The sequence below is a fragment of the Gordonia sputi NBRC 100414 genome (assembly GCF_000248055.1).
In the GTDB taxonomy this organism is placed as follows: domain Bacteria; phylum Actinomycetota; class Actinomycetes; order Mycobacteriales; family Mycobacteriaceae; genus Gordonia; species Gordonia sputi.
Map to the genome: position 1 here is coordinate 1 of NZ_BAFC01000007.1, position 56929 is coordinate 56929.

Annotated in this window: 52 protein-coding genes, 1 pseudogene and 1 riboswitch (1 of these 54 cut by a window edge); of the genes and pseudogenes, 21 read left to right on the plus strand and 32 right to left on the minus strand. The window is 66.0% G+C overall.

Annotation, left to right across the window (positions count from 1 at the left end):
• Window positions 1-104 precede the first annotated feature (104 nt).
• The 7 genes from GOSPT_RS01145 to GOSPT_RS01175 all read right to left on the minus strand — a co-directional run bounded on the left by GOSPT_RS01145 (window position 105) and on the right by GOSPT_RS01175 (window position 9165).
• Window positions 105-1142 carry a phosphotransferase family protein gene (locus GOSPT_RS01145; protein ID WP_005202007.1) on the minus strand — a complete coding sequence of 346 codons (1038 nt, stop codon included), beginning with the start codon at window positions 1140-1142 and terminating at the stop codon, window positions 105-107.
• 8 nt (window positions 1143-1150) lie between these two features.
• Window positions 1151-2416: an acyl-CoA dehydrogenase family protein gene (locus GOSPT_RS01150; protein ID WP_005202013.1), complete on the minus strand. Its 1266-nt coding sequence runs from the start codon at window positions 2414-2416 to the stop codon at window positions 1151-1153.
• Window positions 2417-2459: 43 nt separating this feature from the next.
• Entirely contained in the window at window positions 2460-3284 is an 825-nt protein-coding gene (locus GOSPT_RS01155) for an SDR family oxidoreductase (protein ID WP_005202014.1), read from the minus strand.
• A gap of 85 nt (window positions 3285-3369) precedes the next feature.
• Window positions 3370-5223 (minus strand): ABC transporter permease subunit, encoded by a 1854-nt coding sequence (locus GOSPT_RS01160; protein WP_005202015.1) that lies wholly within the window; start codon window positions 5221-5223, stop codon window positions 3370-3372.
• Window positions 5220-6404 (minus strand): polyamine ABC transporter substrate-binding protein, encoded by a 1185-nt coding sequence (locus tag GOSPT_RS01165; RefSeq protein ID WP_005202016.1) that lies wholly within the window; start codon window positions 6402-6404, stop codon window positions 5220-5222. The genes GOSPT_RS01160 and GOSPT_RS01165 overlap by 4 nt, the downstream gene beginning before the upstream one ends.
• Window positions 6401-7516 carry an ABC transporter ATP-binding protein gene (locus tag GOSPT_RS01170; RefSeq protein ID WP_005202017.1) on the minus strand — a complete coding sequence of 372 codons (1116 nt, stop codon included), beginning with the start codon at window positions 7514-7516 and terminating at the stop codon, window positions 6401-6403. Before GOSPT_RS01170 ends, GOSPT_RS01165 begins: the two co-directional genes overlap by 4 nt.
• The gene (locus tag GOSPT_RS01175) at window positions 7513-9165 is read right to left on the minus strand and encodes an amidohydrolase (protein WP_039854268.1); all 1653 of its coding nucleotides are present in this window, start codon (window positions 9163-9165) and stop codon (window positions 7513-7515) included. Before GOSPT_RS01175 ends, GOSPT_RS01170 begins: the two co-directional genes overlap by 4 nt.
• Window positions 9166-9365: 200 nt before the next feature.
• On the opposite strand from GOSPT_RS01175, the gene GOSPT_RS01180 reads away from it, so the two are divergent.
• Entirely contained in the window at window positions 9366-10757 is a 1392-nt protein-coding gene (locus GOSPT_RS01180; protein WP_005202020.1) for an NAD(P)/FAD-dependent oxidoreductase, read from the plus strand.
• Window positions 10758-11180: 423 nt separating this feature from the next.
• Here GOSPT_RS01180 and phoH2 read toward each other — a convergent pair whose 3' ends face one another.
• The 4 genes from phoH2 to GOSPT_RS01200 all read right to left on the minus strand — a co-directional run bounded on the left by phoH2 (window position 11181) and on the right by GOSPT_RS01200 (window position 16334).
• On the minus strand, window positions 11181-12488 hold the full coding sequence (gene phoH2 / locus GOSPT_RS01185) for an RNA 5'-3' helicase PhoH2 (RefSeq protein WP_005202022.1): 1308 nt from the start codon (window positions 12486-12488) through the stop codon (window positions 11181-11183).
• 327 nt (window positions 12489-12815) lie between these two features.
• A complete protein-coding gene (locus GOSPT_RS01190) occupies window positions 12816-13688 on the minus strand; it encodes an acyl-ACP desaturase (protein ID WP_005202023.1) in 873 nt (290 codons plus the stop codon).
• Window positions 13689-13762: 74 nt separating this feature from the next.
• Window positions 13763-15040, minus strand: a complete 1278-nt coding sequence (gene glyA / locus GOSPT_RS01195) for a serine hydroxymethyltransferase (RefSeq protein ID WP_039854270.1) — start codon at window positions 15038-15040, stop codon at window positions 13763-13765.
• A 55-nt stretch (window positions 15041-15095) separates the two neighbouring features.
• Window positions 15096-16334: a hypothetical protein gene (locus GOSPT_RS01200; RefSeq protein WP_005202027.1), complete on the minus strand. Its 1239-nt coding sequence runs from the start codon at window positions 16332-16334 to the stop codon at window positions 15096-15098.
• 98 nt (window positions 16335-16432) lie between these two features.
• On the opposite strand from GOSPT_RS01200, the gene coaA reads away from it, so the two are divergent.
• A complete protein-coding gene (gene coaA, locus GOSPT_RS01205; RefSeq protein WP_005202029.1) occupies window positions 16433-17374 on the plus strand; it encodes a type I pantothenate kinase in 942 nt (313 codons plus the stop codon).
• 119 nt (window positions 17375-17493) lie between these two features.
• On the opposite strand, the gene GOSPT_RS01210 is transcribed toward coaA, so the two are convergent.
• Both GOSPT_RS01210 and GOSPT_RS01215 read right to left on the minus strand, forming a co-directional pair.
• Window positions 17494-17973, minus strand: coding sequence for a carboxymuconolactone decarboxylase family protein (locus GOSPT_RS01210; RefSeq protein ID WP_005202030.1), 480 nt, complete (start codon window positions 17971-17973; stop codon window positions 17494-17496).
• A complete protein-coding gene (locus GOSPT_RS01215) occupies window positions 17970-18743 on the minus strand; it encodes an NAD(P)H-binding protein (protein WP_005202031.1) in 774 nt (257 codons plus the stop codon). Before GOSPT_RS01215 ends, GOSPT_RS01210 begins: the two co-directional genes overlap by 4 nt.
• A 124-nt stretch (window positions 18744-18867) precedes the next feature.
• Between GOSPT_RS01215 and GOSPT_RS01220 the strand changes: the two genes are divergently transcribed.
• Both GOSPT_RS01220 and GOSPT_RS24580 read left to right on the plus strand, forming a co-directional pair.
• Window positions 18868-20061, plus strand: a complete 1194-nt coding sequence (locus tag GOSPT_RS01220; RefSeq protein ID WP_005202032.1) for an aminotransferase-like domain-containing protein — start codon at window positions 18868-18870, stop codon at window positions 20059-20061.
• Between the two features lie 32 nt (window positions 20062-20093).
• Entirely contained in the window at window positions 20094-20372 is a 279-nt protein-coding gene (locus GOSPT_RS24580; RefSeq protein WP_005202033.1) for a hypothetical protein, read from the plus strand.
• Here the strand turns inward: GOSPT_RS24580 and GOSPT_RS01225 are convergent.
• Together GOSPT_RS01225 and GOSPT_RS01230 are read right to left on the minus strand one after the other, a co-directional pair.
• A complete protein-coding gene (locus GOSPT_RS01225; RefSeq protein WP_005202034.1) occupies window positions 20339-21121 on the minus strand; it encodes an isoprenyl transferase in 783 nt (260 codons plus the stop codon). The genes GOSPT_RS24580 and GOSPT_RS01225 overlap by 34 nt on opposite strands.
• A gap of 40 nt (window positions 21122-21161) precedes the next feature.
• Window positions 21162-22241 (minus strand): ABC-2 transporter permease, encoded by a 1080-nt coding sequence (locus GOSPT_RS01230; protein WP_005202035.1) that lies wholly within the window; start codon window positions 22239-22241, stop codon window positions 21162-21164.
• 87 nt (window positions 22242-22328) lie between these two features.
• Between GOSPT_RS01230 and GOSPT_RS01235 the strand changes: the two genes are divergently transcribed.
• From GOSPT_RS01235 to trhA, 3 genes are read left to right on the plus strand one after another with little or no spacing between them, the layout of a single operon-like run.
• Window positions 22329-22769: a MarR family winged helix-turn-helix transcriptional regulator gene (locus tag GOSPT_RS01235; protein ID WP_005202036.1), complete on the plus strand. Its 441-nt coding sequence runs from the start codon at window positions 22329-22331 to the stop codon at window positions 22767-22769.
• Window positions 22766-23776: a TIGR03617 family F420-dependent LLM class oxidoreductase gene (locus tag GOSPT_RS01240; protein ID WP_005202037.1), complete on the plus strand. Its 1011-nt coding sequence runs from the start codon at window positions 22766-22768 to the stop codon at window positions 23774-23776. Before GOSPT_RS01235 ends, GOSPT_RS01240 begins: the two co-directional genes overlap by 4 nt.
• A gap of 37 nt (window positions 23777-23813) precedes the next feature.
• Entirely contained in the window at window positions 23814-24482 is a 669-nt protein-coding gene (gene trhA / locus GOSPT_RS01245) for a PAQR family membrane homeostasis protein TrhA (RefSeq protein WP_005202038.1), read from the plus strand.
• 39 nt (window positions 24483-24521) lie between these two features.
• On the opposite strand, the gene GOSPT_RS01250 is transcribed toward trhA, so the two are convergent.
• From GOSPT_RS01250 to GOSPT_RS01260, 3 genes and pseudogenes are all read right to left on the minus strand, one after another.
• Complete coding sequence (locus GOSPT_RS01250) at window positions 24522-25547, minus strand: ABC transporter substrate-binding protein (protein ID WP_051993715.1); 1026 nt, start codon at window positions 25545-25547, stop codon at window positions 24522-24524.
• An 8-nt stretch (window positions 25548-25555) separates the two neighbouring features.
• A complete protein-coding gene (locus GOSPT_RS01255) occupies window positions 25556-26356 on the minus strand; it encodes an ABC transporter ATP-binding protein (protein WP_005202040.1) in 801 nt (266 codons plus the stop codon).
• A pseudogene (locus GOSPT_RS01260) lies at window positions 26353-27415 on the minus strand (FecCD family ABC transporter permease). The gene GOSPT_RS01255 and the pseudogene GOSPT_RS01260 overlap by 4 nt, the downstream one beginning before the upstream one ends.
• Window positions 27416-27529: 114 nt before the next feature.
• Window positions 27530-27739: riboswitch (cobalamin riboswitch) on the minus strand.
• A gap of 115 nt (window positions 27740-27854) precedes the next feature.
• Between GOSPT_RS01260 and GOSPT_RS01265 the strand changes: the two are divergent.
• The 3 genes from GOSPT_RS01265 (at window position 27855) to GOSPT_RS01275 (ending at window position 30819) form a co-directional block, all read left to right on the plus strand.
• Complete coding sequence (locus tag GOSPT_RS01265) at window positions 27855-29507, plus strand: alkaline phosphatase D family protein (protein WP_005202043.1); 1653 nt, start codon at window positions 27855-27857, stop codon at window positions 29505-29507.
• Window positions 29508-29602: 95 nt separating this feature from the next.
• Entirely contained in the window at window positions 29603-30220 is a 618-nt protein-coding gene (locus tag GOSPT_RS01270) for a ClpP family protease (protein ID WP_005202044.1), read from the plus strand.
• Window positions 30217-30819, plus strand: coding sequence for a ClpP family protease (locus GOSPT_RS01275; protein ID WP_005202045.1), 603 nt, complete (start codon window positions 30217-30219; stop codon window positions 30817-30819). Before GOSPT_RS01270 ends, GOSPT_RS01275 begins: the two co-directional genes overlap by 4 nt.
• Before the next feature lie 71 nt (window positions 30820-30890).
• On the opposite strand, the gene GOSPT_RS01280 is transcribed toward GOSPT_RS01275, so the two are convergent.
• From GOSPT_RS01280 to GOSPT_RS01290, 3 genes are all read right to left on the minus strand, one after another.
• Window positions 30891-31307 (minus strand): helix-turn-helix domain-containing protein, encoded by a 417-nt coding sequence (locus GOSPT_RS01280; RefSeq protein WP_005202046.1) that lies wholly within the window; start codon window positions 31305-31307, stop codon window positions 30891-30893.
• Window positions 31308-31396: 89 nt separating this feature from the next.
• A complete protein-coding gene (locus GOSPT_RS01285) occupies window positions 31397-32491 on the minus strand; it encodes a 3-deoxy-7-phosphoheptulonate synthase (protein WP_005202048.1) in 1095 nt (364 codons plus the stop codon).
• Between the two features lie 281 nt (window positions 32492-32772).
• Entirely contained in the window at window positions 32773-33219 is a 447-nt protein-coding gene (locus GOSPT_RS01290; protein WP_039854276.1) for an Lrp/AsnC family transcriptional regulator, read from the minus strand.
• Window positions 33220-33316: 97 nt separating this feature from the next.
• Here GOSPT_RS01290 and rocD point away from each other — a divergent pair, with 97 nt between their 5' ends.
• The gene (gene rocD, locus GOSPT_RS24480) at window positions 33317-35365 is read left to right on the plus strand and encodes an ornithine--oxo-acid transaminase (protein WP_005202051.1); all 2049 of its coding nucleotides are present in this window, start codon (window positions 33317-33319) and stop codon (window positions 35363-35365) included.
• 9 nt (window positions 35366-35374) lie between these two features.
• Here rocD and GOSPT_RS01300 read toward each other — a convergent pair whose 3' ends face one another.
• Complete coding sequence (locus GOSPT_RS01300; protein ID WP_005202053.1) at window positions 35375-36646, minus strand: RNA polymerase sigma factor; 1272 nt, start codon at window positions 36644-36646, stop codon at window positions 35375-35377.
• A 5-nt stretch (window positions 36647-36651) separates the two neighbouring features.
• A complete protein-coding gene (locus GOSPT_RS01305; protein ID WP_005202056.1) occupies window positions 36652-37035 on the minus strand; it encodes a YciI family protein in 384 nt (127 codons plus the stop codon).
• A 184-nt stretch (window positions 37036-37219) separates the two neighbouring features.
• Here GOSPT_RS01305 and GOSPT_RS01310 point away from each other — a divergent pair, with 184 nt between their 5' ends.
• Entirely contained in the window at window positions 37220-37849 is a 630-nt protein-coding gene (locus GOSPT_RS01310) for a histidine phosphatase family protein (RefSeq protein ID WP_005202058.1), read from the plus strand.
• Window positions 37846-38661: a patatin-like phospholipase family protein gene (locus GOSPT_RS01315; RefSeq protein ID WP_005202059.1), complete on the plus strand. Its 816-nt coding sequence runs from the start codon at window positions 37846-37848 to the stop codon at window positions 38659-38661. The genes GOSPT_RS01310 and GOSPT_RS01315 overlap by 4 nt, the downstream gene beginning before the upstream one ends.
• A gap of 52 nt (window positions 38662-38713) precedes the next feature.
• Here the strand turns inward: GOSPT_RS01315 and GOSPT_RS01320 are convergent, their stop codons facing one another.
• The 3 genes from GOSPT_RS01320 to mca are packed head-to-tail and all read right to left on the minus strand — an operon-like array spanning window position 38714 to window position 42041.
• On the minus strand, window positions 38714-40717 hold the full coding sequence (locus GOSPT_RS01320) for a thioredoxin domain-containing protein (protein WP_005202061.1): 2004 nt from the start codon (window positions 40715-40717) through the stop codon (window positions 38714-38716).
• Between the two features lie 59 nt (window positions 40718-40776).
• A complete protein-coding gene (locus GOSPT_RS01325) occupies window positions 40777-41157 on the minus strand; it encodes a hypothetical protein (RefSeq protein ID WP_005202063.1) in 381 nt (126 codons plus the stop codon).
• On the minus strand, window positions 41154-42041 hold the full coding sequence (mca, locus tag GOSPT_RS01330; RefSeq protein ID WP_231895004.1) for a mycothiol conjugate amidase Mca: 888 nt from the start codon (window positions 42039-42041) through the stop codon (window positions 41154-41156). Before mca ends, GOSPT_RS01325 begins: the two co-directional genes overlap by 4 nt.
• An 84-nt stretch (window positions 42042-42125) precedes the next feature.
• On the opposite strand from mca, the gene GOSPT_RS01335 reads away from it, so the two are divergent.
• From GOSPT_RS01335 to greA, 3 genes are all read left to right on the plus strand, one after another.
• Window positions 42126-42599, plus strand: coding sequence for a DUF4307 domain-containing protein (locus GOSPT_RS01335; RefSeq protein ID WP_005202067.1), 474 nt, complete (start codon window positions 42126-42128; stop codon window positions 42597-42599).
• 113 nt (window positions 42600-42712) lie between these two features.
• On the plus strand, window positions 42713-43420 hold the full coding sequence (locus tag GOSPT_RS01340) for a queuosine precursor transporter (protein WP_051993719.1): 708 nt from the start codon (window positions 42713-42715) through the stop codon (window positions 43418-43420).
• A gap of 233 nt (window positions 43421-43653) precedes the next feature.
• Window positions 43654-44145, plus strand: a complete 492-nt coding sequence (greA, locus tag GOSPT_RS01345; protein WP_005202069.1) for a transcription elongation factor GreA — start codon at window positions 43654-43656, stop codon at window positions 44143-44145.
• Between the two features lie 93 nt (window positions 44146-44238).
• Here the strand turns inward: greA and GOSPT_RS01350 are convergent, their stop codons facing one another.
• Window positions 44239-45057, minus strand: a complete 819-nt coding sequence (locus GOSPT_RS01350) for a DUF4352 domain-containing protein (protein WP_005202070.1) — start codon at window positions 45055-45057, stop codon at window positions 44239-44241.
• 202 nt (window positions 45058-45259) lie between these two features.
• Here GOSPT_RS01350 and GOSPT_RS01355 point away from each other — a divergent pair, with 202 nt between their 5' ends.
• The gene (locus tag GOSPT_RS01355) at window positions 45260-46141 is read left to right on the plus strand and encodes an SGNH/GDSL hydrolase family protein (protein WP_005202072.1); all 882 of its coding nucleotides are present in this window, start codon (window positions 45260-45262) and stop codon (window positions 46139-46141) included.
• Window positions 46142-46247: 106 nt separating this feature from the next.
• On the opposite strand, the gene GOSPT_RS01360 is transcribed toward GOSPT_RS01355, so the two are convergent.
• Window positions 46248-47150 carry a hypothetical protein gene (locus GOSPT_RS01360; protein ID WP_231894755.1) on the minus strand — a complete coding sequence of 301 codons (903 nt, stop codon included), beginning with the start codon at window positions 47148-47150 and terminating at the stop codon, window positions 46248-46250.
• A 166-nt stretch (window positions 47151-47316) separates the two neighbouring features.
• On the opposite strand from GOSPT_RS01360, the gene GOSPT_RS01365 reads away from it, so the two are divergent.
• The 3 genes from GOSPT_RS01365 to GOSPT_RS01375 all read left to right on the plus strand — a co-directional run bounded on the left by GOSPT_RS01365 (window position 47317) and on the right by GOSPT_RS01375 (window position 49669).
• Entirely contained in the window at window positions 47317-47646 is a 330-nt protein-coding gene (locus GOSPT_RS01365) for a hypothetical protein (protein WP_005202075.1), read from the plus strand.
• A gap of 125 nt (window positions 47647-47771) precedes the next feature.
• Window positions 47772-48836, plus strand: a complete 1065-nt coding sequence (locus tag GOSPT_RS01370) for a daunorubicin resistance protein DrrA family ABC transporter ATP-binding protein (RefSeq protein WP_005202076.1) — start codon at window positions 47772-47774, stop codon at window positions 48834-48836.
• Window positions 48833-49669 carry an ABC transporter permease gene (locus GOSPT_RS01375; protein WP_005202077.1) on the plus strand — a complete coding sequence of 279 codons (837 nt, stop codon included), beginning with the start codon at window positions 48833-48835 and terminating at the stop codon, window positions 49667-49669. The genes GOSPT_RS01370 and GOSPT_RS01375 overlap by 4 nt, the downstream gene beginning before the upstream one ends.
• 70 nt (window positions 49670-49739) lie before the next feature.
• Here GOSPT_RS01375 and GOSPT_RS01380 read toward each other — a convergent pair whose 3' ends face one another.
• A complete protein-coding gene (locus GOSPT_RS01380) occupies window positions 49740-53036 on the minus strand; it encodes an AfsR/SARP family transcriptional regulator (RefSeq protein ID WP_005202078.1) in 3297 nt (1098 codons plus the stop codon).
• Window positions 53037-53127: 91 nt separating this feature from the next.
• Here GOSPT_RS01380 and GOSPT_RS01385 point away from each other — a divergent pair, with 91 nt between their 5' ends.
• Window positions 53128-53643, plus strand: coding sequence for an SRPBCC family protein (locus tag GOSPT_RS01385; protein WP_005202082.1), 516 nt, complete (start codon window positions 53128-53130; stop codon window positions 53641-53643).
• 22 nt (window positions 53644-53665) lie between these two features.
• Here the strand turns inward: GOSPT_RS01385 and ilvA are convergent, their stop codons facing one another.
• From ilvA to GOSPT_RS01400, 3 genes are all read right to left on the minus strand, one after another.
• Window positions 53666-54862 carry a threonine ammonia-lyase gene (gene ilvA / locus GOSPT_RS01390; protein WP_005202083.1) on the minus strand — a complete coding sequence of 399 codons (1197 nt, stop codon included), beginning with the start codon at window positions 54860-54862 and terminating at the stop codon, window positions 53666-53668.
• Window positions 54863-54937: 75 nt separating this feature from the next.
• The gene (locus tag GOSPT_RS01395) at window positions 54938-56092 is read right to left on the minus strand and encodes a cystathionine gamma-synthase (RefSeq protein WP_005202086.1); all 1155 of its coding nucleotides are present in this window, start codon (window positions 56090-56092) and stop codon (window positions 54938-54940) included.
• A gap of 33 nt (window positions 56093-56125) precedes the next feature.
• Window positions 56126-56929 carry the 3' portion of a cystathionine beta-synthase gene (locus GOSPT_RS01400; protein ID WP_005202088.1) on the minus strand. The gene runs 597 nt beyond the window's last position, so only the last 804 of its 1401 coding nucleotides appear in the window; its start codon lies beyond the right edge, outside the window; it ends in the stop codon at window positions 56126-56128.

Consider the following 56929-nt stretch of genomic DNA (forward strand, 5'->3'; position numbering starts at 1 on the left):
TGCGCGGCGGTGTCGTCGGTTTCGGTACTCATCTGGGTCTCCTCGGCAATCTCGGGCCTCACGTCGCTGCCGGCCGGGCAGTTCGATCGATCAACGGTATCCGGTCACGCCAATCCTGCCTCGTCGGCCATCGCGCTCGCCTTGTCCACGAAGCGGTTGACCAACTCTGCGGTAGGGGCTCCGACGACGGCGCGGTTGGTCGGGTCGTCCTGAATTCGACGCACGACTCCCTCGATGATGATGGCGACCTTCCACAACCCCAGCGTCCGCCAGTACTTGAGCGCTTCCGGGTCCCGCCCGGTGATCCGGAGGTAGTCGGCTGCCACGTCGGCCGGGGTCGGGAAACCCTCCATGGTCTCTGCGCTGAATCGTCCGGGGATCTCCTCCCCCACCTCGGGCCAGTACGCCAGGGTGCTGCCGATGTCGGCGAGCGGATCGCCGAGCGTCGACAGCTCCCAGTCGAGAGCAGCCTGCACGTCGCCGGTCGTCGGGTCGACCATCACGTTGCGGATGTGGAAGTCGCCGTGCACCAGCGACGTCTCGTGCTGCTCCGGGACGTTCTCGGCGAGCCTGCGGGTCAGCGAATCCACCTCGGGGATCTCTCGGGTCTTCGAGTTCTCCCACTGCGCGGCCCACCGCTTGAGTTGGCGTTGCGCGTACGGCTTGTGGCTGGCGAGATCGGTGAGACCGGTCGCATCGAGATCGACGGCGTGGATGTGCGCGAGCGTCTCCATCATCGACGTCCCGACGTTGCGGCGTGCGGGCAGGGGAAGAAGCTCCGCATTCTCCTTCTTCTCCAACGAGATGCCGTCGACGAAGTCCATGACGACGAGCGGCACCGGAGCCACCGCTTCGTCGGTGCACACGCCGTACACCTCGGGTACGGGCACATCCGTCGGTGCGAGCGCCGACAGAATGCGCGCCTCGCGCGCCACATCGTGAGCCGACGCGAGCAGGTGCCCGACGGGAGGTCGGCGCAGGACATAGCGCCGACCCGATCCGTCGGAGAGCAGATACGTCAGGTTCGACTGTCCGCCACCGATTCTCGTCGCCGTGACCTGGCCGTCGAGGCCGATACCGTTGTCCGACAACCACGTGAGCAAAGCATCGGTGTCGACGTCGGGGATGGCGAGATCAGTCACCGATGCACTCACCACCGCGCGGCCAGAGCCTGATCCGAAACGCCTGCAACGGTTTCCGGAACCGGTCCGGTGCGGTACGGGCGCAGTTCGCGACGCGCGATCGAGCGCTTGTGCACCTCGTCGGGACCGTCGGCGAGTCGCAGTGTCCGAATGTGTGCGTAGGCCATGGCGAGGGGGAAGTCGTCGGTCACGCCCGCGCCGCCGTACACCTGGATCGCACGGTCGATGATCTTGAGCGCGACGTTGGGCGCGGCGACCTTGATCGCCGCGATCTCGGTGGCGGCGGCCTTGTTTCCGACGGTGTCCATCATGTCGGCGGCCTTCAGGGTGAGCAGACGCACCATCTCGATGTCGATGCGCGACTCCGCGATCCAGTCCTGGATGTTCGCGCGATCGGCGAGCGGCTCACCATAGGTCACTCGGGACGCGGCACGCGCACACATCAATTCCAGTGCGCGCTCGGCCATTCCGATGGTCCGCATGCAGTGGTGGATGCGGCCGGGTCCCAGGCGAGCCTGTGCGATGGCGAAGCCTTCGCCCTCGCCCTTGAGTACGTCGGCCGCGGGCACGCGGACGTTGTCGAAGACAAGTTCTCCGTGGCTCTCGCGATCGACATATCCGAAGACGGGAAGGTTGCGCACGATGGTGACGCCCGGCGCGTCGGTGGGTACGACCATCATCGACTGCTGCTTGTGCGTCGGCGCGGTCGGATCGGTCTTGCCCATCACGATGAGCACCTTGCAGTCGGGGCGAACCGCGTTGGACGCGAACCACTTACGCCCGTTGAGCACGTACTCGTCGCCGTCGCGGACCATCGAGAGCTCGATATTGGTGGCGTCCGAACTCGCGACTGCGGGCTCCGTCATGGCGAAGGCCGACGAGATCTCACCATTGAGCAGCGGCTTGAGGTAGCGCTCCTTGTGCTCGTCGGTGCCGAAGAGCGTGAGCACCTCCATGTTGCCCGTGTCAGGAGCGTTGCAGTTGAACACCTCCGACGACCAGACGACGCGACCCATGATCTCGGCGAGCGGCGCGTACTCGAGGTTGCTCAGGCCCGGTCCCCACTCCTTGTGCGGGTGGAAGAGGTTCCACAGTCCCTCTGCCCGTGCCTTCTCCTTGAGCTGATCGAGGATCTGCGGGTTGGCGTGCGGATTGTCGAGCTCGCGCATCTGCTGCTCGTACACGGCCTCGTTGGGGTAGATGTACTGGTCCATGAAGTCGAGCAGGCGCTGGCGGTATTCCGCTGCGCGCGGCGACATCTCGTACAGACTCATGAAATTCTCCTTGTGGTGTAAGGCTTTCGGAAGAACAGGTGTGTCACGCGTTGGTGAGCTGATCGCGGAGCGTGTTCTGGTACCGACGCATCCCGCGCAACCAGCGGTCGTAGTCGGCACCCTTGTTGCGGTACATGTCGAGTACTTCGGGGTGCGGCAGGATCAGGAAATGGTCGTCGGCGATCGCTGCGAGTACCACCTCGGCCACCTCGGAGGGCGTGAGCACCCGGCCTGCGGTCTCGACGGCGGCCTGCATCAGCATTTCGTCACTGTTGTCCGGCGACGTCGGCGGACGGAGCAGCGCGGTGTCGACGCCCATCGGGCACAGACAGCTCACCTTGACGCCGTCATCGCCGTAGGTGACGTTGAGCCATTCGGAGAAGGCGACGGCGGCGTGTTTCGTGGTGGAGTAGATGGCCGACCCGAGCTGGGTCAGCAGGCCTGCCGCCGACGCCGTCGAGATGAAGTAGCCGTTGCCGCGTTCGACCCATTCGGGAACGAGGCGACGCGCCGCACGAACATGTGCGAGCAGGTTGACGTTGAGCGCCACGTCCCAGTCGGCATCCGACGCCGACAGTCCCGGCCGACCTCCGATGCCCGCGTTCGCGACGTAGATGTCCACAGCACCGAACCGGCTCTCCGCGAGCGCGATGGTCGCATCGATGTGCGTCGACGAGCCCGCATCCCCGGCCAGCGTCGCCACGTTCTCGCCACTCGGATCAATCTCGGCCGCTGCGCGCTTGAGCGCGTCGTCGTCGAGGTCGGTGGCAACGACCCGAGCCCCACCCGCGATGAGCGCACGCGTGATGGCGGCACCGATACCGCCAGCCGCGCCTGTGACGATCGCAACATTTCCGTCGATGTTCATAGACGAAACCGTACTTGAACCCAATTTCAGGTTCAAGTACGGTGTGGATCTTTTTTCGATTCGGTCGAGGTTCCCCCAGACCCGGTCAGCCCAGCATCTTCACCATCGAACTCGAGTCCTCGCCGCTGCGACGCAGGATCACCGCGGAGATCGCGAGTACTGCCAGCGTGAGCGCCAACATCAGCGTCGACATCGCCGCGACCTCCGGGCGCAGCGCGACACGCACGTTGGAGAACACGTAGACCGGCCACGGCGTGTACCCCGGTTGCTGCACGAAGGTCGAGATCACCACGTCGTCGAGGCTGAAGGTGAACGCCAGCAGCATGCCCGCGATGATGCCCGGCATGGCCGCCGGCAGGATCACGTGGCGCAGTCGCTCGAGTGGCGGTGCATAGAGATCGGCGGCAGCCTCCTCGAGCGCGGGATCGAGCGACGCGACTCGCGCCCGGACGATGAACGTCACCACGACCATCGACACCACCGCATGCGAGATCACGAGTCGGAAGAGACCGTTGTTGAACGGGCTCAGGCCACCGTCGACGCCGAGCGTGACGTACCACGGCAGGAAGGCGACGGCGTCGGCGATATCGGGGGTGACGAGCGTGACGGTGAGCAACCCCAAGAGGCCGATCGACCACCATCGCGGCCGACGCGAGATGCCGATTCCGATACCGGCGAACCCACCGAGCACCGTTGCCAGCAGTGCGGAGAGCACGCCGACCTCCAGCGACACCTGCACCGAACGCACGATGGTGTCGTTGGTGACGGCGTCGGAGTACGCGGTGAAGCCGAACGATTCGAACTGTTGCAGCAGACGGCCGGTGTTGAACGAATAGACCACGATCACCGCGATCGGAAGGAACAGGAACAGATAGACGATCACCGCCCACGCCTTGATCGCGAAGGTGTACCAATCTCGCTGGGTCCGCATGGGTTTCATCGTCAACGGCGCCAACGGGCCCGGCTTCTCCCCTGCCGTATCCACCTCGGGCACGTTGAATACGCGCCTGTCGAGCAGTGTGACGACGGCTCGCACCACCACGCCCGCGATCACCACACAGATGAGCACGACGAGCATCAGCGACACCGTCATCGCCGAACCCAATGCCCAGTTCTGCGCGGTCTCGAACTGCGCGGCGATCATCTGGCCCGCCATGGTGCCCTTCGCCCCACCGAGCACCGACGGCGTCACGTAGTCGCCCATCAGCGGGATGAACACCAGGAGCACGCCCGACGCGATACCGGGTGCCGCGAGTGGCAATGTGATCCGGAAGAACGTCGTCCATCGGTTGGCGCCCAGGTCACGGCTGGCCTCCCGGAGCGAGAGTCCGGCCCGGTCCATCGCGACGTAGAGCGGGAAGATCATCAGCGGCAGGTAGTTGTAGACGACGCCGATCTGGACGGCGGCACGCGTGTAGAGGATGCCGAGTTCGCCGAATCCCGCGCTCTGCATCGCGCTCGACAACCAACCCGACGGCGCGAGGGTGATCTGCCAGCCGATCGTTCGGACGAGGAAGTTGGTGAAGAAAGGCACGATGATCAACGCGAGATACAACGGTCGACGTCGCGGATTGCTCTTCACCGCAAGCCAATACGCGAAGGGAATGCCGATCAGCAGGGTGAGCACAACTCCGACGATCGCGATCTGCAGCGTGTTGGTGAAGGTCGAGCGATAGTCCGCGCCGAACGCCTCGCCGTAGTTGTCGAGGGACAGCCGGTCGGTCGCGTACGTGGTGAACTGGTCAGGCTTGTAACCGAAGCTGTACCAGACGACGAGCGCGAGTGGGATGACGAAGAAGAAGACCAGATACGCCCATGCGGGAAAGGTCAGCCCTCCGGCGCCGAAGAGTCGTTGCCGCAGTGGCGGTTTGGGAGTATCCGAAGCGGGTTCGGGTTGGTGGTTTCCGGTCTGTGAAGGCGTCAGGATGTCGGTGGTCATCGGGCACTCCTCGCCTGCATCTGATTGAGGATCTCGGTGCGTTCCTGGGTGGCGGAGTCGACGGTCGCGACGACCAGCCGGTCGACGATCTCGTCCGAGGGGAACAGCAGTTCCGGGTAGGGCAGATCTGCTGCCTTACCCTTCTCGGCCATGCCCTTCACACCCGTCTGATATCCGATGTACTGGAGTTCGCGGAACGACACCTCGGGGTCGAGCATGTGGTTGATGAACGCGTACGCGGCCCCCGGATGTTGGGTGCCCCGCACGATCGCGAAGTTGTCCGTGAAGAGATTCGCCGTCGGCAGCGGATAGACGAATCCCCACCTATCGGGGTCACTTTCGTTCATCAGCGTCAGCCGGGCGTCGCCGTTCCATGCCTGCAGCAGGCTGTACGAACCGCCGGACACGATGGACGTGATCGACGAGTTGTAGCCCTGGATGGTCGGGGCGAGTTGGTTGACCAAGATGTTGCGCGCGGCCGACAGGCTTTTGGCATCGGTGGTGTTGGGGTCGATGTTCATCGCGCCCATCGCGATCGAGACGACCTCCCACGGGTCTTCGACCACGCTCACCTTGCCTTTGGCAGGCCCCCGCGCGAGACTGATGAAGTCGGCCCACGACGTCGGCGTCTTGTCGGTCAGCGACTTCAGATACATGAAACCCGTTGTGCCCCAGTTCTTACAGGCGGCGTGGCGAGACTGTGGATTCCACGGCGGATTGAAGAACCGCTCTTCGAGATTCGCGAGATTGGGGATGCGCGAATGGTCGAGTTCGTCGAGGAGTCCGTGCGCAACCATCTGCGGGATGTAGACCCCGGTCGGCACGATGACGTCGTAACCCGAGGTTCCGCGTGCCGCAGCGAGTTTCGCGATCATCTCTTCGTTGGAGCCGAAGGCGTCGACCTGCAGGCGCACCCCGAACTTGTCGCGGTAGGCGTCGAGATCGGCGGGGTCCTCGTAGTCGCCCCAACTGTAGTAGTTCAGCTGACCCTCGACGTCGTCCGAGAGAGGTTTCGACGGTGCGATGGTCTTGTCGCCACCGCACGCCGTCACCGCGAGACCCGCGACCGTGACGCCGATTCCGGCCAAAAAGCTGCGTCGGGTGATGCGCGAGACCGCTGCCCTGGGAACGAGCGCGCGCACCGTCGTCGACTCGGTGTCCATGTCGTGCTGAGTTCTCATTTGGTGAACACCCGCGTATCCGCCTGCGAGAACGTGCATGTGACGCGCTGGCCCTCAGAAAGATCGGGGAAGTTGCGGGTTGCGCCACGCACCAGCACCTCGGTATCCGCGTCGGTGGTGACGACGACCTGGGTGGAGTCGCCGAGGAACGAGACGCCTGCCGCAGTCCCGGAGACGACGTTGTCCGCGGCGTCGATATCGGCCTGTCCCTCGGCGAACCAGATCGCCTCCGGACGGATCGCGACGACGAGATCGCCACTGAGACCGTCGAGATCGTCTGCGACGGCGAAGGGTCCGTCGGTGGTGGGCAGTCGCCCGTCTTTCAGCGCGCCGGTGACGTCGAAGAACGTCTGCTTGCCGACGAAATCGGCGACGAAGCGGTTGACCGGCTTGGCATAGATGTCCTTGCCGTCACCGACCTGCGCGACGCGCCCCTCGCTCATGACGACGATGCGGTCGCTCATCGACAACGCCTCCTCCTGGTCGTGCGTCACGAACACGAAGGTGGTGCCCAGATCCTTTTGCAGCAGTTTGAGTTCGATCTGCATCTCCTCGCGAAGCTTGCGGTCGAGTGCACTCATCGGCTCGTCGAGCAGCAGGACGTCGGGCCGGTTGGCGAGCGCTCGTGCGAGCGCGACGCGCTGCTGCTGCCCACCCGACAGCATGGCGGGCTTACGGTCGGCGAACCGCGTCATCTGCACCAGTTCGAGGGCTTCTGCGACGCGCTGGCCGATCTCCTTCTTCGCGACTTTGCGTTGCCGCAGACCGAATCCGACGTTTTGCGCGACGGACATGTGCGGGAACAGCGCGTAGGACTGGAACACCGTATTCACGGGTCGACGCTCCGGCGGAACGTTGACGATCGACGCGCCGTCGAGCGTGATCTCGCCCTTCGTCGGACGCTCGAAGCCCGCGAGCATGCGCAGCAGCGTCGTCTTGCCGCAGCCGGAAGGCCCGAGGAGTGAGACGAATTCGCCTGCGGCGACGTCGAGATCGATGTCGGTCACCGCGACGTGGCCGTTGTCGTAGATCTTGGTCACGCCGTGCATCGAGATGGCGCCGCGCTGCGCGGCACTCACCTCCGTCTGCTTCGTGGCTTCGACTGCGGTCATGGGTTGGTCCTCTCATAAACGATCTCACCGTCGGCGACGGTCAGGTCGGCTCTGGTGCGCCAAAGCGAATCTTGTTGCCCTGCAAAGGGATTACGGTCAGCGATGACCAGGTCTGCGCGTGTTCCCGGTCGAATCGTCCCGACCTGGCCCCGCCTGTTCAGGTGCGCCGACCCGCTGGTGTACGCGGCGAGAGCCGTGGTCAGGTCGAGCGCCTCTGCGGGGAGAAGCGGTTCGACGTCCTCTCCGGGTGGGATGCGGTTGACCGCAACCGAGATCGCGGCCCAGGGATCGGGGGTGCTCACCGCCCAGTCACTGCCCATCGCGAGTGATGCACCCGACCGTGCGAGCGACCCGAACGGGTAGTGCCACTGATAACGCTCGTCGCCGATCGCGGCCCGCACCAACGTCACCATCGAGTCGTCGTTGCACGCCCAGAGCGCCTGCATGTTGACGGTCACGCCGAGTTGAACAAAGCGGCCCAGGTCTTCAGGGCGAACCAACTGCAGATGGGCGATGTGGTGTCGGCCGGCTGTGAGGCCATTCGCGACCCGCGCGGACTCGACAGCATCGAGCGCCGCGGTGACGGCGGCGTCGCCGATCGCGTGGAAGTGGATGTCGAGCCCAGCGGCATCGCACGCGATGACCGCTTCGGTCAGCACCTTCTGGTCGAAGTAGGTCAGCCCGGTGTCGGCGGGCGCGCACGCGCAGTCGTGACAGTAGGGCTCCGACATCGCGGCGGTGCGGTTCTCCACGACACCGTCGACCATGATCTTCACCGAGTGCATGCTCCAGCGTCGACCGGCGGTGCTCGCCCGACGTGTGGCGAAGCCCGTGACGACGTCGTCGATGGCCCAGCGGTCGAGGTCTCTCGGCAGCCACGACGCACCGACGACGTCCGCGGTGAGGTCACCCGACTCCTCTGCGGCGGTGTACACCGAGTCGAGGTCGGCCATGCCGGGGTACTCGCCGACGATGGCCTCCTGCCACCCTGTGATGCCGAGCGAGTGGAGGTACTCCTGGGCGGTGAGCAGGCCCGCGTACTGCTCGTCGACGTCGGGCTGCGGCACGAGCCGGGAGACGAGGTCCATCGCGCCCTCGTGCAACGTCCCGGTGGGTGATCCGTCCGCTGCTCGCTCGATGCGCCCGTCCGACGGGTCCGGCGTCGTGGCGTCGATTCCTGCGAGTTCGAGGGCTCGCGTGTTGACCCAGGCGTCGTGGTGATCGCGATTGAGCAGGAACGCAGGTCGGTCGGCGACGACGGCGTCGAGGGCGGTCGCGGTGGGGCAGCCACGATTGAAGTGACTCATCGTCCAGCCCGAGCCGACAATCCACTCCCGGTCGGTGGCGCGTGCGTACGCGGCGATCGCGTCGAGGGTCTGCGAGGCGTCCTCGGCGTCGGTGAGGTCGCACGCGTTGCGATCCACGCCCGCTGACAGCGCATGGATGTGAGCATCGGTGAATCCCGGGTGCAGGAGCCGTCCATTCAGGTCGACGCGCTCGGCCCACGGGATCTGAGCCACGACACGCTCGACGGCGCCAACCGCGACCACTCGCCCCGAGCGAACGCCGACCGCCATGCCGTCGTGAAGTCGATGCCCGTCGAAGACCGGACCCGAATGGAAAACGGTGTCCGGAAGCGGTACTGCCACGAGCGTTGCGATCCTTCCGTGCCGGCAGCCGGGGCCGACGGCCTCACGACCGACGACTGCGACAAGCTCCCCCAAGCGGTGGATCGACTACCGAAATTCGATGTACTTGCGGAGAATCGTCACTGATTCCGCAGGTTTTCACCATCTGAACGGATGCTTCTTAATCTGCTCGCAACATTTGGTGGCTTACGGTCTGTGGCATGCGCAATGGAGATGTCTCGTTCTGGTATTCGACAATCGATCCCGTCCGGCGTCGTTCGCCCCTTGGCGGAGACCTCGACGTCGACATCGCCATCGTGGGCGGCGGACTCACCGGCCTCTGGTCGGCGTACTACCTGCGCGAGGCGCTTCCGGACGCCCGCATCGCGGTGCTCGAGAAGGAGTTCTGCGGCTTCGGCGCCTCGGGTCGCAACGGGGGCTGGTTGTCGGCGGAGGTTCCGGGCAACCGGTCGCACTACGCCGACATCGCCGCGTCGCGCGGTCGCGACGGCCTCGAGGCGAATCGTCGACTCACCGCCACCATGCGCGCGGGCGTCGACGAGGTACTCGCCCGCGTCGCCGCCGAACACATCGACTGCGACGCCGTGAAGTCGGGCGTGCTGCACATCGCGCGGTGCCCGGCGCAGGAATCGCGACTGCGCGACGAACTCGATGCCGAACATCACCTCGATGCGACCGACTGGGAGTACCTCGACGCCGCCGCCCTCGCGGAGCGACTCTCGATCCGTGGTGCACAGGCTGCGATGTTCTCACCACAGTGCGCACGCGTGAATCCGATGAAGCTCACGCGCGGCGTTGCCGACGCCGTCGAGCGTCGAGGTGTGACGATTCACGAGGACACCGCCGCCATCGAGATCCGTCCGCGATCGGTCCGCACCAACCGCGGGACCGTTCGTGCCGAGACCATCCTGGTCTGCCTCGAAGGCTTCACCGCGACCATGCCCGGTCGACGCCGCACACTGCTCCCCCTCAACTCGTCGATGATCGTGACCGAGGTGCTACCCGACGCGATGTGGGACGAGATCGGTTGGGGTGGAGCCGAATTGCTCGGCGAGACGGCACATGCCTACACCTATTCGCAACGCACCGCCGACGGTCGGATCGCGCTCGGCGGACGCGGCGTCCCCTACCGGTACGGCTCCGGGATCGACCACGACGGCGAAACCCAGGAGCGCACCGCGCAGTCACTGGTCGACGCCCTGCACGAGCTCTTCCCCGCGACGGTCGACGTCGAGATCGCACACGCGTGGTGCGGCGTGCTCGGGGTGAGCCGCGACTGGTCGGCGTCGATCGACTTCGACCCGACGACGGGTATCGGCTCGGCGTCCGGCTACGTGGGGTCGGGACTCACGACGACGAATGTCGCCGCCCGCACGCTGCGCGACCTGGTCGTCGGGCAGCGGACAGAACTCACCGACCTGCCGTGGGTCGCGCACCACGCGAAGAAGTGGGAGCCCGAACCCCTGCGCTGGCTGGGGGTCGCGTCGATGTACGGCGCCTACCGCGCCGCGGACCGCCGAGAGCTGGCCTCGACGTCGTCGAAGTCGAATGTCATTGCCCGCGTGGCGGATCGGATCTCCGGGCGGGCGTAGGTGGTCTCGCCTTTCCCGCTGGTCGAGCCCTCCCCGCTGGTCGAACTCCAACCGCTGGTCGAGCTTCCCCGCTGGTCGAGCTTGTCGAGACCACCCCGCCGCTGGTCGAGCCCTCACCGCTGGTCGAGCTTGTCGAGACCACCTCGCACCGCTCGAATCCCGGGCGCGCGCAAGTGGTCTCGACACGCCGCTCGTCCCTCGCGGCTGCTCGACCAGCGGATGATGCGCGCAGCTCAATCCGGAACTGAGCTCATCGAGCCTTTCCCGCAGGCCGAGCCCTCACCGCTGGTCGAGCTTGTCGAGACCACCCCACACCGCTCGAATCCCGGCCGCGCGCAAGTGGTCTCGACACGCCGCTCGTCCCTCGCGGCTGCTCGACCAGCGGATTCCCCGCTGGTCGAGCCTGTCGAGACCACCCCGCGGTCAGTACGTCGCGCCTGGGGCGAACTCCTCGAGCATGTCGGTGACGAGCGCGGCGATCGGCGAGCGCTCGCTGCGCGTCAGGGTCACGTGCGCGAACAGCGGGTGCCCCTTGAGCTTCTCGATGACCGCCGCGACGCCGTCGTGGCGTCCGACGCGGAGGTTGTCGCGCTGCGCGACGTCGTGGGTGAGCACCACCCGCGAGCCTGTGCCGAGTCGGGACAGCACCGTCAGCAGTACGTTGCGCTCCAAGGACTGCGCCTCGTCGACGATCACGAACGAGTCGTGCAGTGACCGACCGCGAATGTGCGTGAGCGGCAACACTTCCAGCATTCCGCGGCTCAGCACCTCTTCGATAACCTCGGGCGACGCGAGGCCTTCGAGCGTATCGAACACCGCCTGCGCCCACGGCCCCATCTTCTCGGCCTCGCCGCCGGGCAGGTAACCGAGCTGCTGGCCGCCGACCGCGTACAGCGGACGGAACACGACGACCTTGCGCTGCGTCCGACGTTCGAGCACGGCTTCGAGGCCGGCGCACAGCGCGAGCGCCGACTTTCCGGTGCCCGCCTTGCCGCCGAGGGACACGATGCCGACGCTGTCGTCGAGGAGCAGGTCGAGTGCGACCCGCTGCTCAGCCGAACGCCCGTGCAGTCCGAATGCCTCACGGTCGCCCCGGACCAGCTGGACCTGCTTGGCCTCGTTGACCCGGCCCAGTGCACTCGCCGAGCCGTGGCCCAACAACCGAACTCCCGTGTGGCAGGGCAGTTCTCGTGCAGCGTCGAGATCAACGACCCCGTCGGAGAACAGCGTGTCGATGACGGGCTGGTCGACGTTGAGCTCCGCCATGCCCGACCATCCGGAGACGACGACGTCCTGTGCGTGGTACTCGTCGGCGTCGAGTCCGACGGCACCCGCCTTGACGCGCAGCGGCGTGTCCTTGGACACCAGCGTGACGTCTTTGCCCTCGGCGCGCAGGTTGAGCGCGCACGCGAGGATGCGGGAGTCGTTGCTGTCGGTGCGGAATCCGGCGGGCAACACCGCGGGATCGGTGTGGTTGAGCTCGACCTGCAGGGTGCCACCCTCGTCGCCGATCGGCAACGGGACGTCGAGTCGACCGTGCTCGAGCCGTAGGTCGTCGAGCAATCTCAATGCCTCACGTGCAAACCAACCGAGCTCGTGGTGGTGACGTTTGCCCTCGAGTTCGCTGATGACGACCAACGGCAAGATGACGTGGTGTTCAGCGAATCGTGTGACTGCCCAGGGATCTGAGAGCAGCACGGAGGTGTCGAGGACGTAGGTGCGTGTGGTCACGTGGGCTCCTACGTTTGTGCGGCACCCGCACAAACCAGTTCTTCGATGACCGGCTGGTTCTTGTCCTTTTTCCCGGCGTCAGCCGAGATGGACGAGGACCGGGGCCGGCCCCCTCGTGCTGCTGGTGCAACCCACGATGTGAACCTCCCGGACGAACCGCTTCCCCGCGGCCCGTCACTGGTCAACGTACGCGGATGACGACGTTCCGGCGCGTCGTAAACGGGTGTGTCTACGTGAAATATGCGTAAACGGACGTATCGTCGAACCACGACGCGCAGAAGCGATGCCGCGGGGACGATACGTCCGTCAGCAGGGAGAATGCGGCGGTCAGCGACCGGCGCGGGCGAGGATTCTGGCCTTGGCCGCAGCACCCTCGTCGTTCAGACCCTCGACACTTCCGAGCTTCAACTGATCGACGATCGACGCAGCGATCGCGTCGATCGTGCTCTCGTCCTGGTAGTCGGCGATCAGTGCGCGCTGCTCGTCGAAGTCGACGACGTCGAATCCGATCGGTTCGTCGAGTCCGCGTGCGAGCGCCTTGTCGAGCGCGATCACGGCCGTGTCCTGGTCGGCGACGAGTCCCGCGCCGAGCAGGTTGACGAAGGTGCGCGACGACACCTCGTCATCACCTGCGACCTTGTGCAGGATCTGCGCGAGGATGTCGTCGGCGACCGACGCCTGCATCTTCTCGATGAACTTCACGCTCTGCGCCTCGTGCACGGCCATGAGTGCCAGCACGTCGAGCGGCTTGAGTTCGTCGACCTGCGCCTCGTTCTGGCGGTAACCGGCGGTGACGTGGATTCGACGACGCTCCTCGGCGTCGACCGGATCAATTGCGCGGCGGACAACGAGGTAGTCGCGCAGGACCACCGCGTGGCGGTTGTCCTCGGCAGTCCACACGCCGACGAGCTGACGCCAGTCGGAGAACGCCGGGAAGTACTTGGCCAGGATGCGGTGATACGACGGCAGGTTGTCCTTGGTGAGCAGCAACGCCAGCAGCGCGGCTGCGGTCTCGTCGGACAGCGTCTGCTGCGAGGGATCCCAGTCGTCGCCGCCCATGAAGGCGAAGTTCCGGCCGTCGTCCCACGGCACGTACTCGTGCGGATTCCACACGGCAGACGCGAGCTGGTGATCCTCGGCCACCTCGGGGAGGGCCTTCTCCAGCGCGATGATCAGTTCGTCTTCGCTCAGTACGTTCACCGCGCCAAGGATACGGATGCGTAGGCGGCGATTTCAAACCGCCCCGACATCTCGAAGCTGGCCAGATGTCCAGGTCAGACCCGGCTCATCAGCCCCCACTCCTCGAGCCCGTCGTACAGCGGGAAGTCGAGTGCCAGGCGAGAGACCCGGCCACGCAGCGCAGACACGTCGGCGTCAGGCCCTGCCGCGAGCGCGGTGGCGATGATGTCGGCGACCTCGCTGAACTGTTCGTCGCCGAAGCCGCGGGTCGCGAGTGCGGGCGTACCGATACGCAGGCCCGAGGTGACCATCGGCGGACGCGGATCGAACGGCACCGCGTTGCGGTTGACCGTGATACCGACCTCGTGGAGGAGGTCTTCTGCCTGCTGACCGTCGAGCGTGCTGTTACGCAGGTCGACCAGGACCAGGTGCACGTCGGTGCCGCCGGTGAGGACCGAGACACCCGACTTCTCGACGTCGGAGCCGGTCAACCGCTCGGCGAGGATCTTGGCGCCCGAGAGCGTACGACGCTGCCGGTCGGCGAACTCTTCGGTGCCCGCGATCTTGAGCGCGACGGCCTTGCCCGCGATGGCGTGCATGAGCGGTCCGCCCTGCTGCCCGGGGAACACCGCCGAGTTGAGCTTCTTGGCCCACTCCTGCTTGGCCAGGATGATGCCCGAGCGCGGGCCGCCGAGTGTCTTGTGCACCGTCGACGAGACGACATCCGACGCAGGCACCGGGTTGGGATGCAGGCCGGCAGCGACGAGTCCGGCGAAGTGAGCCATGTCGGTCCACAGGTAGGCGCCGACCTCGTCGGCGATCGACCGGAAGGCGTCGAAGTCGAGGGTGCGCGGGTATGCCGACCAGCCGGCGACGATCACCTTGGGCTGCACGTCGAGGGCGATCTTGCGCACCTCGTCCATGTCGATGCGGAAGTCTTCTTTGCTGACGCCGTAGAAGTGGTTCTCGTAGAGCTTGCCCGAGAAGTTCAGACGCATGCCGTGGGTGAGGTGACCGCCGTGCGCGAGGTCGAGACCCAGAAGCCGCTCCCCCGGATTCATCAGCGCCATGAGGACCGCGGCGTTGGCCTGCGCACCCGAATGCGGCTGAACGTTGGCGAAGTCGGCTCCGAAGAGTTCCTTCGCGCGGTTGCGTGCGATGTCCTCGACGACGTCGACGTACTCGCAGCCACCGTAGTAGCGGCGACCCGGATATCCCTCGGCGTACTTGTTGGTCAGGACGCTGCCCTGTGCCTGCAGCACAGCACGCGGAACGAAATTTTCCGAGGCGATCATCTCGAGTGTGTCGCGCTGCCGGCTCAGTTCGCCGTTCATCGCGGCCGCCACGTCGGGATCGACCTCTGCCAGGGACATCGAGTTCAGGCTCGCGGTGTTCGCGGAGATGGGATTCTCGCTCATGGCGACCAGTCTATTGGCCCAGTTCGGCACGCAGCAGAGCTGGGGTCAGGGGTTCGTCGAGAAGGCGTCCGAATCGCGCGAGCCGCGCGTCCTGCGGCACCTGCTCGAGCCACTCGCCCAGGAGCCGATAGCCCTCGACGTAGGTCGAGATGTACGCGCGCCACAACGGCGACGTCAGGAACCGCAGCATCTGTCGCGCCCGCTCCGACGGCGCGAGCAGCCACCGCTGCAGAAAGCCCGCGACGACGTCGACGTCGAGGTGTTGATCGTGCAGCATCAGCGCGGCGTCTTGGCGCACAGTCAGCAGACCCGACGACGCCGCGCCGACCCGCTGTGCGCGCTCGCCGTCGAATCGCAGTCCGAGGTCGGCGTAGATCTCCTGCGCCCAGAGTCCCCAGTTGTCGCCGATGGCCGCGTGCAGCGCGTGGTCGGCGAGCCCCTCGGCCATCAGGCACTGCGGCGTGTTGACCAGGAAGATGGTCTGCTCGGTCTGTCCACCGCCGACGAGGATCTGCTCCTTTCTGCAGTGCTCGGTGTGGTGACCGGGATACGCCTCGTGCGCGATGAGGTGCGGCAACGACGACATGTACTGCGTGAGATCGGCATTGATCGCCACCCGCGACCGATAGTTGCCGAGGTAGTAGTTGAAGCCCGACCACGGCTTGTCGGTCACCACCTCGAATTCGACGATCTCGTTGTCCGCCAACGGGAAAACGTCGCGGACCCGTTCACGCAGCGCACCACTGAAGGCGCGGACGCATTCGTCGACGCGCTCGGGCGGGATCTCGTCGGCGCGACGGTAGGCAGCGTAGGCGTCAGCGAGCACCGGCCCGCTCGCATCGGGTGTGCCGAGCGCAGAAGCCAACTCGCCGTGCGCCTTTCGATAATCGTCGGTGTCGGCGGGCGCGATGTCGACGTCGAAGTAGGCGCGCACCTCGTCGACGAATCCGATGGGCTCGCCCGCGAACTTGCGTGCAGAACATTCCAGTGCGCGCAGATGCGCGTCGACGAACGCCGCCCGATCGGGGGCCAGACCCGCAGGGAGTTCGGATCGCAGACCGCGGGCCCGGTCAGCCAGCACGGCGGGGTCGGGGGCCGGGCCTCCCGCGACCTCGGCGCGCAGTGCGGGGTCGCCGGTGTAGGCGTCGACGAAGCCCTCTTCGAGACGGTCGAAGGCGAGGCCGAGCCGCAAATAGTCGGTGACCAGATCCGTATCGGGGGTTGCCGAACCGCTGTACGCCGTTGCCATGGTGGAAGGCTACCGACAGCGGCGTCGACGCGTCCTTCTAAGCTGTAGGCCATGACGACGAGGTGCGACCCGCGATCGCCGATGGGACGAGCCCTCTGATGGCGCGCGACACCACCGGCCGCGATCCCAGTCTTTATCTGGAACTCGATCGCAAGCAATGGCGTGACCTGCGTGAATCCATGCCGATGGTGCTCAATGAGAACGAGCTCGACCAGCTCGTCGGTATGGGCGAGAACGTCGACCTCCAAGAAGTCGCCGAGGTGTATCTCCCGCTGTCGCGACTCATCCACCTACAGGTCGCCGCGAGGCAGCGTCTGTTCGCAGCGACGTCGACCTTCCTCGGCGATCGGCAGACCACAAAGCAGGTTCCGTTCGTCATCGGGATCGCGGGCAGCGTCGCCGTCGGAAAGTCGACGACCGCCCGCATCATGGCAGCGCTCCTGGCCCGCTGGGAGTCGCACCCGAAGGTCGACCTCGTCACCACCGACGGTTTCCTGCTGCCCACGCGAGAGCTCGAACGTCGAGGCATCATGCACCGCAAGGGATTTCCCGAATCCTACGATCGCAGGGGCCTGCTCCGCTTCGTCACCGAGGTCAAGTCGGGGGCGCGCGAGGTGACAGCGCCGGTCTATTCGCACCTCACCTACGACATCGTCCCCGACGTCATGCACTACGTGCACCAGCCCGACATCCTGATCCTCGAAGGCCTCAACGTGCTGCAAACAGGTCCGACGCTGATGGTGTCGGACCTGTTTGATTTCTCCATCTACGTCGACGCGAAGACCACCGACATCGAGAACTGGTACATCTCGCGGTTCCTGCAGATGCGGTCGACGTCGTTCGCCGACCCCAACTCGCACTTCCACCACTACTCGTCACTGACCGACGACCAGGCGCGGGCCGCTGCCCGCGACATCTGGACGTCGATCAACCTGCCGAACCTTCGGGAGAACATCCTCCCCACCCGCCCGCGCGCAACCCTGGTGCTGCGCAAGGATTCTGACCACTCCATCAACCGGGTCCGGCTGCGCAAGTTGTGAGTTCGCGCGGCTGCACGAAGCTGTAGGCCGCGCAAAGATGTGTGTCGAATCGAAGGATGTGGGTGCTGCAGCACCCACATCCTTACGTTCGACACACATTCAGCGTCGGGTCAGCGGCGCTACTTCCGCTCGTCGAGCTCGTACGGGTACTTCGACGCGATCGCGACGCGGTTCCACGCGTTGATCATCACGATCGACGCGACGACCTGACCGAGCTCCACCTCGTTGAACACTTCGCGCGCACGCTCGAACGCGTCGTCGGGAACTCCCGCTTCGCCGATTCGGGTCACGTATTCGGTCAGCTCGAGGGCTGATCGCTGCCGCTCGTCGAAATGGTTGACGGCCTCGTGCCAGACCGGGATCAGACCGATGACCATCGGGTCCATTCCCATCGCGAGCGCGTCGGCGACATGCATACGCAGGCAGTATGCGCACCCGTTGAGCTGTGAGGCTCGGATCTTGATGAGCTCGATCAGCTCGGGCTCCAGACCCTCCGACGACGCGCGCTGCAACGCGACGAGCGCCTTGTAGACGTTCGGATTTCGCGCGGGCATCCAGAGTCTGCGCGTGGTGGCGGTTTCTTGTGCCGTGGTGGTCATCGGTTGCCCCTTTCTGTAGTGGGTGGAGTTGTTTCGAGCCACTCGTCGAACGTGGTCTGGCCCTTCTCGAACTCCCCGCGCGGCATCAGTCCGCCGTCGCGAAATGCTCTCCCGCCGAACGGGACTGCCACAACCCATCGGGGTGATCCGTCGCGCCGAGCAACCGCACGCGCCAGATCGACGAGATCGTGCTGCCCGGGTCCGGCGATCTGCCGGTCCGATAGGTCGTCGGATAGAGCGGCGTCGGCGATCAGTCCTGCGGCGTCGACGGCGGCCAGTGGGCGACACACCATGCGCGGTGCCACCGCGATTGGGCCGAACCGTGTGCGGGCGAGCATCTGGCCGGCGAGTTCGTACCACTGCGCCGAGCGGATGATCTGCAGGTGCCCGGCGTCGACGTTGTCGGTGTAGGTCTGCTCCTGCGCCGCTTTGCCTTGGTAATAGCCGAATTTCGCGTTCACCGCCGGGTCTGCGGCATTGATGATCGACAGGCACACGACTCGTCGCACACCCGCCGCTGCGGCGGCTTCGGCGATGGTGCGCGCGACCGTCGAGAAGAAGTCGACGGCTGTCGAACCGCGCGTCGTCGTCACATTGGTGCAGTCGATCACCGTGTCGGCACCCGCGCACGCCTCCCGCACGCCGGTGCCCGCATACGCGTCGACTCCCGACGACCGTTGCGCGCAAATCACTTTCTCGCCTCGCCGTTCAAGGTCGTCGGCGAGAAGCGCCCCGATCTCACCGCTCGCTCCGAACACCACCGTCGTCATCGGATCCACTTCCTCTCGGATCGTCTGCCTTCTCTGAACGCAACACCGTCAACGCTAGTGGCAGATTGATCCAGAAATGAGGTTCAATCGAGTCGTATTATTGTGCGTCAATCGAGGAGGTGCGATGACGGGTGATCGGTGGTCGGCACTCGCCGAGCGACTCGGGACCGACCTCTATCTCGATCTGCAGCCCGATCCCGACGCACCCACTCGAGGCCGCAGCGCGCAGCTCCGCTCCCGGCTCGCGGACGAACTGCGCAGCGCCATCGCAGATGGCCGCCTCGCACCCGGCACGCGCCTACCTCCCTACCGGTCACTCGCCGCCGATCTCGGTCTGGCTCGCGGGACCGTCTCCTCGGTGTATTCCGAACTGATCGCTGAAGGTTGGCTGACCGCGCGGCAGGGCGCGGGCACCACGGTCGCAGCGGGCACCACCGTCGCAACGGGTTTCGGGGCGCCGGGTTCCGCAGGCGCATCGTTCACAACGGTCGTGTCCGCACCGCGCGTCGCACATGACTTCTCCCTCGGCCAGCCCAACACGTCACAGTTCCCGCGCACCGCATGGATCAGGTCGATGCGACGGGCGATCTCGAGCGCCGACGACTCCGCCTTCGGTCCGACGCTGCCCAACGGCAGCGAACGGCTACGCGTCGCGCTCGCCGGCTATCTCGCCCGAGCGCGTGGCGTTCGTGCACATCCCGACCAGATCGTCTTGACCACATCGGTACTCTCGGCGTTGGAGCTGTTGGGACGCAGCCTTTTTCGTGAATCCGTCGCGGCCGAAGCATACGGTCTGCCCTTCTTTCGCGACGCGTTTACCCAGTACGGCGCGGTCGTGTCACCCATTGCGGTCGACCACGACGGCGCAGACGTGACAGCGCTGACCGACCTCACCGCCAAGCCCCAGGCCGTCCTGCTCACCCCCAGCCACCAGTCCCCGATCGGGGTGTCGCTTGCTCCGCATCGACGTGCGGTTGTAGCCGAGTGGGCAAGGGCGACAGACACATTCCTGATCGAAGACGACTACGACGGTGAACTGCGCTACGACCGCGAACCCGTCGGCGCGATGCAGGCACTGGCTCCCGACCACATCATCTACACGGGGTCGGTCAGCAAGAGCTTGTCACCCTCGGTACGCATCGGCTGGCTGGTCCTACCACCGGCGCTGGTCTCAACTGTGATGTGGGCCAAGGGAATGCGCGAACCGGATGCGAGCATCGTCGATCAGCTTGCCCTGGCCGACATGATCGAGACCGGCTCATACGACAAGCACATCCGAGCAGTCGACAGTTTTATCGACGCCGCAGGCGGGCGCTGATCGAGCGGCTGGGCGCGCACGGGATCGCGACGATGGGCATCTCCGCCGGGCTCCATGCGGTGATACCCGTTCCCGTCGATGTGGAGGCGTCGGTGCTCGCGGCAACCTACGAACGGGGATTCTCGCTCAGTGGACTCGACGTGCTGCGCCATCCGGACGCCCCGAGACTTCACGACGCCCATGATGAGCCGACCGGAGGAGTCCTCGTCGGCTTCGGGACGCCGCCGGTCTCGACATTCGACGCCGACGTGACCGCGCTCATCGAACTACTCGACGATCACTTACCGAATCGCCGACTGCGCGCGGAGTAGTCGCGCAGCGCACGCAGGAAATCGACCCGACGGAACTCGGGCCAATAGGCGTCGGTGAACCAGATCTCCGAGTACGCGCTCTGCCACAGCAGGAATCCGGACAGCCGCTGCTCCCCCGACGTCCTGATGACCAGATCGGGGTCGGGCTGTCCCTTGGTGTACAGATTGCGGTCGATCGCCTCGACGGTGACCGCGTCGACGAGTTCGTCGACCGTCGCGCCCGCCTCTGCCTTCTCCACCAGGACCGCGCGCACAGCGTCGGCGATCTCCTGTCGGCCCCCGTACCCGACCGCCACGTTGACGTTCATGCCCGATCTGTCGAGGGTGCGTTCAGCGGCGTTGCGCAGACGCTGGGCCGCGGTATCGGGGAGCTGATCGAGGGTTCCGACGATGCGAACCCGCCAGTGCCCGTCAGGGGTGGCGATCTCGTCGACGATGTCGGGCACGATCTCCATCAGCGCGTCGAGTTCGTCGGAGGCGCGCTGCAGATTCTCGGTGGACAGCAAATAGATGGTGACCGTCTCGATGCCCAGCTCAGCGCACCACTCGAGCATCTCGGCGATGCGCTGTGCGCCCACCCGATGACCGTGACTGACATCTTCGAAGCCCGCCTCGCGAGCCCATCGTCGATTGCCGTCGCAGATGATCGCCACATGCTGAGGCAGTCGGTTCTCGTCCGTCAACTGAATCAGCCGCCGCTCGTACACGGAGAGCATCGGCCGACGCAGACGATCGGGTAGGAGTTTCATCGCGAACCAGATTAGACCTCACCTGTAAGGGCACACTGAATCAGGCCACGACATCCTCGGCGAGTTCTTCGGTCTCCTCGTCGGTGAGCTGGTCGCGCTCGTGCCTCCCGGCAGCGGCAGGACTCGCGTCTACCGCGCTTTCTACGACGTTTCGACGGTCCCGCAGCGCAACAATACCGACGAGTGCCGCGCCGACGACGAGCCAGCCGATGATCTTGGCGATGTCGCCTGCGCTGGAGACCTGCGGGAAGTAGGCAAGGTTGCGCGACGCCTCGTTCAGACCCGCACCGATCCAGAAATCGTGCAGGACGGCGAAGAACTTCGGTTGCAGCGCAGGCGCGAACACGCCGCCGCTGGTCGTGAAGTTCAACCCGACGAAGATCGTGACCATCGCCAGCGTCGTGAATCGACCGATGAACGGGTGCAATCCGATCGCGAACAGCATGGTGGCCAGCGCGTAGAGGATCGACAGCCCGAAGATCTGCCACTGTGCACCCGGCAGGGCGTCGAACACCCACACGGCGATCGCCGTGGTCACCGCGGCAGAGATCACCGAGCAGACCGCCGCGAACCCGAGACGCACGCGAATCCTGCGTCCACCTGCGGCGACAGCGATCGCGATGCCGCATCCGTACGAGCCGACGGTGAGCGCCACCAGGAAGAAGAAGATGCTCTGCCCGGACGGATCGCGCTGCGGATCGGCCTGCACGACGTCGACGATCTTCAGCGGTTGGTCCTTCGCGATCGTGATGCCGTTGAAGATTCGTTCGACCGTGACCGCTGTGGGATCCGACGCCGCTGTCGACACGTAGAGGACGGGCGTGTCGGCTTTCGGCTCGAAGGCCGCCGCGATCTCCCGGTGCTCGATGGCCGCGCGCGCCTCAGCGGCGGTGGCGACGGTCCGGATCGAGACGTGGTCGCCGAGTTGTTGCTGGAGGGTCTGTGCGGCCACCTGTGTCGAGGTACCGGCACCGACCACATCGATACGCAGATCGTGCGGATCGGGCTTGTGGAATCCGCCGAGATACGCGAGCGCCATCACGGCACCGATGACGAGCGGAACGGCGACGTGCGACGCGATGGTCTTGATCGACAACGCATGGGTGGGAGCAGCGGACATCGATTACCTTCTGGGCTAGTCGAGAACATAGATCGTTCACCAGGAACGGTTGCAGAATGCAACTTGGATAGGTTGTAATATACAACTATGGCTTCACCCGAGCAACCCGATGCCGCCGAAGTCGTCGGGCAGGAACTGGTCACGCTGTCGCGGCGGCTGCGCAACGGCGCCCGCGACATCTACGCAGAGGGCGGCCTGACCTTCGTCGAGTTCTCGCTCCTCGCACTGATCTCGGACAACCCGGGAATCAACGCGGCGTCACTGGCTCGAGCCGCGAACATCGACAAGTCGACGGCCAGCCGCCAGCTCGGCGAACTCCGTCGCCGTGGCCTGCTGCGCCGCACGCAGGACGCGACGTCGTCGAGGTCGCAGTCGTTGGAAGTGACGCAGGAGGCTCTCGACACCCTGGGCGAGATCCGCCGACGCAGTGGCGACGCCATCGCACGCAGGCTCGACACGTGGACGCAGGACGATCTCGAACTGTTCGCAACGCTGCTGCGCCGCTACAACGACGCCGACGCGACATGACCCCGATCGCGGTGACGACCGCCCTGTTCGAGCCGGCGGGCGCAGCGCAGCGAGCCACCGATCTCGCCCGCGCGGGTTCAGCGGGGGTGTTCACCTTCGAGGGGCCGCACGATGTGTTCACGCCGCTCGTCGTTGCGGCGTCAGTACCGGAATTGACCCTGCTGACCAACGTCGCAATTGCCTTCCCGCGCAATCCGATTCACCTCGCACACGCGGCCAACGACCTTCAGTTGCTCTCCGGCGGCAGATTTCGACTCGGCCTGGGAACGCAGATACGCCCGCAGATCGAGAAGCGGTTCGGCGCTGATTTCGACGACCCGGTGGGCCGTATGGCCGACAAGGTCAGCGCCATCAACGCCATCTTCGATGCGTGGGAGACCGGAGCCCCGCTGCGCTATGAAGGGGCCTATCACCGTCACACCTTGATGACGCCCACCTTCAACCCCGGCCCCAACCCGTTCGGTCGGCCGCCGGTGTTCGTCGGCGCGCTCGGGCCGTTGATGACGCGCGCCGCGGCAAAGCACGCCGACGGAGTGTTGGTGATGCCGTTTTCCACCGCCGACTTTCTGGCATCGACGACCGTCCCGAACATTCGACGCGGCCTCGCCGCACGCGATCACGGCCGCGGCTTCACCGCGATCCCCGAGGTGATCGTCTCGGTGGGCACCGACCACACCGCCGCTCGACGACTCCTCGCCTTCTACGGCTCGACGCCCGCCTACCGGCCCGTCCTCGCAGCGCATGGTGCCGAGCAGCTGCAGCCAGAACTCAATGCGCTCTCGAAGCAGGGGCGGTGGGCCGAGATGGCCGATCTGATCGACGACGAGCTACTGCACACGATCGCCGCTGTCGGTGGTCCCGCAGACGTCGCACAGCAGATCCGAGCCCGTGTCGACGCGTTCGACGCGCTGCGCGATCTCGATGTCCGCGTCGACGAGGTGTGTATCTATCAGCCGACACCTATCGACGTCGACCAGCTCGCGGCGATCATCGCCACACTCGGCTGACAGCCTTCTCACACAAAGTTACGGTACCGTAGCTTACGTGAACTCAGCCCTGGTGACCGCTGTCGCCGACAGACCTCGCCTCCGCGGCGTCATTCATCAGTGGTCGGCCTACGTCGCAGTGGTCGCAGGCGTCGCCCTTGTCATCGGCGCAGGCTGGCTACGTGGACCGGGAGCCGCGGTGGCCTGTGCCGTCTACGCGGCAACCGTCGTCGGTCTGTTCGCGACCTCGGCGTCGTATCACCGGATCGCGTGGAAATCGCTGAGCGCTCAGATACACATGAAGCGTGCCGACCACTCGATGATCTTCGTGTTCATCGCGGGTACCTACACGCCGTTCTGTGTGATGGGTCTGCCGAGTCCGATGCGGTGGTGGGTGCTCGGCATCGTCTGGGTCGGCGCGGTCGCCGGTGTCGCACTGAAGATCGCGTGGCCTGGCGCGCCCCGCTGGCTCGGGGTCACGCTCTACATCCTGCTCGGGTGGGTCATCATCGCCGTCGCCCCGACGCTCGTCGCACATGTCGGTTGGCTCGTACTGATCCTGCTCGCGGTGGGCGGGGTGTTCTACAGCGTCGGCGGAGTGCTCTACGCACTGCGCTGGCCCAATCCCTGGCCGACGACGTTCGGCCATCACGAGGTGTTCCACGTCTGCACAGCCATTGCCGCGCTACTGCACTACATCGCGGTCTGGCTGGTCGTTGCCGCCTGACAGCGCGTCCCGACGAGCCGCCGCCTGCCGACGGCCTACTCAGAGCCCCTGCGATCGCAGGTACTCGGCAAGCGCCGTGATGGTCTGCGGATTGCGCGGACCCTCGACGAGCGCCGCATACGGGAACGAGATGTAGCGGCGCTCTCGCACAGCGGTTGTCTGCGCCATCAACGGTTGCGACTCGAGCTGTCGAATCTTGGCTTCGACGGTGTTCTGCGGCCCCGCCCCGTAATCGACGATGACGATGACCTGCGGATCGCGCTGCGCCGCGGCCTCCCATGATGCCGACGTCCAGGAGTCGTCGATATCGCCGAAGATGTTGCGTCCACCGGCTTCGGCGATGATCTGATCCGGTGCCGCATTCCGACCCGAGGTGAACGGCGTCGGATCGGCGCTGTCGAAGGGGAAGACCCGCGCCGCTGCGGACGCGGCAGGCGCCCCCACACGCGCAGCCTCGACCTGCTTGCGATAGTCGGCGGTCAGCGTCGCGGCCCGACCACTCACGCCGAAGATCTGCCCCAGATTCGACAGGTCCGCGTACAACGCATCGAGGGGTCGTACGACGCCGCGCTTGGTGTTGCCTGCCTGGCGACAGGCTTCGGTCAGCTGGTATGGCACGGCACCGGTCGAACGCACCCAGTCGGGGGTGACGCCGGTCGATTCCTTGAACCCGTAGTTCCAGCCCGCAAAGACGAAGTCGGGCCGCGCAGCGGCGATGATCTCCCGCGAGAACGCCGTGCCCAATGATGGTGTCTTCTCGAAATCCGCTCGCCACGGGGATGATTCGATATCGCGCTCTTTGCCCTCGTACGTGGTGTAGCCGGCCATCCGGTCGCCCAATCCGAGGGCGAACATCAGCTCTGTGATCCCGGTGTCGTTCGTCACCGCACGATCGGGTACACCGCTCACCGTAAGCGGTGCACCACAATTGGTTACCGTCACCTGTTCCCCTGATGACCTGGGAGTCGACGACTCGACGTCGGCGCCGCAACCGGAGACCACTGTCATCGCGGCTAGTGCAGACACGACGAATGCGCGCGGTCTGCGAAGTGCTGTCCTGGTCATAGGTGCTGTCATGAGTGCTCTTCCTCGGAGATGGCTTGTGGGACTTGGTCGTCGAAGATGATCTGCGGAACGCCTGTGCGGGGGTGGGCGACGACGTACGCACCAACGCCGTACCACTCGGCGATGTTCGTCGCGGTGAGGAGTTCGTCCGGTGGCCCGATGCACGCGATCGTCCCGTCGAGCACAACGGCGAGCGTGGTGCAGTACTGTGCCGCCATGTTGAGATCGTGCAGCGCCGCGACGACGGTGACCCCGCGTCCGCGCGCCGCACCAAGGATGTCGAACTGATGGCGGATATCAAGGTGATTGGTCGGTTCATCGAGGATCAGTACGTTGGGCTCCTGCGCGAATGCGCGCGCGATGAGTACGCGTTGCGCCTCTCCGCCGGAGAGCGTGGTGAACACACGATCCGCGAACATCCCGACGCCGGCCGTGGACATCGCCGCCGCGCACACCTGGCGGTCGCGGGCACGGGCCGCCGCACCCAGTTCGCGGTGTGGTAGCCGTCCCGTCGCGACAACCTCTGACGCGGTGAAATCGAAGTCGAGCGAGGCCGATTGGGTGAGCGCGGCGACTCGTCGTGCGTTCTCCCGCATACTCACCGCACGCACGTCGTTGCCGTCGACTCGCACGCTGCCGCCCGACGGTGCCAGCGCGCGGTACACGCATCGAAGCAGGGTCGATTTGCCGCTGCCGTTCGGGCCGATCACCCCGAGGAACTCTCCGGAGTCGACCGTGAACGATGCGTCGCGAACGATGACGGTGTGATCGATCTCGACGGTGACCGCGTCGTACTCGACGGCACTCATGAGTCGATCCTGGTACGCCGACGTTGCATCAGTCCGAGGAATACCGGCACACCCACCGCAGCCGTGATCGCCCCGAGCGGAATCTCCTGCGGTGGAACGACAATCCGCGCCATCAGATCGGCGACCACAAGGAACAGCGCCCCCAGCACGGGTGCGACGAGAATGATCTTGCGGTGATCCGCACCGACGACCATGCGGGTCACGTGCGGCACGATGAGACCGACGAATCCGATTGCGCCGCAGACAGAGACGATGAACCCGGTCATCAACGCGGCGATGACGAAGAGCTCGAGCCGAAACCGTGACGCCCGTATGCCGAGCGACGCGGCGACCTCGTCGCCCATCGCCAGCGCATTGAGTTGTCGCGCTCTCGCTGCGACCACACCTATCCCGATGACCACCACGACCGCGACCAGCGCAACCGAATGCCATGTTGCCGCAGCAAGACTGCCGAGCAGCCAGAACATGACACTCCGTGCGGCATCACCCACCGGACGTAAAAAGATGAGCACGGTGGTCAGAGCCGAGAACCCGTATCCCAGAGCGGTTCCCGTCAACACGAGCCGCAGTGGTGTGAGACCTCCGCCGCGCTGTGCAATTCCGAAGACGAGCAACGTCGCCACCAGTGCGCCGAGGAATGCCGCGGTCGGCAACGCATACAGGCCGAGACCCGAGAAGACCCCGAACAGCACGACGGCGGTGGCTCCGACAGACGCACCCGACGAGATCCCGAGCACGTAGGGATCCGCCAGCGGATTGCGCACCATCGCCTGCACGATCACGCCGACCACCGCCAAACCGGCACCCACCAGCGCTCCCGTCAGCACCCGTGGCACACGCGAGTCGACGACGATCCAGTACGAGGCAGCGTCGACCGACGAGACCGGTCCCCCGGTGATTGCTGCCCACACCATCCGCAGCGATACGGACCAGCCCGATCTCCACGGTTCCGTATGCGACGCCGCACGCTGCGGCCACGACGAGCGCCACACCGCAGCCGATGGCCACGGAGACGGGTCGCGCCCAGGTATCCCGAGGGTTCGCACTGCGCGTCGGCATACCCGCCCTCCTGATCAGCCCGGAGCGGGTACAGCAGATGTCGCCACGCGGGGTCGACGACGACCACGCGAGTTCAACACCGACCATGTCCCGCGAAGTCGATGGGACCGCCTATGCCCGGCGGCCACGTCGGCAGGTCTTCGGACTTCGGACACGGCACGTGATGTGCCACCTATCGACGATCGCTTCCCGAGCCGGCAGGCCCAGTGCTGTTGAACGCCTTCGTTTCCGTTACCGCTGCGGGGCAGCTCTGGATTCCCACCAGATTCCCTCTTGGCTCTCACCGACGATCTCGGCTGGAGAACCGACGCCGCTGCAGTGTAACAACGGTCTCGAATCGGACATATGGCGCATGCGGTTTCACGAACTTCACCATCCCATCACCGCGAGGCCGACGGCGGGTAGGACGACGTCCATCCTCTCTTGGTCGGGTGGCGGCATGCCGAACATCTCACCTCGACCGTCACTGGCCGACCTCCGGATCGATGGGGACACGACCCTGCACGCCGGCACCACCCGCCGACGCTTTCTCACCTGGGCGGGCGTCGCTGCCGGTATCGCAACGGTCCCAGCGCTGTTCACGACCGACGCGGCGTCGGCTCCCCCGCCACGCCGTGGCAGTGACCTGTTCACGCTCGGTGTGGCATCAGGCGATCCGCTTCCAGACGGCGTGGTCCTGTGGACACGGCTGGCCGCCGATCCGCTCGCCCGCGGCGGAGCAATGGGTCTGCTTCCGGTACCGGTCGAGTGGGAGATCGCCACCGACCACGGCATGAGGCATGTCGTCGCGCGCGGCGTCGAAGTGGCGACACCGGAGAACGGACACAGCGTGCACGCCGACGTACGCGGCCTACGGCCCGCGGCGGACTACTTCTACCGATTCCGTGCGGGCGGTTCCCTGTCGGCGATCGGGCGCACGCGTACCGCTCCGTCGCACGGAAGTCGGCTGAGTGCATTGACTTTCGCATTCGCCTCGTGCCAATCGTGGGCTGACGGGCACTACCCCGCATACGCCGATATGGCGGCGCACGCACCCGACGTCGTCTTCCATCTCGGCGACTACATCTATGAAAAGCCGATCCCGGTCGACGGCGGCCGACGAAAGACCGCCGCAACACCGGTGTCGGCGCACCGGGAGTGCGCGACGCTCGACGACTATCGCGATCGATATGCGCTCTACAAACTCGACCCCCATCTGCAGGCCGCGCACCGGGCGAGTCCGTTCATCACGATCTTCGACGACCACGAGGTCGACAACAACTGGGCCGCAGAGGTTCCCGAGGACAATCAACCCATCCCCGAATTCCTCGCCCGGCGCGCCCAGGCGATGCGAGCGTGGTGGGAGAACACACCGGTGCGTGTCGCGCAGCGGCCTCGCCCCACGCCGACAGCCGACCTCTACGACCTGCGCGCCTACCGTCGGTTCAGCTATGGCGACCTCGTCGAGTTCAGCGTCCTCGACACCAGGACCTTCCGCAGCGATCAGGCCAACGGCGACAACGACACCGCGCATAATGCCGCGACCGCAGACCCCCGGCGCACCATCACCGGTGCCGCACAGGAGAAGTGGCTGCTCGACGGATTGGCCGCCAGCCGTGCCCGCTGGAACGTTCTCGCGCATCAGACCACCATCGCCGACCTCGCCCGCCGAAAGAACGGCGAGCGGGCGGTCAGTATGGACGGGTGGAGCGGCTACGAAGCCTCTCGCGCAAGGATTCTCGACGGCGCGCGTGAGCGCGGCGTGCACAACCTCGTCTCGATCGTCGGCGACATCCACCGCAACGTGGTCTCCGAGTTGCGCTCCACGTATTCGCGACCGTCCCCGACCGTCGGCGTCGAACTCGCGGGCACCTCGATCGCGTCTGGCGCAGACGGCGAGGACAGCGACGCCAGCGACAAACAACTCAAGGCAGCCTCACCCCACATCCGCTTCGGCAACGCTCAGCGCGGGTACGTTCTCAACAGACTGTCGGCCGACCGCTGGGAAGCGGACTATCGGGTGAGCGATTCGATTGCCGCGCCGGATGTTTCGCTGCACCGCCGGGCGCAGATCACCATCCCGTCCGGTCGGCCCGACATCGACGTGCTCTGACCCGGCTGCTCTGCTCTGCTCTGCTCAGTGCGGAATCGTGCCGCTCTGAGCGGAACCGACGTGACCGATATCCGTCGGTCACCGACGATCGGTGCATGACCGATGAACAACGACCACTGCCACTACGCAAGCGCACCGCGGAAAGCCTTTTCGGGCAACGCATCCTGACTCTCGACTCCGCACTCGACGACGAGATCGGCACGCAATTGTGCTCGCAACTCGTCATGCTCTCCGACGACGATCCCGTCGCCGACATCGCGCTCTGGATCAACTCTCCGGGCGGTTCGGTACCCGCGATGCTCGCGATCACCGACATCATGCGCTTGATTCCCAACGACGTGATCACCGTGAACCTCGGAATGGCCTACAGTGCAGGACAATTCCTGCTGTGCAGCGGCACCCGGGGCAAGCGGTTCATCACGCCGCATGCCAAAGTCCTGCTGCACCAGGGATCGGCGGGCATCGGCGGCTACGCACCCGACATCGAACTGCAGGCCGACGACCTGCGACACGTCCGCGACACCGTACTCACGATCATCGCTGAGCAGACCGGACACACCCGCGAAAAGATCTTCGACGACTCGCTACGCGATCACGTCTTCACCGCCTCCGAGTCGGTCGACTACGGATTCGTCGACCACATCGTCACCGACATCGCACAGATACGACCGTTATCCCCTGCCGCAACGGGTTTCGAGGTGAGTCACGCATGAGCACATACACCATTCCCAACGTCATCACCCGTACTCCGCAGGGCGAGCGCGTCATGGATGTCTACAGTCGGCTGCTCGACGACCGAATCCTCTACCTCGGAACCGAACTCGACGACGGCGTCGCCAATGCGCTCATCGCGCAGATCCTGCATCTCGACTCCGAGAACCCCGACATCCCCATCGAGCTGTACATCAACTCTCCGGGCGCGTCGGTGACCGCAACCTTCGCACTCTACGACACCATGCAGTACTGCCATGCGCCGATCGCCACCACCTGTGTGGGACAAGCACTCTCGTCGACGGCACTACTGCTGGCCGCGGGCTCGCCGGGCCAGAGGTCGGTACTCCCCCACGCCAGGGTCCTGCTCCACCAGCCGTCGGGTCAGGGCCGCGGCACGATCCCGGATCTGATCCTCGCCGCCGAGGAGATCCTGCGCATCCGTGAGGAAATAGAACAGGCACTGAGTCGGCACACCGGGCGCGACATCGAGACGCTGCGTCACGACACCGACCGTGACCGCGTGCTGCGGGCAGATGAGATCGTCGAGTACGGACTCGCCGATCAGGTCATCGACACCAGGGCCACAGCGGCCCGGTGATCGTCAGGCGCACGCTCGACGCGAGGGAGCGCCCAGTCGACGGTATTGAACGCTCGCTCGGCTGACGTCGGTCACGCCGCCAGCGCAACCGGGCCACGCATACGCGAGAGCGGCATGATCGGTTGCATTGCAGCAGGGGTCGAACCGGCGGGGATCGAACGCAGCGTGACCGGGACGCGGGACGCGCCCGGCCTGCGTGCGGCGCCGAGAGCACTCTCGACGCGGGCGAGTTCGGCGGCGGCCTCGCGGGCCAGGTCGAGCAGGCTCAGCTCAACAGCTCCCGCGACGGCCGCAAGCAATTCCGACGATGCGTCCTTGCGTCCGCGTTCGATCTCCGACAGGTACTGACTCGAGACGCCCGCGCGACGCGCGGTCTCGACGAGTCGCTCGCCGCGCTCGTGGCGGCGGCGACGCAGCACACGCCCGGTGACCTCACGCCAGAGCGGCTCGGGCGCCGGCTGCGTATGCGAGTCGTTCCTCGATGCCATGCAACCGAGCGTAGGTCACCACTGCTGCGGGCAGCCGTCCCTTCTGCTCTGGGCAGAACGGCGACAACAGCAGAACGCGACCCTGCCCGTCAGCTGCGCGCGAGGTCGGCGAGGACGCGTGCGCTCGACTCCCAGTCCATGCACTTGTCGGTGACCGACTTGCCGTACACGAGCGGCTGGGCGTCGGGCGACTGCGCACCGGCCTCGAGGAAGCTCTCCAGCATCACACCGCTGATCAGCGGTGTGTGTCCCGCAGCGCGACGCGTCCGGATCGACGCCGCGATCTCGGCGGCGACCTGCGCCTGCCGGATGTGGTCCTTGCCGGAGTTGGCGTGGCTGCAGTCGATCATGACCCGTGCGGGCAGGCCCGCCTTGTCGAGTGCGGCAACCGCGGATGCCACGGACTCGTCGTCGAAGTTGGGTCCGGTGGTACCGCCACGCAGGATGATGTGGCAGTCCTCGTTGCCCGCCGACTCGACGAGCGCACCATGACCGAAGTCGTCGATACCGAAGAAGACGTGTTGCGCGGCAGCGGCATTCACTCCGTCGATGGCGACCTGGACGTTGCCGTCAGTACCGTTCTTGAACCCGATGGGCATCGACAGTCCGGATGCGAGCTGGCGATGCACCTGCGACTCCGTCGTCCGTGCACCGATGGCACCCCACGCGACGGCGTCGGCGATGTACTGCGGGCTCGTCGGCTCGAGGAACTCACATCCGACCGGGAGGCCGAGGTCGATGATGTCGAGCAGCAGCGACCGTGCCGTACGCAGACCACGCTCGACGTCGTAGGTGCCATCCATGCCGGGATCGTTGATGAGTCCCTTCCAGCCGACCGTGGTGCGCGGCTTCTCGAAGTAGACACGCATGACGATCTTCAAGCGGTCGGCGTAGTCGTCGGCAAGCGGTGCGAGGCGTCGCGCGTAGTCGAGCGCGGCGATCGGATCGTGCACCGAGCAGGGTCCGACGACGACGAGTAGACGGTCGTCTCGGCCGGCGAGGATGGCGGCGATCTCGTCGCGATCGGCCTGGACCCGAAGCGCTCGACGGGAGGTCAGCGGCAATTCGGCGCGGATGGTGTCCGGCGACGGGATGGACCGGAAGGATCTGACCCGCCGATCGGAGGTGGAGGTCGATTCGGCCTCGTGAGCGGCAGTGGCGGCGAGATCCGGGAGGGTGGTCACTTCTGTGTTGCCTTTCGCGGGTGGTGGCCTGTCTTCTACGACTGGGACACCCGCTTGCTTGTCATCGGAGGCCCCTGACATGAGAAAAGCAGCGACCTTTCGGTCACTGCTCGGGCTCCGGGTTTATTGACGTGCGACGCAGATTCAGCGCTTCATCGCAGGCTCACCCGGAGCCTCGATAAAGAATCGCCAATAGGCGCGTACGTTGCTGGTCACGTTGGCGAGGTTAACACGATTACCCAGAATGGGCGAAGAGCGCCCGCTCGAGAACCCTCCCCGACTCACGGATGCCCCCTGTCGATCAGCTGGCTCAGCACGATGATCGACTCGCTCCGGTCCACCGGGCCCGCCTGCCGGATGCGCTCGAGGGCGTGCTCGAGGTGGTGTACGTCGCGGGCCATCACACGCAGGATGGCATCGGCCTGGCCAGTGATGGTCGCGGCGCTGACCACCTCGTGTATCGGCTCCCATGCCGCGGTCAGTTCCTCCGGCGAGATGTTGCCTCGGCAGAACACCTGTACATAGGCCTCGGTGGTCCACTGCATCGCCGTCGAATCGATAACGGTCGTGAACCCTTTGATCACTCCCTCGTCGACCAGCCGATCGACCCGACGCTTGACCGCGGGCGCCGACAGACCGACCTCGTCGCCGATCTGTGCGTACGTCGCTCGCGCATCGCGAGCCAGACATTCGAGCACCTTCTCGTCGAGCTCGTCGATCTGACGCAACTTTTCCACCCTCTGCCACCCGTTAATAGAGATTGCTTAATCAAATGCGCAATTCACGTCGATTGTTTGCGCTAGACGCTGACGCTACCGTCGAATTATGACGCTGACGAGTCCACGGTTTGCTGCGCTCACCGAACGCACCCCACGCACCCGCACCTATGCGATGACCCCTCCTTCCCATTACACGGTCACCTACTCGATCAACCCGTGGATGGATCCGTCCGTCCCCGTCGACACAGAACTCGCCATGACGCAATGGGAGTCGTTGCGCGACATCTATCGATCCCTCGGCCATTCGGTCACACTCGTCGACGCCCAGCCGGGTCTGCCAGACATGGTCTATGCCGCCAACGGCGGACTCGTCGTCGACGGAAAGGCCGTGGCAGCACGGTTCCTGCACCCCGAGCGCGCGCCGGAAGGCGAGCACTACACGGCATGGTTACACACCTGCGGCGCCGACGCTGTGCATGAGACCGCCGGCGTACAGGAGGGCGAAGGCGACTTCCTCCTCGTCGGGCGTCGCATCCTGGCGGGGACCGGGTTCCGCACCCACCCCGATACCCACGCCGAAGTCGCGACGATCACCGGACTTCCGGTCGTCAGCCTCGAACTGATCGATCCGCGCTTCTACCACCTCGACACGGCTCTGGGCGTGCTCGACGACGACACCATCGCCTACTTCCCCGACGCCTTCTCGACTGAGTCGCGCGCGGTTCTCGCCGACCTCTTTCCCGACGCGATCATCGCCACCGAGTCCGACGCCGTCGTCCTCGGACTCAACCTCGTGTCCGACGGTCGCCACGTCGTGATGACCGACGCCGCACCGGGATTGGAGTCACGACTGCGCGACGCAGGCTACCTCCCGATCACCGTCGACCTCTCCGAACTCCTCAAAGGCGGCGGAGGAGTCAAGTGCTGCACATTAGAATTGCGGCTACCAGAGATGTCGGACGAGAAGACCATGCAACCGCTCACCGAACCCCATGTGGCACACGACTATTCACCCTTGCCGGTCACTGCGGCGACCGCCGAGGGAGCATGGATCACCGACGTCGACGGCAGGCGTTACCTCGACGCCCTCGGCGCCTACTCCGCGGTCAACTTCGGTCACCGCAATCCCGAGATCGTCGCGGCTGCGAAGGCACAACTCGATCGCGTCACGCTCACCAGTCGCGCATTCGGCTCCGACACCCTCGAACCGTTCTGCGCGGCGCTCGCCGAGCTGTGCGGCAAGGAGATGGTGCTGCCGATGAACACCGGCGCCGAGGCCGTCGAATCGGCACTCAAGGTGGCCCGCAAGTGGGGGTACGACGTGAAAGGCGTTGCGCCGGGACACGCGACGATCATCGTGGCCGGCGGAAATTTCCACGGCCGCACGATCAGCATCGTGAGCTTCAGCGACGACGAGGACGCGCGCGGCGGATTCGGGCCATTCACACCGGGTTTCACGCGGGTGCCGTTCGGCGACGCCACCGCGCTGGCCGACACCATCGACGACACCACGGTCGCCGTGCTGATCGAACCGATCCAGGGTGAGGCCGGAATCATCGTCCCGCCCGACGACTACCTGCCCGAGGTCCGTCGACTCTGCACGGAGAACAACGTGCTGATGATCGCCGACGAAATCCAGTCGGGTCTCGGCCGGACAGGCACGACATTCGCATGTGAGCACTGGGGCGTGGTGCCCGACGTGTACACGCTCGGCAAGGCACTCGGTGGAGGCGTACTCCCGGTGTCGGCGGTGGTTGCCGACCGAGACGTGCTCGGAGTGCTCCACCCCGGACAGCACGGCTCGACGTTCGGTGGCAACCCGCTCGCCGCCGCCGTCGGACACACCGTTGTCCGCATGCTCGCCGACGGCACCTGGCAGGCTCGCGCAGCCGAACTCGGCGAACACCTGCACGCCCGCCTGCGCGAGTTCGTCGGTCACGGCGTCGTCGCCGTCCGCGGCAAGGGACTGTGGGCAGGCATCGACATCGATCCCGCCCTCGGCACCGGCAAAGAGCTCTGCCTGCGTCTCGCCGAACGAGGTGTGCTGGCCAAGGACACCCACGGTTCGACGATCCGCCTCGCCCCACCGATCGTCGTCACGCACGACGAGATCGACTGGCTCATCGAGCGATTCGCAGAGGCGCTGAAGGGCTGAGCCTGCTCGTCACTCACCGATCGCAGCGAGTCGTCGTCGTAGATGGCGCGTTTCGACCGGGTTGCGCGCACAGCCGATCGCCGTGGTGAACGCTGCACGCGCATCGTCGGGTCGGTCGAGACGCACCAGCATCTCTGCCCGCGCAGCGTGCCAGAGGTGGTGCCCCTCGAGCCCGACGATCGCGTCGAGGTCGGCGAGACCCGCGGTGGCGCCCTGCGACATCCCCACCGCCACTGCACGATTGAGTGCGACGATGGGTGTCGGCGTAATGCGTTCGAGTATGCGGTAGAGGCCGACGATCGCTTCCCAATCGGTGTCGTCCGCGGTCTGCGCACGCGAATGTATTCCGGCGATCAGGGCCTGGATGCGATACGGACCGACCCCCGGTAGGGCGACAGCGTCGCGCAGGATCGCCTGTGCCCGGTCGATGAGTGCGCGGTCCCAGTCACGACGATCCTGCTCGGGAAGCGACACGAGATCTCCTGCGCCGTCGACACGCGTTGCCGACCGCGCATGGGTGAACAGCTCGAGCGCCAGCAATCCCCTGGCCTCACCGTTGTCCGGCACGAGGCTCACCGCCACCTCGGTGAGCCGGATCGCCTCGTCGACGAGGTCGACACGCACAAGTCTGTCCGCCACCGCTCCCGACGCCAGGTATCCCTCGTTGAAGACGAGGTACAGCACGGCGAGCAGGGCGTCGACACGTTCGTCGAGGTCGGCGGGAATCGACAGCGGAATGCGCGCGGCACGTATTTTTCGCTTGGCGCGCACGATTCGTTGGGCGAGTGTCTCCTCGGCGACGAGGAACGCGGCCGCGATCTCAGCGGTCGTCAGACCTCCGACGAGCCGGAGCGTCAAGGCAACCTGTGCCTCGCGCCGCAGGGCGGGATGGCAGCACAGCAGCATCAGCCGCAGACGCTCGTCGCCGATCCCGGCGGAGTCGACGATCCGCGAGAACTCCTCCGCCGCGGGCGTTTCGCGGTCTGCGTCGACGGCGAGTTCACGCGCCGCACCGGCCAACCGCCGGTGCTCGACGGCCCGTCGGCGCAGTCGATCGACGAGCTTGTTGCGCGCAACGGCGTAGAGCCAGGCGGCAGGATTGTCCGGGATGCCTGAGACAGGCCATGATTCGACGGCCTGCACGAGCGCCTCCTGCACACAATCGTCTGCCAGGTCGACGTCGTCGTACCGGGTCGCCAAGAGCGACAGGACGCGCCCACTGTCGGTCCGCGCGAGCCGGGTGACGGCAGTGGCGACGTCACCCGGCTGCGCACCGAACACTGCGGTCAATTCGCGACGACAGGCGCGCCGTCGGCTCCAGGGATCAGTCGTGCCGGGCGGACCTCGACGACGCCGAACGGCACGGGAATCTGGCCGGCCCACTTCACGGCGTCGTCGAGGTCGGCGACGTCGATGTGGTAGAAACCGGCGAGCTGCTCCTTGGACTCGGCATAGGGTCCGTCGATCACGGTCGGATCCTGTCCCAGGGTCAGCCGGAGCGTCGTGGCCGTCTCCGACGGTTGAAGGCCTGCCCCGTCGACGAGCACGCCCGCCGCTTTCAGCGCCCTGCCGTAGTCGGCCCAGGCCTGGCGGCCTGCCTCGAAGTCGGCGCTGCCGGGCTCGGGAGCCGGAACCGACTCGTCGACGGTGATGGCGAGGATGTAGTGCATAGCGGGTCCTTTCCCTGGTGACCCGGGATCTCCGGATCACATGATGACAGCCCTGCGCTGTCACCACACCCATGACGCGGCGCCGGCCTCGAATCGACAGTCGAGATGTAGTCAATGTCGCTGACGTTTCCGACGCCCACGCAATTACGGTTATCGCTGCGCGATCGCTACTAGCATCGGAACGATGAGCGACTCTCGGCGCGACGCCACCCACCACGTGCTCCTCATCCGTCACGGGCAGACCGAATGGTCGCTGACCGACCGGCACACCGGCCGCACCGACATCGACCTGACCCCGAAGGGCGAGGAGGACGCGCGAGCACTGAACGGGATCGAGGACCGCGCGGGACTCACAGACCCCTGGGTCATGGCCTCTCCCCGGAAACGCGCCCAGCGCACCGCGCAACTCGCCGGACTGCACATCGACGAGACCAGTGAGCTGTTCGCCGAGTGGGACTACGGCGACTACGAGGGCCTGACCCGCGCTCAGATCCACGAGCGCTACGACCCCGACTGGACGATCTGGACCGGAGGCGGCCGTAACGGCGAGTCCGTGTCCGACATGACAACGCGTGTCGACGCCGCTGTCGACCACGTCGAGGAGCGTTTCGAGAAGTCCGACGTCATCGTGGTGTCGCACGGGCACTTCTCGCGGTCGTTCATCTGCCGATTCCTCGGATGGCCGATCAGCCAGGGCGCCAACATCGACCTGCGCCCCGCGGGCAGCGCGCTTCTCAGCGATCACGCGGGTGATCGACGGCTCGTCGAGTTGCGCGGACCCGAAGGCGCACGTCCGCGCAGCGGCTCCCTGTGACCCTGTCGACGGCGCTCGTCCTCGGTGGTGGCGGGCTGCTCGGCATCGGTTGGATGACAGGCGTTCTGGCCGCACTGGAGGAGTCCGACGCTCTTCCCGCGGCCGACGCCGACGTCGTCATCGGAACGTCCGCGGGTTCGGCAACGGGTGCCGCCGTTCTCCAGTATGGCTCGGCGACAACGCTTTTCGACGCGATGACCCGCAAGTCACGTCGCAACGCCGAGATGACTCCGACGGGTGATCTCGCCGCCCCGATGCAGGCTTTCGGGTCGATCGCCTCATCGACCGCCCCCGATCCTGAACGCGCACAACGTTTTGTCGCGCTGTCCGACGCACTGTCGACGGCCGACCCGCACGAACGCCGCGACGCCGTCGCATCCAGGTTGTCCGGAACGACGTGGCCGATCTCCCTGCGGGTCACGGCACTACGATCCGACGGCGAGCTCGTGGTCTTCGCGGCTGACTCGGGCGTCGATCTCGTCGACGCGGTGACCGCGAGCTGCGCGGTACCCGGAATCTGGCCGACGGTCACCATCGATGGCGCGACCTACGTCGACGGCGGCTCGTTGAGCCCGACCAACGCACATCTCGCCGAAGACGTCGAGCGCGTCATCGTTCTCGCGCCGATGGTCGACGATCCGGCGACGGCCCGACCCGACGTCGCAGCGGTTCTCGCGCGGGCCACAGTCATCTCGCCATCGTCGACCACATTGAGCCGCTCCGGCGACAACCCTTTCGATCCCGACATCCGCGGCCTGGCAGCGGTTCTCGGCTACGACGACGGACTCGAAGCGCTCTCACTGCTGCGTTGACCGTCGCTGATCGCTCGGCGATCGGCGCGCACACGCACGCATCAGCGCCGCGTCAGTTCGCTACTTCTCTGGTCAGCGCAGCGGCCAGGTCGTTCGCGTTCACCACCGGAAGGTCGCACACCGCGCCGCGGCAGACGTACGCCGCGTCGTGACCCTTGACCGGCCCGCGGCCGTCGAGCAGCGGCTGCGAGTCGCGCGCACCCGACACGACGATCGCCCCACCCGGAGCGAGTCGCCTTGCCGCAGTGGCCAATTCGCCACTGCTGCGGGAGTCTTCGGCGATCGCGACCTGGATCGGCCCATCGCGGCGCGCCTCGGCGACGGCCAGCCAATGCCCCGCTGACCGAGGCACTTTGGCCAAGAGCACGCTGCCACGCGTCAACGTCTCGTCGACGATGCTCGCGTAGCGGGTCGCGGGACCCATCCGGGCGAGTGCCGACGCGACGAGCGTGGCCTCGGCCACGAGCGAGGCGCCCGACGGCGTCGCACCGTCGGCCGGGTCCCGGGGCCGCGCGATGAGTGTTCCCTGCGCGGCGTCGAACCAGGCTCCCGCCTCGTCGGGGTCGGCGAACGTCTCGATAGCCTCGTCGAGCAACGCCAAACCCTTGTCGCACCAACTTGTTTCGCCCGTGACCTGATAGACGGTCAGCATCGCGGTGACCAGTGCAGCGTGGTCGTCGAGTGCAGCCAGCGGCGCACCGACAACTCCGCCGAGAGATGAACGCCGCAGTTGTCCGTCGACGAGATGACTGTCGACTAGCTCGGTCAGCACCTCGACAGCCAGGTCCACCCAGTCGGAATGCCCCAGCGCCGCGCCGGCCTCGGCGAGTGCGGTGACCGCCATGGCGTTCCACCCCGTCACCACCTTGTCGTCGCGCGGGGGTTGCGGGCGCGACGCCCGCGCGGTGAGGAGTCGACGCCTGACGTCCGCGTACCGGTCGGGGTCGGTGCGCAATTGCAGCGTCGACGCACCGTGCTCGAAGGTTCCCGCTTCGGTGACGCCGAAAAGCGCTGCGGCCCAATCGCCGTCCTCGTCACCGAGAACCTCACGCAGTTGGGCGGGAGTCCACACGTAGGTCGAGCCCTCGACGCCTGCGGCATCGGCGTCGAGCGACGAGGCGAACCCGCCGACGACACGCAGATCCCGACGCAGGAAGTCGACGATCTCCTCGGCGATCCGGCCGGACAGCGGGTCGTCGACGATCCTCGCGAGATGCCCGTACACGCGGAGCAACTGGGCGTTGTCGTAGAGCATCTTCTCGAAATGCGGTACGACCCAGTCGTTGTCGACCGCATACCGCGAGAAGCCACCGCCGAGTTGGTCGTAGATTCCGCCACGGGCCATCGCATCGGTTGTGCGCATCACGGCCTGCAGAGGCGCGGCGTCTCCTGAACGTTCGTAGTGGCGCAGGAGACCTTCGAGCAACGCGGACGGTGGAAACTTCGGCGGTCCACCGAACCCGCCCGCGGCCTGATCCTCGTCGCCGAGCACGGTGGTGACCGCGTAGTCGAGTAGCCGTTCATCGACGTCGACACCACCTGCCGGAAGCGCAGAAGCGGCGTCGGACAACGCTTCTCGGACCCGTGCGCCCATCGACTCGATCTCGCTGCGCCGCGTCGTCCACGCCTGCGTCACCGCGGAGAGGATCTGCCGGAACGAGGGCATTCCGCCGCGTGGGGTGTCGGGAAAGTAGGTGCCGCAATAGAAGGGCTCACCAGAAGGGGTGAGAAAGCACGTCATCGGCCAGCCGCCCTGGCGTGTCATCGCGACCGTCGCGTTCATGTAGATCGCGTCGATGTCCGGACGTTCTTCGCGGTCGACCTTGATGCAGACGAAGTCGCGGTTCATCTGCGCGGCGGTGTCGGCGTCCTCGAAGGATTCGTGCGCCATCACGTGGCACCAGTGACATGCCGCGTAGCCCACCGACAGCAGTATCGGGACGTCGCGTCGCACCGACTCCTCGAGCGCGGCATCGGTCCACTCGCGCCAGTCGACGGGATTGTCGGCGTGCTGCCGGAGATAGGGACTCGACGATGCGCTCAGTTGATTCGGCATGTCCGATCCGTTCCGTCGCGAGAGTCGGTGGGGTCCCTGCTACCGGTCGAACCACGGGGTCAGGTGTTGCCGGAATCCCGCCGCAGCCCGGGGTTACCGGTGGTGTCGGAGGCGCTGGTGGTGTCGGCGCTGACCGATACCCCGTTGCCGGCGTCCGTCGCCATGCCGTGGTCGTCGGCGTGGGCGGCCCGCTCGGAGTCACCATCGGCAATACCCGCGCCCGCCGCATCGGTGCCCTCATCAAAGGCCTGGTCGGCTTCGGGGTGATTGGCGTCGAACGACTTCGGCAGCTTGCGGAGTTGCTTGTTCATCGAGCGGATCAGCAGTGCCGTGCCGATGAGCAGAACCACGATCACCAGCAGACCGATCGGCGAGGCCTTGCCGAACTCGGGTCCCTGCGGTTGCTGTGCGGCCAACACCGCGATTGTCGAGAACGTCATGACGTCGCCTGCTCCCCAACCCCGACGGCTTCGTCGTCGAGCGATACACCTGTGAACAGGTCTGTTTCCGGAATCGCGGTGGTCACCCGCGTCTGTGCCAACTCATATTCCTCGGTGGGCCAGAGTCGCTGCTGCCACTCGAGCGGGACCGCGAAGAACATGCCGTTGGGGTCGATCTGCGTCGCGTGTGCACGCAACGCATCGTCACGCTGAGGGAAATACTCCGCGCATTCGACCTGAGTCGTCACGCGTCCCATCAGATCGCCGCGACTGGGATCCCACTTGGAGAGCCACTCGGCGAACGGACTCTCCTGGCCGTTCTTCTCGAACTCCTCGGAGAACAGCACCATGCGGTCGCGGATGAATCCATGCGTGTAGTACAGCTTCGACACCGTCCACGGTTCGCCCGCGTCGGGGAAAGCCGCCGGGTCGCCCGCGGCCTCGAACGCCGCCACCGACACCTTGTGGCACATGATGTGGTCGGGATGGGGATATCCACCGTGCTCGTCGTAGGTGATCATCACGTGCGGGCGGAACTCGCGGACGAGCGCGACGAGTTTCTCCGTCGGCACCTCGACGGGCAACGTCGCAAACGAGCCTTCCGGCAGTGGAGGCAGCGGGTCGCCTTCCGGCAGGCCAGAGTCGACGTAACCGAGCCACGTCTGCTCGACGCCGAGCGCAGCTGCGGCCTTCGCCATCTCCTCTTTGCGGACCTCGGTCATCCGCTCCTTGATGCCCGGACGATCCATCGCCGGGTTCAAGATGTCGCCGCGTTCGCCACCGGTGAGGGTCACGATGAGGACCTCGTTGCCCTCTGCGGCGTATTTGGCCGATGTGGCCGCACCCTTGCTCGACTCGTCGTCGGGATGGGCATGCACTGCCATGAGACGGTAGCCGCCCTGCGTGCGCGATTCGGTCACGGTTCCTCGCCTTCGGATACGTACTCCTCTCATGGTAGGTATTGACCCGTGAACAGTTCAGACGGGGGCACGCCGCAGGAACCCGACCTGCACAAACAACCGCGTAGCGGACCGCGTGCCACCTATCCCGTCGCACAGTCGGCGCGGAGTCGGCGCCTGTGGTTCATCGCATCGGCCGTCACCGTTGTCGTCGTCGGTGTGATCCTCGCCGCAATCGGCTACAACAAGTTCGCCGATCCCGATGTCAGCGGACAGGCAACCGGCTACGAGATTCTCGACAACTCGTCGGTCGCCGTCCTGTACACGGTCACCCGCAAGGATCCGACCCAGCCGGTGGCGTGCGTGGTCCGCGCCCGGGTCAAGGACGGCTCCGAGGCGGGGCGTCGTGAGGTTCTCGTACCGCCCGGCACCCAGCAGCAGGGACTACGCACCGTCGTCAAGACGTCCGGACCACCGGTCATCGGCGAAGTCTTCGGCTGCAGCACCGACGTGCCCGCCTATCTGACCTCCACCGCGTCGTGACAGACGAGCGCCCCGTGCCGACCTCGGCCACTCCCGACGGTGACGCCGGCGTTCGTGACGCGAGGGATGAGCACGTCAAGAAGGGGAAGCCGGACAAGGCGGTTTTCGCCCGTCTGAGCAGCCCGTACTTCCCCGCGTTGGTGGCACTGTTCATCGGCGTCATGCTCATCAGCAACATCACCGGCACCAAGGGTGTCGTGTTGTTCGACAGTTGGCTGCACCTCGACGTCGGCCCGATCCACATGAACGGCCTGGTCACCGACGGCGCGTTCTACCTGTTTCCGCTGGCATACGTCCTCGGCGACGTGATCAGCGAGGTCTACGGGTTCAGGGCGATGCGTCGAACGATCCTCGCGGGCTTCGCCGTCCTTCTGCTGGCCTCCCTGTGTTTCTGGGCAACCATCCACCTGCCGGCAGCCGACTTCTACGACGGCCAGGACGCGTTCACCCGCGTCGCCGGAGTGGTGCCCCAGTTCCTCCTCGCCGGGTTGGCCGGATACCTCGCAGGCGAGTTCCTCAACTCGTTCGTGCTCGTGAAAATGAAGCAACGCGCGGGCGAGAAGCGACTCTGGGCACGACTTCTCGGTTCGACCGTCGTCGGCGAATTCGCCGACACACTCGTCTTCTGTTCCATTGCCGCATCCGCACTGGGGATTTCGACCTGGGGCGACTTCATCAATTACACCGCCGTCGGATTCATTTGGAAAACGCTCGTCGAAATCCTCGTCATGCCGATCACCTACGGCGTGGTCGCCTGGCTGAAACGAGCCGAACCCAGCTACCAGCAGGCACTCGCCGAGGTCAACACGACCGACGTGTGATGTGCCACATCCGTCCGGATTTGGTATCCTGACTGAATACACGGCTCCGAGAGGGGTCGTGTTGCTGCATTTAGAGCAGGCCCACATGCCCTACCGCGTGTGACAAAACGAAACACGTGCGCGCATGAAGCATGCGGGCAGACCAAGCATTTAGAGCAGTCCATGTGTCCCGATTCGGGACAGTGCCCCGGTTCAGACATTGCCGGGGAGCGGACAACACAAAGGAGTGACCGATGACCGACACCCAGGTGACCTGGCTGACCCAGGAGTCGCACGACCGCCTCAAGAGCGAGCTCGACTCTCTGATCGCCAACCGTCCGGTCATTGCTGCCGAGATCAACGAGCGTCGCGAAGAGGGCGACCTCAAGGAGAACGGCGGCTACCACGCCGCACGCGAGGAACAGGGCCAGCAGGAAGCGCGTATCCGACAGCTCCAGGAGCTGCTCAACAACGCAAAAGTCGGCGAGGCCCCGACGCAGTCCGGCGTCGCATTGCCCGGTTCCGTCGTCACCGTCTACTACGACGGCGACAAGAGCGACGAAGAGACCTTCCTCATCGCCACCCGCGAAGAGGCCCAGGCAGGCAAACTCGAGACCTATTCACCGAGTTCGCCGCTCGGCTCCGCTCTGATCGACGCCAAGGTGGGCGACACCCGCGAGTACACCGTTCCCAGTGGCTCGGTGATCAAGGTGACGCTCGTCAAGGCCGAGCCGTATCACAGCTGACCCACTTCGGACCACAGCACGATTGAAAGGTTGCTGGGGGTTGCGGTTTCCGCAGCCCTCAGCAACCTTTCGTCGTATCTCACCGCGAGGTGATCAGTTCAGGCGCACCTTCACGCCACCCGAGAACATCGAGTCGTGCAGCTCGATGGTCGTCGGATTCGCATCCTTCGGCATGTCGAAGACAACCTTGGCGTTGACGGTGTTGCCGGGATTGATGTTGTCCCACACCGGAATGTCGGAACCGCCGAGAGCGATCTGCGCGGACGTGCTCGGTTCGAACGTGCGGCCCTGACCGTCGACGAGCTTCTGCTCCGACGGCGAGAAGCTCTGCGGCTTGTTGCTCGTGTTCTGCACCGTCATCGAGACGACGACGAACTGCCCCTGCGCCTGCTCGGTCAGGTAGGGATTGTCGCCGACGCTCGACAGACCCTTCTCCACTCCCGTCACGACGAACTCGAACTTGCCGTCGCGCACAGGAGTGTTGAGTCCTGCTGCCCCGCCGCCCTTCTCGGAGTCGGCGTTCTTACCGTCGCCGTTCTTCTGGTCGGCACCCTGCTGCGACGAGCCGGCCGACGTCGAGTTCGACGACGAATCCGAATCCGACCCGCCTCCGGACACCGCGACGATGATCACGATCAACACCACCAGCGCACCGAGGACCCACGGCCACTTGCGCCGCTTCTTGGGCGGCTGGTTGACGGGCTGACCGCCGGGAGCCTGAGGAGGAAAGCCGTACTGCGGCACCGCGTTCGGCGCTCCGGCGTACTGCCCGGCATCAGGCTGCGGGTACGCGTACTGGGGTGCACCGGACTGGGGCGCACCGGACTGGGGTGCGCCGGACTGGGGCGCACCCGACTGGGGAGCGCCCGACTGGGGAGCGCCCGACTGGGGCGCATTCGGGGGGTTCGTCATTGGTCTTCCTTCGTTCACGACGCCGTACGTTCGGCGACGAAGGGGACTCTATGGATCGAGTCCGACAAAAACGGCCTTGCGGTGCGTCGTCCGAACGAGTGAATCTGATGCCTCGCGGATTCACCGCGAGCCCTGACCCCGACCTGAGACGAGTTTGGCCAAAACGTCTCGTGCGGGTGTTTCGCGATGCTAAGACTCAGGTATGAAAACGCACATCACCCTGCGTCGAGTCGGGGCCTTCGCCGCTGCCGCGGCCGTCGGATTCCTCGCCTCGGTCTCGACACCTGTCCCCGCCGACGCGGCCCCCGCGCCGCTGGCGTACGTCAATCTCGGAGACAGCTACTCCGCGGGTTCAGGCGTATCCCCCACTGCGGCAGACAAACCCGGCAGTTGCACGCAGTCGAGCAACAACTTCGCGCACGTGATCGCGCGCCGCAACGGCTTCTCCCTCAACGACGTCAGTTGCGGTGGCGCACAGACGAAAGACTTCTTCACCCGCCAATATGCCGACGTCGCACCACAATTGCGCGCACTGCGCCCCGATACGCAACTCGTCACACTGATGATCGGAGGCAACGACGGCAACGTCTTCGCTGGCACCGTCGAAAAGTGTGTCGCAGCAGGCGTCGCCGCGGGATTCCGGGACACGCCATGCAAAGCTCAGTACGGCTCGACGATGACCCGCGAGATCCAGACCGCAACGTACCCGAAGATTGTGAACGCGCTCAAGGCAATTCGGGCGAAGTCGCCCGCAGCCCGGGTGGCGATCGTGAGCTACCCGCTCATCATGCCCGCGACCGCGCAGGCGTGTCCCGATCTGCCGGTTGCCGCGGGCGATCTGCCCTATGCGCACGGCATCCAGACCGCACTCAACGACGCCGTCAAGCGTGCCGCCGCGGCGACCGGGGTGACCTACGTCGACGCGACCACACCGTCGATCGGCCACGACAGCTGCAAGCCCGTCGGCGTCCGCTGGGTGGAACCGATCTTCGGCATCGTTCAGCCGGTCCCCGTGCACCCCAACGCACTTGGCGAGCGCGAGATGGCAGGCATCGTCAGTCGCGCCCTCGGCCTGGCTCGGTAGCGAGCCTGGAACCCACTACGCATATGTGTGTCGAATTGAAGGAGTTGGGTGCTGCAGCACCCAACTCCTTCGATAAGGTCCACATGTAGGTGTGGCGCAGCCGATCTCACGCAGCGTCGTCGCGCCTGATGGTCAGCGCGCCCGATTCCTCGGAAACCTGAATGTCGCTGCGCTCCAGCGTGACTCCGAGGCCGTCGAGCATCTGGAAAAGCGGCCTACCCGACGGCACGCTCGACATGTCGTCACCCGGTTCGACACTGTAGTTGGCCACCTCGGTCACCAGCGATAGTCGCCATGCCTCGCCGCGCAGCGGCTGCAGGTCGCGGCTGCGGGTCAACGGCTGCACCTCGAACGACCCGCATGTCGTCGTATCCTCCTTCGTGCACGCTCCCCCGAGCCCGATGTCGGCGAATTCGGCGTGCGACCACCACAGCACGGCGTCGACGTCGACGGTCGGCGTGATGAGCCCGTTGGGTAGCGGCCCCTCCGTCATACGGGTCAGTGGCTTCTCGAAGACGAGGAGCCCGGCGGTGCCCAGTTCGGGTAGTACGCGAATGCCCGCACCGCCGTCTGCGGACCGCGCCTCGCCGGTGACCGACTCGGGCACCCAGATCGGCGAGACCCTCGAAAGAACCTCGGCGGACGTATCGGCGCGGCCGAGGAGTCCGCGCAGCATCTTGTAGAGGTCGACGCTCTCGATGTAGTCCTCGGCGAGATCGGCGCATTCGTCCTCGGTGAGTGCGAGATCCCCGTCCCGGTACTGATCGAAGCGCGCCATCGCGTGGAGCATCCGCACGCCGACCGGGCGTATGTACGCCGCCCACTCCTCGGCCAGCCCGCGGAAGGCGTGGACCAGGGCGGCCTGAACGTCGGGCATGCCCGACGCCGCCCACGGAATCCGATTGAGCTGTCGTCGGGTAGCGGCGTGATACTCCCGATCACTGCCGGTGGTGCCGTTGCGCTTGCGGCCGACAGTTGGCTTGCGTGACTTGTGATTTCGTCTCCCCATGCGCTGCACGCTAAGCCTGATCACGCCGGGAGTCACCGCGCCCATCCACAGGCAACGCGCACATCACAACGGGTCACAGGTTATCCACAGCTCTGCCCCAGACCCTCGCTAACCTGCGCGTTCATCGTGTAGTCAGAGCATTCAACCATCCAAAGGAGGACGGACCATGAAGATGCACAAGCAGCCAATCCCCGACGTTCCGCTCGTCGTCCTCGACGACGACGCCCTCGTTTCCCATTACGCCAAGACCCTGTTCGACGAGGGCACGCCGGTTGCCGTGGTCAGCAGCAACTACTACGACGTCGTGCCGTTCATGTTGCGCAACAACGGCCACACCGTCGCGCTGGTCGCCGACGTCGACGACACGACACAGCTGGCGGAGGCGATCATGATCGTCGAACACCGCCTCGGACACGTCGCAGCGGTCATACGTTACGAAGCCGACCTGGCGACAGCGCCTCACCGCGACTCGACGCACTCCGCATCCGCGGCGTGACCTCTGCTGCCATCGCCGGCCACCGCAGATTCCGACACCGCAGATCAGACGCTGAAAACCATCGACGCCACCGCATGACAGATGACGTAAGGCCCACGACAGTCGCGTAGTACAGGCTTGATGCCATGACTACGACAACCACCACCACTGCGACGACGAGCGCGTCGAACCCCCTGGGGTCCGAACTTGCCATCGATGCACGCGGACTGGTCAAGCAATTCGGCTCGAACCGAGCCGTCGACGGGGTCGATCTGGCGGTCCCGACCGGTTCTGTGTACGGCGTCCTCGGCCCCAACGGAGCGGGCAAGACGACCACCGTCAGCATGCTGGCCACGCTCCTGCGACCCGACGCGGGCTCAGCCAAGATCTTCGGCTACGACGTCGTGCACGATTCGACGGCCGTCCGCTCGCTGGTCGGCGTCACCGGCCAGTACGCCTCGGTCGACGAAGACCTGACGGCGAGACAGAACCTCGTCGTCTTCGCGCTGCTGCTCGGCTTCTCGCGGAAGGCCGCCAAGGTCCGAGCCGACGAACTGCTCGACGAGTTCGCCCTCACCGAAGCCGCCGACCGCCCGCTCAAGGACTTCTCCGGCGGCATGCGTCGACGCCTCGACCTCGCGGCAAGCCTCATCGACACCCCACCCCTGCTGTTCCTCGACGAGCCGACCACCGGACTCGACCCGCGCACCCGCGCCCAGATGTGGGACACCATCCGCCGACTCGTCGCCGACGGCGCAACCGTGCTGCTGACAACCCAGTACCTCGACGAGGCGGACCAACTCGCCGATCGCATCGCGGTGATCGACCACGGTCGTGTCATCGCCGACGACACCGCCGACGCACTGAAGAACTCGGTGGGCGCGGCGACACTGCAACTCGCACCTCTGGAACGGTCCGACGCCCCGCGCGTCGCCGAGATCGTCGAACGCGTTCTGGGCGAGCCCGCGACGCTGTCGGCCGAAGCAGGCAGGATCTCCGCTCCACTGCATCGTCCGGATCTCGTACCAGACGTCCTGATCGCGATGCGCTCCGACGGCATCGCCGTCGACGAGATCAACGTCCAGAAACCGAGCCTCGACGAGGTGTTCCTCACCCTCACCGGCAAGCCTGCCGACCCTCAGGACCCCACCGACTCTCGAGACACAGCCCCCACCGACGACGCAGCCACGCAGCAGGAGGACCTCCGATGACCACCGCACTCCCCCGAGCCGCCACGCCCGCGGCCATCACCACCGGCGCCATCCGAGCACGGGCGAAACAGTCCGTCTCGCTTGCGGAGACCGCACGCCAGTCGCTGACCATGGCCTACCGCGGCGTGCTCAAACTCCGGCACAACCCCGAGCAACTGTTCGACGTGACCATCATGCCGATCATCTTCACGGTGATGTTCACCTACATCTTCGGCGGCGCCATCAGTGGCAACGTCTCGTCGTATCTCCCCGTCATCATCCCCGGCATCCTCGTCCAGACCGTGGTGATGAGCTCCATCGTGACCGGAACGCAGTTGCGTGAAGACATGGACAAGGGCGTCTTCGACCGATTCCGCTCGCTGCCGATCGCACGCATCAGTCCCCTGGCGGGAGCCTTGCTCGCCGACGTGATCCGCTACCTCATCGCGAGCATCATCACTGTCGTGATGGGCCTCATCATGGGCTGGCGTCCGAATGTCCTCGGCGTCATCGCGTCGGTTGTCCTGGTCATGGTGTGCAGCTTCGCCGTCTCCTGGATCTTCGCACTCATGGGTTGCATCATGAGCAAAGCCTCTGCCGTGCAGGGAATCTCGATGCTCGTCGTCTTCCCGTTGACCTTCATGTCGAACGCGTTTGTTCCCGTCGACACGATGCCGGGCTGGTTGCAGGCATTCGTGAACGTCAATCCGGTGAGCCACCTGGTCACCGCGGTGCGTGAGCTCACCGCGACGGGTCACGCCGGTATCCACGTGGTGTGGGCGCTCGCGGGCGCTGCGGTCATCACCGCGGTCTTCGCTCCGCTCGCCGTGCGCGCATACATGCGCAACGCCTGACCAGCACAACGCCTGACCCAACACACAACGACGGGCCTGCCACGCGGCAGGCCCGTCGCTCTGTGTGATCTCAGGCCCGGCGGGGCGCCTTCGACGCAAGCAGTTCGGCGAGTTCCTCGGTCGCGCGTCGGCGTGACATGCTCGGGATGTCGGCGGTGACGTCGTCCCACTCCTCCTGCGTCAGCTTCGACGCCCCGACCAGATCGGTCACGACGGCGTAGTACCCCGGATAGTCGACGCGAGCCTTCAATCGTTTGCCGAGCATCAGTAGCCGAGCGCCGTCGCGCCTGGTCTCGCTCCTGTCGCACAACACGCATCCCGCTGCGAGCGCGAGGTTCGCGGACTGAGGAATGTCGGTCCACCCACTCGGCGACAGGGTCTCGGCGACGCCCGCGGCGAGCACGGGCAACAGCGCACGTGCACGATCAAGCTGCTCCGTGCGCACCAGACCGATGGCGGCAACACCGATCAGCATCGCGGCCCCGGGATCCCGCGCCGCCATCGGATGCTCCCGCAACAGCAGGTCTTCCGCCCGGGCGAACATCGCAGCAGCATCAGCCAGATCTCCACGCGCGTAACGGAGTTCGCCGATTGCCAACATCATTCCGGCGAAAACCTCGGGAAACCCGCGCGGATCGGGGTCTTCGGGCGTCCAGCCGTCGGCGACGTGCACCAATTGTTCTTCTGCGGCGTCGAGTTGGTCCAGGTTGATCAGCGTCACCGCGAGGTAGCAGCGGGTCTGCATCTCGTCCTCGAAGGAACCGAGTCGCACCAGATCGGCGATTCCGCCCCGATAAAAGTCAACGGCGGCAGACCAATTCGCCTGCTGACTGTGAATTCCGCCGAGACTCACCTGAGACATCGCCGACATCCAGTGGTCACTCCCGAGCCGCGACCGCTTGCGCAGAGTCTCTCCGTCGCGTTCCGCCTTGTCCAGACGTCCGAGGTTCTCGGCAAGATTCATTCGTCCGCCGAGCGCTGTCGTCGCGACCCGCTCATCGGGACTCTGGGTGCCACGCACGATGTAGCGGATGGCTTCGGTCGTGCTCCGACTCAGCACGCACGCGGTCATCAGTTCGGTTGGCTCGAGATAGATCCGAGCGGGATTGTGCAGTCGTCGCAGGTAGTACCGCGCACGTGCGAGCTCTCGAAGGTCTTGGCGCAGCATCTGGTGCGTCATCGACGCGAGAACCGTTGCCTCCCAATCACGCCGCCGCTCATCGGAAAGATCGCGAGGAGGCGTCGGCAACACGTCGATCAGCCGCGACCCCCAGTTCATGATCTCCGCGTGCAGGCCACGCGCCATCCAGAACCCCGCGAGAATGGGAAAAATCCGCACCGCACAGTCGACGGCGTCGGCTACCTCTGCGTCGTCCTTCTCGCCGTGCGCGATCACCCCCGTACCGATCACCTCCGTGCAGTGGCGGAGCACCCAGACGAGGTTGTCGACGTCGGCGGCCACGCGGGTCATAAGCCCTGCATCGACACCGGACTCATAGCCGGCAACCGCCTCCGACGCAACGGATCTGGCCCACTCGCGCATCGCGGAGTTGACCTCCGACGACAGTCCCGGCTCCGCGGCGAGTTTCTCCTCGCCGAACTCGCGGACCATCTCCAGCATCCGATACCGCACCCGACCGTCGGCCTCGATCACGGTCAGCAACGACTGATTGACCAGCGAAGCGAGAGTGTCGTCGAGCCGAAACCCGCGATAGCCCAGCACGATTCCCGCCGCGTCAGCCGTGAACCCGGCCGGAAATCTGCAGAGCCGTCGCAGCGCCTCACGCGCATCGTCGTCGAGAAGGTCCCAACTCCAATCGATCACGGCCCGCAGCGTGCGATGCCGGTCCGGAGCGCTGCGGTCCGTCCCGCGAAGCAGTGCGAATCGCTCCGTCAACCGATCGGTGATCTCCTCGACCGTCATCGTGCGAATTCGGGCTGCCGCCAACTCGATTGCCAACGGTAGGCCGTCGAGGTGCCGGCACAGTTGCGCGACGGATTCGTGCGGCAGATCGGCGTCGGGCCGCACCGCGCGGGCACGGGTGACGAACAATTCGACCGCGGCGCCGTCGTCGGTGACGTCGAGCGTCGGTAACCCGAAGATCTGCTCGGCGGGCAGCATCAGCGGCGAACGGCTCGTGACGAGGATCTTCAACGACGAGTCGGCGGCGAGCAGATCGGCCACCAGGCGTGCACACCGCTCGATGACCTGCTCGCAGTTGTCCAGGATCAACAGCGCGTCCCGCCCACGTAGGGCGTCGATCAATCGGTCCTGCAGATCGCCGGTCGGCGCGATGCGGGGTCGGGCGTTGGTGCCGAGGTCCGACTCACCGACACCGAGCGTCGCGGCGATGGCGGGCACCACGTCGTCGTCGTTGCGGATCGGTGCGAGCGGCACGTAGTAGACCGACGATCCTTCGTCGACGAGGCGGTGTCCGACGCGGTTGGCTACCCGCGTCTTGCCCACTCCGCCCGGTCCCTGGATGGTGACGACGCGATTTGCCTTCAGCTGCTCGAGGATCGACGCGACGTCGCCCTCGCGTCCGATGAGGTCGCTCGTCTCCACCAGCAGACCCGCCTGCATGCTCGAGCGTCGCGGACTCGGAGCGGGTCGTCGAATATCGAGTTCGCCCTCGGCGAGAAGCGCGTTGTGGAACTCGGTGATCGTCGACCCGGGGTCGACGCCCAACTCTGTCGATAGCCGACGGCGCAGCGCGGCGTACACGGCGAGCGCGTCGGCGATACGTCCCTCGCCGGCAAGTGCACGCATCAGGTCAAGTGCTGCCGTTTCATCCAATGGATCACGTGCACACCGTTGTTCAGCGAGCTCCCGCGCCGTCGTGTAGTCGCCGGCGTTCATCGCAACCGCGCTGCGGGCACGGTTGAGCGCGTCCTCGACGTGTCCGGCTCGTGCCCGGATCTCGCCGATCAGCGGTGCGGCCTCGTCTCCGAGGTCGTCACCCGGCTCGCCCCGCCACCACGACGCGGCGTCGTCGAGCGCGGTTGCGGTGCCCTGCGCGATGAGGTCGTCGACGATCTCGATGTCGGTGCGGGCGCCGACCAGGCGATACCCGCTTCCCGACGCCTCGATGCGCCCGGCTCCGAGGACGCCACGCAGTCGCGAGATCTGGGTGTGCAGCGCCGCGCCGGGTGACCGTGGCGGATCGTCGCCCCACACATCGTCGATGAGCCGCTCAGCCGAACGGGTGCGTCCACCGGCCAGCGCCAGCGATGCCAACAACCTCTTGGCGCGGATACCCGGTACCGTCACCAGATCGTCCGGCGTCACCGGCGAATCCGGCGCCGCGGACACGCCTGCGGCGACGGGACCGAGCAGACCGATCACGGTTGTTGCGGGGGCGGACACTGTGCCAGATTAGCCCCCGCCGTACTCGGCACGAGTGCCCGCGCTGGACGTATCGCCGAAAGACTGTGCGGCGCCGTGCTTGAATGGCACGATGGCGCGCAGCTACGCACTCAACTCGTTCGATCTCGACTTCTTCGACACGGCACCGGTGAGCTATCGCATCGACGTCCACCTGCCGGTCACGCCCGAACGCGCGTGGGCAGAACTGACGCGCCAGCACACACTCGACTGGTGCCGGGCGATCAAAGGCATCGAGTTCACTTCGCCACCGCCGTACGGAGTGGGCACGACCCGTCGGGCCAAACTCGGTCTGGGCGTCGCACTCTCCGAGTACTTCTTCGACTGGGTCGAGGAGCCAGGAGAACACCACTACCGCAACGCATTTCGCGGAGAATCGGTGACCGTACCCGGCCTGTCGCGGTTCGGCGAACTGACCGAGGTCAGCAGCGCCGACGTCGGCTGCCGACTCGTGTGGCGCTTCGCTCTCGAACTCGCGACCGGAGCCAAGCCCGTCAGGCTGTTCAGTGCACCGACGGCGGCGTCGGTGTTCAAGACGGTCGAAACCGACACCCTGCGTCACTTCTCGACGCTGCGCCCACAGGTCTGATCCGACGCCGCTCGCCGGACCGTCAGCGCAGGAAGCCTGCGTCGGCGAGCGCTGTGCGCACAGCCTCCTGGTGTTCTGCGCCCCTGGTCTCGGCGCTGACCGTCACCTGCACCTCGCCGAGCTGCAGGTCGTCGGCGACACGCGAATGCACGACGTCGACGACGCTCGCCCCCTGCTCACGCAGTAGTTCGAGCAGCGAGATGAGACCACCCGGGCGGTCGGGGATGGTGGCGGTCACGGTCAAGAAGCGACCGGACGCGGTGAGTCCCGCCGTCGTCACGTGGCTGAGCACGAGGGGGTCGATATTCCCGCCGGAGGTGACGACGCAGATCGGTCCCGGCAGATCGAGATCGAGACTCATCAGCGCGGCAACGCCCGCGGCGCCCGCGGGTTCGACGAGCAACTTCGCGCGTTCGAGCAGCAGGAGCAGCGCGGTGGCCAACTGCGCCTCGTCGACGGTGACCACCTCGTCGACGAGCTCACGAACGTGCGCGAACGGAACGTCGCCGGGCAGCGCGACGGCGATACCGTCGGCCATCGTCGACATGTGCGTCGCCGCGACGGGCATGTCCTCCTGCAGCGACGTCGGCCATGCCGCCGCCTGCGCCGCCTGCACACCGACGATCCGCACGCCGGGGCGCCTGGCCTTGACCGCAGCGGCGATCCCGGCGAGCAGCCCACCCCCGCCGAGCGGGACGACGATGGAACCGACGTCGGGCATCTGCTCACAGATCTCGACTCCGACGGTCGCCTGCCCCGCCACGATGTCGCGATGGTCGAACGGGTGGATCAGCGTCGCTCCGGTCTCGTCGGCGAAAGCTCGTGCGGCGACCAGTGATTCGTCGATCGTCTCACCGACGAGCACGACCTCGGCCCCATATGCCTTGGTGGCGGCCAACTTCGGCAGGGCGGCACCCACCGGCATGTAGACGCGCGAGGTGATGCCCAGGTGCGCGGCCGACCACGCCACGCCCTGCGCGTGGTTGCCCGCGCTGGCCGCGACGACACCCGCCGCGCGCTCGTCGGGCGTGAGCCGCGAGATCCGGTAGAACGCACCGCGCGGCTTGAACGATCCTGTGCGCTGCAGGTTCTCGCACTTGAGCCAGACGTCGGAGCCGCTGCGCTCGGACAACACCCGCGACGCCACCATCGGTGTGCGGCGCATCACCGGCGCCAACACCACCGCGGCGGCGTCGATCTCGGACTGTGTGATCAGCATGATGAGCGTCAACGTACGCGGTCGCGATGCCTCACGCAGCGCAACCTCCGACGGTCCCGGATCTGGCGGTCGGCCCTACTGCAGCGCCTGCTCCAGGTCGGCGAGGATGTCGTCGATGTCTTCGATGCCGACCGAGAGACGCACCAGGTTCTCGGGGACCTCGAGCAACGACCCGGCGGTCGACGCGTGGGTCATCGCACCGGGATGCTCGATCAGCGATTCGACGCCGCCCAGCGACTCGGCGAGGGTGAACACCTCGGTGCGCGCGCAGAACTTCTTGGCGTCCTCGATGCCGCCGGACACCAACACCGAGACCATCCCGCCGAAGCGCTTCATCTGCTTGGCGGCGACCTCGTATCCGGGATGCGAGGGATCGCCCGGGTACAGCACGCGCTCGATCTTGTCGTGACGGTTGAGGTACTCGGCGACCTTCTCGGCGTTGTCGCAATGCCGCTCCATGCGGACCGCGAGCGTTTTGATGCCGCGCATCGTCAGGTAGGCATCGAACGGCCCCGGTACAGCGCCCGCACCGTTCTGCAGGAACGCGATGTCGGAGTCGAGTTGCTCGTCGTCGGTGACCAGCGCGCCACCGACGACGTCGGAGTGTCCGCCGAGGTACTTGGTGGTGGAGTGCAGCACGACGTCGGCGCCCAGCTCCAGCGGACGCTGCAGGTACGCCGTCGCAAAGGTGTTGTCCACCACCAGTTTTGCCTTCGCCTCGTGCGCGACCTCACCGAGTCGGGCGATGTCGCCGACGTTCAGCAGCGGATTGGTCGGCGTTTCGACCCACACGAGTTTGGTCTTCGGGGTGATCGCCGCGCGCACCGCGTCGATGTCGCTGACCGGCGCCACCGAGTAGTCGATGCCCCACTGCGTGAAGACCTTGTCGATCAGCCGGAAGGTGCCGCCGTAGGCGTCGTTCGGGATCACGAGGTGGTCGCCGGGACGCAGCGATGCGCGCAGCAGCGCGTCGGTCGCAGCCATGCCGGAGGAGAAACCGCGTCCGTAGGTGCCGCCCTCGATCGCGGCGATGTTCGCCTCGAGCACGCGACGCGTCGGATTTCCGGTACGCGCGTACTCGAATCCGTCACGCAGACCGCCGACGCCGTCCTGTGCGAACGTCGAACTCGCGTAGACCGGGACGTTCACCGCGCCGGTCTGCGGGTCGGGGTCGTAGCCTGCGTGGATGGCTTCGGTGGAAAAGCCGCGTGGACGCTGATACTTCTTCACGTGAGAACTCCTCGCTGAGTGGTGATCTGGACGCTAACCGGCGGTGATCGTCGGATGGGTGCTGACGAATGCCAGCAGATCGTGTCGGGTGATGACGCCGATCGGCTTTCCGTCCTCGACGACCATGAGTGCGTCGGACTCGCCGAGCGCCTTGGTCGCCGCGGACACCGGCTCACCGGAACCGATGAGCGGGAACGGATCTCCCATGTGCGCCGACACGGGATCGGCGAGGTTCGCACGACCCTCGAATACCGCCGAGAGCAGGTCACGTTCGGTGACCGCGCCTGCAACCTCGCCAGCCATCACCGGCGGCTCGGCGCCGACGACCGGCATCTGCGACACCCCGTATTCGCGGAGGATCTCGATCGCGTCGCGCAGGGTCTCCTGCGGGTGCGTGTGCACGAGGTCTGGAAGCGTACCGGTCTTGCCGCGCAACACATCTCCGACGAGCAGCTCCGGCTTGTCGCCGTCGAGCGGGGTGCGCAGGAAGCCGTAGCTGCTCATCCACTCGTCGTTGAAGATCTTGGCCATGTAGCCGCGCCCACCGTCGGGCAGCAGGACCACCACGACGGAGTCGGGGCCCTCTCGCTGCGCCACCTGCAGTGCCGCGACGACCGCCATACCGCAGGAGCCGCCGACGAGCAGCCCCTCTTCGCGGGCGAGGCGTCGGGTCATGTCGAACGAGTCGGCGTCGGAGACCGCGATGATCTCGTCGGGGATGCTCGGGTCGTAGGCGTCGGGCCAGAAATCCTCACCGACACCCTCGACGAGGTACGGCCGCCCGGTGCCGCCGGAGTAGACCGAACCCTCCGGGTCGACGCCGACGACCTTGACCTT

What these genes read in the sequence shown, in the direction of transcription:
- GOSPT_RS01355 (WP_005202072.1), top strand. Translation starts at nt 45,260, where the DNA reads ATGAAAACGCACATCACCCTGCGTCGAGTCGGGGCCTTCGCCGCTGCC.
- GOSPT_RS01235 (WP_005202036.1), top strand. Translation starts at nt 22,329, where the DNA reads ATGGCTTCACCCGAGCAACCCGATGCCGCCGAAGTCGTCGGGCAGGAA.
- GOSPT_RS01225 (WP_005202034.1), bottom strand. Translation starts at nt 21,121, where the DNA reads ATGAAACTCCTACCCGATCGTCTGCGTCGGCCGATGCTCTCCGTGTAC.
- GOSPT_RS01215 (WP_005202031.1), bottom strand. Translation starts at nt 18,743, where the DNA reads ATGACGACGGTGGTGTTCGGAGCGAGCGGTGAGATCGGGGCGCTTCTC.
- ilvA (WP_005202083.1), bottom strand. Translation starts at nt 54,862, where the DNA reads ATGCTGATCACACAGTCCGAGATCGACGCCGCCGCGGTGGTGTTGGCG.
- GOSPT_RS01150 (WP_005202013.1), bottom strand. Translation starts at nt 2,416, where the DNA reads ATGAGTCTGTACGAGATGTCGCCGCGCGCAGCGGAATACCGCCAGCGC.
- GOSPT_RS01275 (WP_005202045.1), top strand. Translation starts at nt 30,217, where the DNA reads ATGAGCACATACACCATTCCCAACGTCATCACCCGTACTCCGCAGGGC.
- GOSPT_RS01270 (WP_005202044.1), top strand. Translation starts at nt 29,603, where the DNA reads ATGACCGATGAACAACGACCACTGCCACTACGCAAGCGCACCGCGGAA.
- GOSPT_RS01160 (WP_005202015.1), bottom strand. Translation starts at nt 5,223, where the DNA reads ATGACCACCGACATCCTGACGCCTTCACAGACCGGAAACCACCAACCC.
- glyA (WP_039854270.1), bottom strand. Translation starts at nt 15,040, where the DNA reads ATGTCCCTGGCAGAGGTCGATCCCGACGTGGCGGCCGCGATGAACGGC.
- rocD (WP_005202051.1), top strand. Translation starts at nt 33,317, where the DNA reads ATGACGCTGACGAGTCCACGGTTTGCTGCGCTCACCGAACGCACCCCA.
- GOSPT_RS01250 (WP_051993715.1), bottom strand. Translation starts at nt 25,547, where the DNA reads ATGACCAGGACAGCACTTCGCAGACCGCGCGCATTCGTCGTGTCTGCA.
- GOSPT_RS01165 (WP_005202016.1), bottom strand. Translation starts at nt 6,404, where the DNA reads ATGAGAACTCAGCACGACATGGACACCGAGTCGACGACGGTGCGCGCG.
- GOSPT_RS01220 (WP_005202032.1), top strand. Translation starts at nt 18,868, where the DNA reads ATGACGGGTGATCGGTGGTCGGCACTCGCCGAGCGACTCGGGACCGAC.
- coaA (WP_005202029.1), top strand. Translation starts at nt 16,433, where the DNA reads ATGGCGCGCGACACCACCGGCCGCGATCCCAGTCTTTATCTGGAACTC.
- GOSPT_RS01365 (WP_005202075.1), top strand. Translation starts at nt 47,317, where the DNA reads ATGAAGATGCACAAGCAGCCAATCCCCGACGTTCCGCTCGTCGTCCTC.
- GOSPT_RS01360 (WP_231894755.1), bottom strand. Translation starts at nt 47,150, where the DNA reads ATGGGGAGACGAAATCACAAGTCACGCAAGCCAACTGTCGGCCGCAAG.
- GOSPT_RS01200 (WP_005202027.1), bottom strand. Translation starts at nt 16,334, where the DNA reads ATGGCAACGGCGTACAGCGGTTCGGCAACCCCCGATACGGATCTGGTC.
- GOSPT_RS01170 (WP_005202017.1), bottom strand. Translation starts at nt 7,516, where the DNA reads ATGACCGCAGTCGAAGCCACGAAGCAGACGGAGGTGAGTGCCGCGCAG.
- GOSPT_RS01280 (WP_005202046.1), bottom strand. Translation starts at nt 31,307, where the DNA reads ATGGCATCGAGGAACGACTCGCATACGCAGCCGGCGCCCGAGCCGCTC.
- mca (WP_231895004.1), bottom strand. Translation starts at nt 42,041, where the DNA reads ATGGCAGTGCATGCCCATCCCGACGACGAGTCGAGCAAGGGTGCGGCC.
- greA (WP_005202069.1), top strand. Translation starts at nt 43,654, where the DNA reads ATGACCGACACCCAGGTGACCTGGCTGACCCAGGAGTCGCACGACCGC.
- GOSPT_RS01310 (WP_005202058.1), top strand. Translation starts at nt 37,220, where the DNA reads ATGAGCGACTCTCGGCGCGACGCCACCCACCACGTGCTCCTCATCCGT.
- GOSPT_RS01240 (WP_005202037.1), top strand. Translation starts at nt 22,766, where the DNA reads ATGACCCCGATCGCGGTGACGACCGCCCTGTTCGAGCCGGCGGGCGCA.
- GOSPT_RS01210 (WP_005202030.1), bottom strand. Translation starts at nt 17,973, where the DNA reads ATGACCACCACGGCACAAGAAACCGCCACCACGCGCAGACTCTGGATG.
- GOSPT_RS01265 (WP_005202043.1), top strand. Translation starts at nt 27,855, where the DNA reads ATGCCGAACATCTCACCTCGACCGTCACTGGCCGACCTCCGGATCGAT.
- GOSPT_RS24580 (WP_005202033.1), top strand. Translation starts at nt 20,094, where the DNA reads ATGGGCATCTCCGCCGGGCTCCATGCGGTGATACCCGTTCCCGTCGAT.
- GOSPT_RS01320 (WP_005202061.1), bottom strand. Translation starts at nt 40,717, where the DNA reads ATGCCGAATCAACTGAGCGCATCGTCGAGTCCCTATCTCCGGCAGCAC.
- GOSPT_RS01385 (WP_005202082.1), top strand. Translation starts at nt 53,128, where the DNA reads ATGGCGCGCAGCTACGCACTCAACTCGTTCGATCTCGACTTCTTCGAC.
- GOSPT_RS01305 (WP_005202056.1), bottom strand. Translation starts at nt 37,035, where the DNA reads ATGCACTACATCCTCGCCATCACCGTCGACGAGTCGGTTCCGGCTCCC.
- GOSPT_RS01255 (WP_005202040.1), bottom strand. Translation starts at nt 26,356, where the DNA reads ATGAGTGCCGTCGAGTACGACGCGGTCACCGTCGAGATCGATCACACC.
- GOSPT_RS01180 (WP_005202020.1), top strand. Translation starts at nt 9,366, where the DNA reads ATGCGCAATGGAGATGTCTCGTTCTGGTATTCGACAATCGATCCCGTC.
- GOSPT_RS01375 (WP_005202077.1), top strand. Translation starts at nt 48,833, where the DNA reads ATGACCACCGCACTCCCCCGAGCCGCCACGCCCGCGGCCATCACCACC.
- GOSPT_RS01370 (WP_005202076.1), top strand. Translation starts at nt 47,772, where the DNA reads ATGACTACGACAACCACCACCACTGCGACGACGAGCGCGTCGAACCCC.
- GOSPT_RS01155 (WP_005202014.1), bottom strand. Translation starts at nt 3,284, where the DNA reads ATGAACATCGACGGAAATGTTGCGATCGTCACAGGCGCGGCTGGCGGT.
- GOSPT_RS01325 (WP_005202063.1), bottom strand. Translation starts at nt 41,157, where the DNA reads ATGACGTTCTCGACAATCGCGGTGTTGGCCGCACAGCAACCGCAGGGA.
- GOSPT_RS01350 (WP_005202070.1), bottom strand. Translation starts at nt 45,057, where the DNA reads ATGACGAACCCCCCGAATGCGCCCCAGTCGGGCGCTCCCCAGTCGGGC.
- GOSPT_RS01230 (WP_005202035.1), bottom strand. Translation starts at nt 22,241, where the DNA reads ATGTCCGCTGCTCCCACCCATGCGTTGTCGATCAAGACCATCGCGTCG.